Origin of the sequence: Mesorhizobium sp. L103C131B0 (assembly GCF_000502275.1) — a bacterium.
Taxonomy (GTDB): domain Bacteria; phylum Pseudomonadota; class Alphaproteobacteria; order Rhizobiales; family Rhizobiaceae; genus Mesorhizobium.
The window spans coordinates 229,475-285,302 of record NZ_AYXC01000004.1 but is presented as its reverse complement, the minus strand read 5'-3'; the positions used below and the strand labels follow the sequence as shown (position 1 = coordinate 285,302).

Here is a 55,828-nt window from a genome sequence, read left to right as displayed (position 1 = left end):
TGGATGACGGCTACCTGCAACCCGCCGCCGGCCTCCGCGTCGTTCGGCAATGTTCGGCTGAGCCACGTGCCCCAACCGACCGGCGCGGCCATGCCGAAGAAGCCCCAGGCAACGAGCAGCAGCGCTGTGGGACCCGGGAGTGCACCGAGGGCGATGAGCGCGGCGGCCAGCGCAGCCATGACCAGCGGGATGACGGTGAGGATGCTGAACAGACGCGTGCGCAAAAGCCGGCCGACGCACCATGTGCCGAGCACCCCGGCCAGCCCCATCGCCAGCAGGACCGCCGAGAGGACGGCGATGTCGAGCCGCGTGACGTTCTCGAGGAAGGGCCGCAGATAGGTGAAGAGCGCGAACTGGCCCATGAACAGCATCATAATCGACGCCATGCCGGTAGCGACAGGAAGACGGCCGAGCAGCGCCAGCGGATTGCCGGCACGCTTCCTGCGGCGCGGCGGCAGCGCCGGCAGGCTTGTCCACTGCCAGGCCAGCGCCAGGAGACCAAACGGCACGACGAGGAAGAAAGCGCCGCGCCAGCCGAGATAGGCGCCGAGAAAACTGCCCAGCGGCGCGGCGATGGTAGCCGCAATGGCATTGCCGGCGTTCAGCATGGCGAGACCCTTCGGAACCATGTCTTGCGGCACGAGGCGCATGACGATCGCGGTCGACATCGACCAGAACCCGCCGATCGCGATGCCGAGCAGCGCCCGGCCGACCATGAGCAACGCGTAGTTCGGCGCGAAGGTGACAGCCAGACCGGACACGATGAGGAGGAGGGTGAAGCCGGTCACGACCAGTCGGCGGTCGATGTGGCGCGTGAGGCCGGCGACCAGCAGGCTGGTCACGACGGCGAAAGCGCCCGAAATCGAGATCGCCTGTCCCGCGCGGCCCTCGGTGATGCCGAGATCGGCCGCTAGCGGCGACAGCAGGCTGACGGGCATGAATTCCGACGCGATGAGCACGAAAACACACAGCGCCATCGACAACACCGCGCCCCATGGGGCGCGGTGTTCAACAAGCCTTGTGTCGTATGTGGTTTCCATGATTGGCTTCCTGGCAAAGTGACCGGACGGATCAGCCGCCAATCCCCATCGCTGCCAGAAGATATTGCAGGGGAACCCATTTAAGTAGACTAAGCAATCCGCATGGACTTATCTGCTCATGATATGAATGTCCGATGGGAGGTGCCCTATGCAGCGCGATGGCATGAAGGATCTGCTCTGGTTCGTGGCGGTCGCCCGGGAGCGCAGTTTCACCAGGGCGGCGGCAAAGCTCGGAACCTCGCAGTCGACCCTGAGTTCGACAATCAAGGAGCTTGAAGCTCGTCTTGGCGTCCGCCTGCTGACGCGTACGACGCGGAGCGTCTCTCCGACGGAGGCCGGCGAGCGACTTTTCCAATCTCTCGTTCCCCGCTTCGAGGAAATCGAATCCGACCTCGCAAGCCTGGTGGCGTTTCGCGACAAGCCCTCCGGAACGGTCCGCATCACCCTGTCCGACCATGCGCTCCAGACGACCGTCTGGCCGAAGCTCCAGCCCGTGCTCAACGACAATCCCGACGTGCGCGTCGAGCTCTACAGCGACAACGGCATGAAGAACATTGTGGAGGAGCGCTTCGACGCAGGCGTGCGGCTTGGCGAGAGCATCGACAGGGATATGATCGCAGTGCGCATCGGGCCCGATTGGAGGCTCGTGGCCGTGGCTTCGCCCGACTACTTTTCCCGCCATCCGGTTCCGACCGCGCCCCAGGACCTGGTCGATCATGACTGCATCAATATGCGGCAGGCGACGTTCGGCGGATTGTATGCCTGGGAATTCGCCAGGGATGGCCGCGACCTTCGTGTGCGGGTGGAGGGCCAACTCACCTTCAATTCGTCCATTCCCATGATCGAGGCTGCGACAAGCGGTTTCGGGATCGCCTACGTCCCGGAAAACCTCGTCAGCCACCACATCGCCGAGGGACGCCTCAGGCTCGTGCTTGACGACTGGAGCCCGCCTTTTGCCGGCTATCACCTCTACTATCCGAGCAGGCGACAGCTCTCCCCTGCGATGGCGGTGATCATCGACGCGCTCCGCCATCGCATCTGACCGCAGGGACAGTTTGGATCATGAAGCTGAGCTTAAATGGCAGGTTCTACCGCCAGGCTCTTTGATTTCTACGCTACGGAAGCTGCTTTGCGCCTGGTTCCTGTCATCCAGGTGGCCTTTGGCATGCTCCTGAAACTGCCGGTCTGTTTAGGTCGCAGCAATGTCCATGACGGGTGGATTCGAACAGGCCCGCCGCGCCCATCAGCCCATCGCCCATCGCGGGAGGCTGCGGGTGAACTCGACTTTGGGTCGCGATGCCGGAACAGATAACTTTCGATCCGAGACAGACGATACTTCTAAATTTGATATCCGGTTGCTGAAATTGTGCGACAGTGCCTCATCCGATTCGGAAGGGTGACTGGACGCATACAATGTACGTGGTGCGGGAAACTCTCGATGATCTACTCGGCGTAGTCTACCGAAGATTACTGAGAAGTCGTAATCGCTTGAGCCCTACCAAGGGACCAAACCGAGAGGAAACTGGAGTTCTACTAAAACTGGCGAATCCTAGAAATAGGTTCAGCCGGACTGAAGAAAGGGCAACACTTTTAAGCTGTCTAGGTGAGACGCTTTGGTACCTATCAGGGTCAGACACTCTCGATTTTGTCGAATACTACATACCAAAATACCGCGAATTCTCGAAAATTCCGCAGGAAGCGACTTCCACCACCGGCGCGTACGGACCGCGGCTCTTCGCAGGAAAACCTAACCAAATCAAACGGATCATTGACATGCTCAATGATCCGGACAAGCGCAGCACGCGCCAAGCAGTCGTCCAGATTTTTGACCAAGCGGACTTGGGGGAGAAGGATGTTCCCTGCACGTGCACGGTCCAGTTTTTCGCTCGGGGAGACTACCTTCATTGTCAAGTTTCCATGCGCTCCAACGACGCCTATCGCGGCTTGCCGCACGACGTGTTTGCATTCACCGTGCTCCAAGAACTGGTCGCCCGCAGTACCGATCTTGAAATCGGTACCTATAGCCATTCAGTAGGAAGCCTTCACCTCTACGACAGGGAAGAGGCGAGGGCCAAAAAATATATCGCCGCTGGCTGGCAGGATACGATTGGGATGCCGCCGATGCCGAAAGGGGATCCGTGGACTTCGGTCAGATGGCTGCTGGATATGGAACGCCAAATTCGAGAAGGGGCGACCGTTTTGGGCCGAACAGACGGAATAGACCCATATTGGATCGATTTGGCTCGGCTCCTTCTTGTAAAGAGACTGTTCGATCAGAAGGACCATCGCGGTGTCGTCAAACAGAAGAATCTGATGTCCTCGACTGTCTACGACGCCTTCATCCGAGGGAGGGAGGCAGAGCTTCCACAAGCATTCATACCCCAGCCTGATATTCCTGGGCTTGTTGTAGGGAAGGAAAAGCAGAGTTGAGCGCCGCGGAGCATCTAAGGATCGCTACCTTTCAGCAGGTACTACACGAGATCAACAACAACACCGTTCCTTTGCCTGGTCTCGCAACGGAGGATCAGTATAACTGTCTTGCTAAGCAGCTTGTTGACAGCCGGCGACGAATTGAGTTCGTTTTTCACATCCGTGACGGGCAGCACCATCCTTCGCGTGCCGACCCTGCTTCCGGCATGTTCGATCCGCTCAAAGCTGCAGTTCTCCACCTGCGCGCCGGCCGACGCGACGAAGCGTATTGGCTCGTATTCCTTGCTACTCATTTCGGGAAACATCAGGCCGACGGATGGGAGCTTACCCGGCAGATATACGGAAAAGTAGGAGGACCAAGCCGTTGGGACTGGGCCGCAATATCTCAGAATCCTGGAGCTTTCCGACCTTGGCTCGCCGTCAATGAGCAACTGCTTCGTATATGGCGCTTTAGCAACCATCGGAAGTACGAGAGCCTAAGAGCAGACTCGACAAAGGGTACAGCAAGAGTGTTCGAGACCTATGTTGCGTGGGTCGGTCCACCTCGCACCCATGCGGGGATGATCCATGACCTGCACGTCGAGGTTGGGCAGAACCCACAGGCGGTATTCGACAAGATGTATCGCTCAATGGATGACGTTATGCGCTTCGGTCGTCTCGGCCGCTTCGATTTTCTCACAATGCTTGGTAAGCTCGGTATTGCACCGATTGAGCCTGGCTCGGCCTATCTCTGGCACAGCGCTACTGGACCACTTCGCGGCGCTCGTCTGTTGTTCGGCGGAGCAGCAAATGCGAATTTGCGCGCCTCAGAACTGGACGACTTGCTGCTCCAGATCGACGCGAAGTTGAAGGTAGGGATGCAGGCATTGGAGGATAGCTTGTGCAATTGGCAGAAAAGTCCTGCGCAACACCTGCTATTTCGAGGATAGCTTCGTATCAAACTGAGACCACTCATAACGACGCTTTAGCGTGTTGAACTGGCCTCGGCCAAGCTGACCTGAGTGCTGTAATTGCCCTACAAGAACTCCGGGTGAGATGCCGATCTGCACTGCCAAACGAATGATGTCGTTGGCTCGAAATCGGATCTTTTCAAGCGAGCCTTTGAACTCCAAAGGTATCAGGGTGCGCTCGGCAAATTCGTTGGCCTCTTTCTCTTCCTTCTCAGCGACCTCGCTTCCATCTTCGAGAAACAGTGCATCCTTACCGTGCAGCAGAAGGTGGCCAACCTCGTGAAAGAACGTGAACCAGAAATGGTCATCTGACTTGTAGCGAAGCGTCAAGGCGATAAGCGCCTTCGTCGCTGAAAGGAAGCGTGTGGCGCCGCTTGCCCTGCATCCCGTGGGAGCCGGAGCGATTACGAGCGCAACACCGCATTCGGCACACAGTGCCTGCAAAAGTGGGATGAACTGCCATGGATGTTTCCGACGTGTCAAAGCACGCATCTCGGTCACCTTTAGCTTTAGGAGGGCAGGGTTCCAAAGCGCACATGGGATGAACTCACTCTGAAGCTCCGACCAGCGAAGCCATACTGCTACGGCTCCCGGTCTTGATTCGTAGGTGGGCGATGTTCGGAATGAGACTGCCGCTATGTCCTGTCCGTATCGGGCCTGCCATGAGACCTTGTCATCAACTCCAAAAAAATGCAGGAGAGTCGCGGCCAAATCCTCCTTGGCTGGTGCTGGAACCCAGCCAAATTTCACCATGTCCTTGACCGGAAATTGCGCCAGCCAAGTCTGCTGTTCTACCGTCTTCCTTCCCACAGTCCGTTCAAAATCAGCTCGGTAAATATGCTCTAGCTTCAACCAAAAAGAAGCTGATGAACCCACGGCCTTACTCAGGCGTTGCGCCAACGATTCGTCGATCTCTGTCTCCCCGATCAGAAGCCTATCTGCCTCCGGTTCAGGAAGATCGATGTGGGTGGCAAACGTCGCTAACGACATGCCGTGTTGATCCATAATGCGTGCGATTGTAGACCCAGGCGGATGCGTCCAATCGGGAGTGAAGGAGTCAGTTCTATCGTTCATCCGAGATGTCCATGATCTTTATCCGACTGACCTTGCCCCATAGGATCGCCTGGGAAGCATCCATCGGCGGGGTCGTGTGGTTCACTTGTATTTTCAGAAACACCCCAGCGGTCACTTGAATGGATGTTGACTGGCCGAGCCCTTTGGTGGGTGTCATATCGACATCCGGAAGGTCGTCAATGCAATCCGCAGCACGCAACTCAGCCAGAAGCGCCATAAGCGCTTTTGCCACATCCAGCCCAAATTCATCTTCCATTGCTATCGACGACTCGCATAGCCTTCGAAGCGCGATGCGATTGAAAGCTAGCTCCATTCGCTGCCTATTATTCCGATACCAAGCGACTCAAAATTAGCTTTGAGTGCAGTTTGCTTTAATGCGGCTACTTTGCAATCAAAACGATCAATTGCTGGACGCCAGTAGAGTCGCACCCAATTTCACAGAATATGGGATTATCGAGAATGAAAGATCTTAGCCTTCAGGCGATCTGTGAAGGAATGATAGCGATTCGTCACAACGCGTCTGAACTCCTAAAAGACGCGGAGTTACTTTACCAAAACAGCAGGATAAGCAGATCCTACGCTCTTTCGTATGTGGCTTGCGAAGAGGCCGGCAAGCTATCCATCCTTTTGGGCGCCGCCACTCAGATCGTTCTCGGCATTCCTGTCGACTGGAAGGTCACGGGAAAGCGCTTCAGATCACATGACTCGAAAGCAAGTCAGTTCATGGGATTGGCCAGCGCCGTGCCGTTGATCGAAGAGGCCGTAGCAGCCGAGAAAAAGGCCATCGACGTTGAAGACCTATTTATGAAGGCCGCCGCCGGAGTTGCTGTAGGGCCAGCTCTGTTCAGATATCGCAACGCTTCGATGTATTGCGATTTTGAGGACGGTTCATTTGTTACACCAGATGAGCGAATAAATGCTTCGATGGCTGAGCAGATGATTAAGTTTGCCAAGCAGCAAATTACTGCGGCCAATGTGCTGCTCGCCAGCTCAGCTGAAGAGACCGCGGCGAATATCGCCAAGCGAACGCGGCGAGATCGGTATGAATTGGTAATGTCGCTGGTAAGCAAGTTTGCGCAATCGCCTATGCCGCCCCGTCGTTGAGCAGGCCGGTTGCCATGACAACCTGCGGGTTCGTTTGACGCCTCATTTCCGCTTGCCATCCCAAAATTCTCATCCTAGTCTCCCGTTGAGAAAACCTTTTCTCAAATTCCGCAGCATCTTCCATCCACCCACATGGACACGCCACGGCCCAGTAAGAGAAAACCTTTTCCCAACCGAGGACTTACACCCGCACCATGGCCCCCGACACGTTGCCACCACCCGCCAAGCAACCCGTCACCCTGCGCGAAGTCGCGGCGATGGCTGGCGTCAGTGTGGCCACGGCATCGAAGGCGCTGAACGGGCAGGGGCGGATGACCGCCGAGACGCGGCAGCGCATTCGCGAGACGGCGCAGCGTCTGGGCTTTCGCCCCAACAGCCTGGCGCAGAGCCTGCTGCGGCGCCGTTCCTTTACCGTCGGCCTGTTGACCAACGATACCTATGGTCGCTTTTCGCTGCCGGTCATGTCGGGCATTTCGGACGCGCTGGTCGATGCCGGCGTGTCGGTGTTCATGTGCAATGTCGAGGACGATCCGCGGCTGGCGCAGCTGCATGTCGAGGCGATGCTGGACAAGCGCATCGACGGCATAATCGCCAGCGGCAAGCGCATCGACCGCCATTTGCCGGTCGACCTCGCCAATCTCGGCGTGCCCGTCATCTACGCCTTCAGCCAGCCCGATCCCGATGCCATCGCCTTCGTCTCCGACGATGCCGGCGGGGCGCGGCTGGCGGTCGAGCATTTTTGCCGCCTCGGGCGGCGGCGCATCGCCCATGTCAGCGGTCCCGCCAGTTTTGCCGTGGTGAATGAGCGGGCACAGGCTTTTCGCGATGTGCTGGCCGCGCACGGCCTGCCGGTGACCGAGCCCTTGCTCGGCTCGTGGTCGGAAGCCTGGGGGCATGAAGCCGTCGGAAAGCTGTTCGACGGCCCAACGCTCTTCAACAAGAAGGGAGAGAAACCCGACGCCGTGTTCTGCGGCAACGACCAGATCGCGCGCGGCGTCATCGATGCGCTGCGCGAGCGCGGCTTAGGCGTGCCTGGCGACGTCGGCGTCATCGGCTTCGACAATTGGGAGATCGTGGCCGAGGCAACCCGCCCGCCGCTGACCTCGGTCGACATGAACCTGGCAGCGCTCGGCCGCGAGGCCGGCCTCACACTGCTTTCGCTCGTCGGTGGCGAACCCGCCGCGCCGGGCATTCGAAAACTGCCGTGCCGGCTGGTGGTGCGTCAGTCATGCGGCCGCCCATTGGACGGCTAGGAGAACGCGCGGCGCCATCTAAGGGAGCGCCGCAACAGGGAGGAGAACAGAACCATGAGGAGGAAAACCATGAAGACCATGATCGCCGGACTCGCCTTTGCGAGCATTCTGGGCACGCTAGCAACAGCTTCTGCCGCCGACACCGCCAACATCTGGGTTCGCGCCGACGGCTCGAACTTCATGCCGCGCATCGTCGATGCCTTCAACAAGGGCCATGAGAACCAGGTCAAGCTGGACATCATTCCCAATGCCGAGATCATCCCGAAATATGGCGCCGCCGCCGCCGGCGGCACGGCGCCCGACGCGCTGTCGCTCGACCTGATCTACACGCCGTCCTTTGCCGCCGCCGGCCAGCTCGAGGACATCACCGACTGGGCGAAATCGCTGCCCTATTTCGCCAGCCTGTCGCCGGCGCATGTCAAGACCGGCACCTACAAGGACCACATTTACGGGCTGCCGTTCTCGGCCGACGCCTCGGTGCTGATCTGGAACAAGAAACTGTTCAAGCAGGCGGGGCTCGATCCCGACAAGGGGCCGGCCAACTGGGCCGAGATCGAGGCCGATGCCGAAAAGGTCAACGCGCTCGGCGGCGACATCAAGGGCTTCTACTTCTCCGGCAATTGCGGCGGCTGCAACATCTTCACCTTCACGCCGCTGGTGTGGGCCTCGGGCGGCGATATCCTCTCCGAGGACGGCTCGAAGGCGACGCTGGACAGCCCGCAGCTGCGCGGCGCCATCGACCTCTACCGCTCGATGGTCAAGAAGGACCTGGTGCCGGCCGGCGCGCAGACCGACACCGGCGCCAACTTCTTTGCCGCCTTCGCCACCGGCAATATCGGCATTTCGCCGTCCGGCGCCTTCGCCATCGGCGCGCTCAACACGCAGTATCCGGATATCGATTATGGCGTCACCTTCCTGCCGGGCAAGGACAGCGGCTGGTCTTCGTTTGCCGGCGGCGACAATTTCGTCGTCACCAAGGGCACCAAGAAGCTCGCCGTGGTGAAGGAGTTTCTCGACTTCGCCTATTCGCTCGAAGGCCAGACCATCCTGGCCAAATACGGCAGCCTGCCGGTGCGCGGCGACATCGCCAAGGAGGCGCTGAAGGATCTCGATCCGCGCTACCAGATCGCCGCCGAAGCCATGGCCAAGGGCCGCACGCCCTATTCCGTGGTGTTCAACGACCTGATCAACTCGGCCAACGGTCCGTGGACGCAGATGATCAACGAGGTTGTCTTCGGCGACGACGTCGATGGCGCCATCGCCAATGCACAAGAGACCATGCAGTCGATCATCGACCAGGCGCAGAAATAAGGACTGGCCGGCGGCGAGGGCGCATGACGCCCCTGCCGTCGCAGGTCCTGATCCGGCCGCCCGATCCGTCTCCCTGGACGGGCGGCCGGCGCTCCTTACCCTCCCACTTGTGGGGAGGGTAAATGACCGCCACCACCACCACCCCGCCACGCGCCAGAAAACTGGTCGGCGTTGGCCGCCGGCAGTGGATCGGCCTGCTCTATGTCGCGCCGGCCGTGGCGCTGGTCGTCGTGTTCTTCATCATTCCCCTCGGCATGACCGCCTGGATGTCGCTGCACAACTGGCCGCTGATGGGCGAGCATTTTTACATCGGCTTCGACAATTACCGGGCGATCCTGCGCGACAACCGTTTCTGGAACGCGCTGAGCTTCACCGCCTACTACACCGTGATCGTCACCATCGTGATCTTCGCCGTCGCCTTTCCGCTGGCGCTGTTCATCGAAAAGCCCAGGCGGCTGACCGGCTTTTACCGGACATCCTTCTTCATGCCGGCGGTCGTCGGCTTCGCCTCGGCCAGCCTGCTGTGGTCGTGGCTGCTCAATGTCGATTCCGGCCTGTTCAGCCCGGCCGCCTACGATTTCGGCCTGACGGCGAAAAAGTTCAACCTCCTGGCGACGTTCCAGCCGGCCTTCTGGTCGATCATCGCCATGGTCGTCTGGAAGGTGGCGGGCTTCACCATGATCATCCTGATGACCGGCCTGCAGTCGATCCCGACCGATCTGCAGGAAGCCGCGATGATCGACGGGGCAGGGCCGTTCGCGCGCTTTCGCGCCATCACCCTGCCGCTGATGCGCCGCACGCTGGCGCTGGCGCTGATCCTGTCGATCGCCGGTTCGATCCTCGCCTTCGACCAGTTCTACATCATCCTGCGCGGCGGCCCCCGCAACCAGACGCTGACCGCCGTCTACTGGATCTTCAACCAGTCCTTCGTCTCGTTCAAGCTCGGCTATGGTGCGGCGCTGTCGATGATCCTGCTCGCCATCCTGGTGGCGCTCAGCCTGGTTCAGCTGTGGCTGCTGCGCAAGCCGGAGGGCATCGACTGATGGCGCAGGCAAGAAGCCGCAGCAGCCGCCTCTGGCTCAGGATCGCCGAGCATTCGACCGGCATGATCGCCTCAGTGCTGTTCATCGCGCCGATCGTCTGGGCCGTGCTGTCGACCTTCAAGCCGGCGCAGGAGGCGCGCCAGCCGCCGCTGCCGCCATGGCCGACGACAGGCTTCTCGATCGAGAACTACCGCACGCTCGACACCTTTGGCGACGGCCTCTGGCTGCCGGCGCAAAACAGCCTCTATGTCGCGTCGATGACGGTGATCCTGTCGGTCATCGTCAGCGTGCTGGCCGGCTATGGCTTTTCGCGCTTCCGCTTTCCCATGAAGGATGTGCTCTTCATTGTCATCCTGTCGACGATCATGATCCCGTTCCAGTCGATCCTGACGCCGATCTTCCTGGTGCTGACCAAGGTCGGCCTGCACAACACGCTGACCGGGCTGGTCCTGGTCTACACCACGCTGCAATTGCCGTTCTCGATCTTCATGATGCGCAACGCCTTCGACGCGGTGCCGCGCGAGATCGAGGAGGCCGCGCGCATGGACGGCGCCAACAACGTCACCATGCTGCTCAAGGTGATGCTGCCGCTGGTCTGGCCGGGCATCGTCACCATCGCGCTGTTTGCCTTCCTCGGCGCCTGGAACGAATTCCTGGCCGCCCTGGTGCTGATGACCGACCAGTCCAAATTCACGCTGCCTATCATGATGACCGCACTTCAGTCCGGCCGCTTCGGCGCCATCGACTGGGGCGCCGTGCAGGCGGGCGTCACAGTGATGATGGTGCCGTGCCTGGTGCTCTTCCTGTTGCTGCAGCGCTTCTACATCCGCGGCCTGATGGCCGGCGCGGTGAAATGACCCCCCGTGAAATGACCAATATCCAACGGAGTGACACGATGACCGTTCAACCATCCGCCAAGCCCGGCAAACTCGCCTTCCGCCCGCTGCCGGTGCCGCAGGTCGATGTCCGCGGCTTCTGGGGCGACCGTGTCGATGCCGTGGCGTCGCGCACCGCCGACATCCTCTACGAGCGCTGCGTCGAGGCGCGCATGCTGGAGCAGATCGACCCGGACCGGCCCTCGCCGGGCGTCGTCATTCCGTTCCATTCGCCGTCGCCCGACGAGGCTGCCAGCCCCGGCTTCACCGGCTCGACGGTGACGACGCAGATGTTCTGGGACTCCGATTGGGGCAAGACCATCGAGACCGCGGCCTATTCGCTCTACCGGCGCAAGAACGCGGCGCTCGAGAAGAAGATCGATGCCGTCATCGACCTCTACGGCAGACTGCAACAGGAAGACGGTTATCTCTCCAGCTGGTACCAGCGCATCCAGCCCGGCAAGCGCTGGACCAATCTGCGCGACTGCCACGAGCTCTATTGCGCCGGCCATCTGATCGAAGGCGCGGTCGCCTACTACCAGGCCACCGGCAAGCGCAAGCTGCTGGATATCATGTGCCGCTACGTCGACCATATCGCCGACACCTTCGGTCCGGAGCCGGGCAAGAAGAAGGGCTATTGCGGCCATGAGGAGATCGAGCTGGCGCTGGTCAAGCTGGCGCGGGCGACCGGCGAGCAGAAATACATGGACCTGGCCAGGTATTTCATCGACCAGCGCGGGCAACAGCCGCATTATTTCGACGAGGAGGCGCGTGCGCGCGGCGCCGACCCGAAGGCCTATCATTTCAAGACTTATGAGTACAACCAGTCGCACAAGCCGGTGCGCGAGCAGGACAAGGTCGTCGGCCATGCGGTCAGGGCGATGTACCTCTATTCCGGCATGGCCGACATCGCCACCGAATATGGCGACGACACGCTCAGGGTAGCGCTCGACCGTCTGTGGAACGATCTCACCACCAAGAACCTCTATGTCACCGGCGGCCTCGGGCCATCGGCGCACAATGAGGGCTTTACCAGCGACTACGACCTGCCCAACGAAACCGCCTATGCCGAGACCTGTGCCTCGGTCGGCCTCGTGTTCTGGGCCAGTCGCATGCTCGGCATGGGTCCCAACGCCCGCTACGCCGACATGATGGAGCGGGCACTCTACAACGGCTCGATCTCCGGCCTGTCGCTCGACGGCTCGCTGTTCTTCTACGAGAACCCGCTGGAGAGCCGGGGCAGGCACAATCGCTGGAAATGGCATCGCTGCCCCTGTTGCCCGCCGAATATCGGCCGCATGGTCGCCTCCATCGGCAGCTATTTCTACAGCCTGTCGGACGACGCGCTGGCCGTTCATCTCTACGGCGACAGCACCGCGCGCTTCGACATATCGAACCGGGCGGTCAGTCTGATTCAGACCAGCAATTATCCCTGGGATGGCGCGGTCTCGATCCGGATCGAAGCCGACGCTCCGGTGGAATTCACCTTGCACCTGCGCGTCCCGTCCTGGTGCGGCAAGGCGGCGCTCAAGATCAACGGCGCCGCCGTCGATCTGGACGGCATCACCAGCGACGGCTATGCCGCGATCCGGCGCGAGTGGCGCCAGGGCGACCGGGTCGAACTCGATCTCGAAATGTCGATCGCCCGTCTGTTCGCCAATCCGGAGGTGCGTCAGGACATCGGCCGCGTCGCACTTGCGCGCGGTCCGCTGATCTATTGCGTCGAGGAGACCGACAATGCCGGCCAGTTGCATCGGATCGCTCTGCCGCGAACGGCAAAAATCGAGGCGCATGCCGAGCCGAACCTGCTCGGCGGCATCGTCACGCTTTCGGCACTTGCCAGCAAGGAAGCCCAGGAAAACTGGGAAACCGGGCTCTATCGCACCGATCCGCCGGCGGTGAGCGAAACGAAAATCACCGCCGTCCCGTACTTTGCCTGGGACAACCGTGAACCCGGTGAGATGCTGGTCTGGCTGCGGGACGGATGAGTTACAGGCTAACGAACGCCGTCAGCGGCAAATGATCCGACGCAACCCGCGACAGCGGCGTATCATGAGCTTCCACCGACGAGACCATGCCGTGCCGGTTGGCCATGATCCGGTCGAGCGCCAGCACCGGCAGGCCTGAGGGAAAAGTCGGCACCGCCGCCGGCGTGAAACCAAAGGTGGCGTGCAGCGTCTTGAGCGCCGAGCGGTTGCCCAGCCGCCATTCGTTGAGGTCGCCGAGCAGCAAGGTCGGCCTTTCATCCTGGTTGCTCATGATGTCGAGCACGACGCGGGCCTGCTCCGAACGCGAGCGGCGCAACAGGCCGAGATGCGCGGCGATGACGCGCAGAGTGCGCGTTTCGTCGAGGTCGATCTCGGCAACCAGCGCGCCGCGGGGCTCCAGTCCCGGAAGCTTGATCTGATGGACGTCGCGCACGGTGCCGCGCTTGAACAAAAGCACGTTGCCGCGCCAGCCATGGCCCTTGCCGCTTCCGGAAACCGGCACCGGCACAAGCCCGGTTTCGTGTTCGATCCGGGCAAGATCGAGCAGCCCGGCGCGATCGCCGAAGCGGTTGTCGGCCTCCTGCAGCGCGATGACGTCGGGGCCGATCTCGCGGATGACGCGGGCGGTGCGTTCGGGGTCGAACCTGCGGTCGGTGCCGATGCATTTGTGGACGTTGTAGGAGGCGACCACCATCTGGGCGCCTTCAATGTGCTTGCGCGGCGTCGCGTTCGCCTTGCGCGCTTTCCTGCCGCGGATCGACAGGAGCACTGTTTCAGGAAGGCTGCGTCCGTTTATGTCCATAGGCCTGCTATTCGATGTCCTGATTCTTTGTTCTATGCATATCGTTCTCTCACAACCGGGACCACTTCGAGGCGGTATGCATTAGAGATAGGGCGATCCCAGCCATAACAACCGGTCAAAAACCCGGATGAGAAATGGCCGCGCTTTCAAGGTTGCGAGTGTGACGGGTTTGGCGGAAGCGATTGCCGCTCCGATGCGCCCTTCGATCTCGGCGGCAAAGCCGGTATCCAGCACCTCCAGGTCGATTTCGAAATTCAGCCGCAGCGACCGGGCGTCGAGGTTGGAAGAGCCGACATAGGCCCAGACGCCATCGACCGACAACAGCTTCGAATGGTCGAATGACCCTTCATGACGCCAGACGCGGCAATAGTGCTTCAGCACCTGGTCGTACTGCGCCGTCATGGCGCGGCCGACCAGGAAGAGATTGTTGACCGCGGGCACGACGATGTCGATCTCGACGCCGCGCCGGGCAGCCGTGACCAGCGCGCTGACAAATTCCCGGTCCGGCAGGAAATAGGGCGACATGATGCGGATCGATTTGCGGGCGACGGAAAATGCCCCCGTCAGCAATTTGTGGTTGGTTTCGATGCTGGCGTCCGGCCCCGACGCCACCGCCCGCACCAGGATCGGCTGACCGGGAGGCGGCGAGGGCTTTGCCACGTGCCAGACCTCGTCCTTGAGGGCCTCGTTGCCGGCAAAACGCCAGTCCTCGGCGGCAACCGCGAACAGGTCGGCCACGACCGGCCCCGTGACCTGGAAATGCGTATCCGCCGAGCTGGCAGTGCCAGCGAATTCAGCCGAGAACCCCTTGCGGATGTTCATGCCTCCGGTGAATGCCACCGCGCCGTCGACGATCAGGATTTTCCTGTGCGTCCTCAAATTCGCATAGGGAAGTCTCAGGCCCATGACGATGTTGCCGTTGAACAGATCGACGGTGACGCCGGCTTCCCGGAGTGTCCCAAGAATGCTGGGCACGGAATAGCGCACGCCCACCGCATCGATCAGCACGCGAACCGTCACGCCGCGCCGGACCGCTCCGGCCAGCGATCCGACAAAACGTCGTCCGATCTCGTCATTGTCGAAGATGTAGGTCTCGAGCAGGATGCTGCGCCGTGCGCCGTCGATCGCCCCGCACATTGCCGCGTAGGCTTCGTCGCCGGTCCTCAGGATGGTGATTGCATTTCCCGAAAGCAGGCCGCGCCGCGCCACCCTGTCGCCTAGCGTCTTCAGGCCGGCAAAGCGCTGGCCGAATTCGGCTGAGATGAGTGTTTCGAGCGCAATGTCGTGGTCGTGTTTGGCTGTCTCGGCTTCACCGGCGACGGGCCGCATGGCGCTGATCGTGGCGCGGCGGATGCGGTTGATGCCGGCAATGGCATAGATGATCGCGCCAAGGAACGGCGACAAGATCATCACGCCGACCCAGCCGGTGGCGGCGCGCACGTCTTCCTTGGTCATGATTGCGTGGACGATGCCGATGGCGGCCATCAGCATCGGAATGATCACAAGGATCAGAGGCCAGTAGGTCACAAAGGTCTGCCACATCGGCAGGACTATCGAGCCAGCGGCCGCAGAAGGCAATGCAACGGATCAACCAGGACGGAGGCGCTCGCGCCTCAGTCCTTCGCCCGCTCCACATAAGCGCCATCGGCCGTCATCACCACCACGCGGGTACCCGGCGCGATGTGCGGCGGCACCAGCGTGCGCACGCCGTTGGAAAGCACGGCCGGCTTGTATGACGAGGACGCCGTCTGGCCTTTGGTCGTCGGCTCCGTCTCGACCACTTCGAAAGTAGCGCGCTGCGGCAGCACCAGGGCTATGGCGATGCCGTTGAACTGCGAAATCTGCACCGCCATGCCTTCGAGCAGGTAGGGCGCCATGTCGCCGACCACGCTTTCCGGCACCGCGACCTGGTCGTAGCTTTCCGGGTTCATGAAGTGATACCCCTCGGCGTCGGCGTAGAGGAAGGTGTGCTCGCGCTCCTCGACATAGGCGCGCTCGACCTGCTCGGTGGTGCGGTAGCGCTCCGAAACCTTCACCCCGTCGGAGATGCGGCGCATGTCGAGCTGGGTGACCGGCGTACCCTTGCCAGGGTGGATGTTTTCGGCAAAGAGGATCACGTAAAGCTTGCCGTCCTTGTCGACGACATTGCCTTTACGGAGCGAACTGGCGATGACCTTCACCACGGTTTTCAATCCTAGACTTCGTTGGCCTGAAACGATCGTTCGGCGCAAATCGGCTGCGAGAGCCGTCGCCGTAGCGCATCTTGGCCCGAACCGCCAGCCCTGTCAGCAATTCCGTTGCCCGGCAAACCCATGACTGGCGCTTCGCCCTGGTGGACGCCGGATGTTCACGCCGACCGCCGGCCGCGGCTGATGGCCCGCAACGCCATAGCTGCCGCAATGCGCGGCTGGTTTGGCGAGCGGGACTTCATCGAGGTCGAGACGGCGGCATTGCAGATTTCGCCCGGCAACGAGGCGCATCTCTCAGCCTTCGCCACCGAGGCGATCGGCGCCGACGGCGCGCGCCGGCCGCTTTATCTCCACACCTCGCCGGAGTTCGCCTGCAAGAAGCTGCTGGCCGCCGGTGAGCGGCGCATCTTCAGCCTGGGCGCCGTCTGGCGCAACCGCGAGCGCGGCCCCTTGCACCATCCCGAATTCACCATGCTGGAATGGTATCGGGTCGGCGAAACCTATGACAGCCTGATGGCCGATTGCGCCGAACTGCTGAAGCTGGCAGCCGAGCGGGCCGGCGCCAAAACCTTCCGCTTTCGCGGCCGCGAGGCCGATCCGTTCGCCGAGCCGGAACGCGTGAGCGTGGCGGAAGCTTTTGCGCGTTACGCCGGCATCGATCTTCTTGCCACCGTTTCTGCCGATGGCGGCACAGACCGCGCCGCACTCCATGATGCTCTGGTCAAGGCCGGCCTGCGCACGGCCGGCGATGACAACTGGGCCGATTTGTTCAGCCGGGTAATGGTCGAGAAGGTCGAACCGGTGCTGGGGCAGGGGCGGGCCACCATCTTGTACGGCTATCCGATCTCGGAAGCGGCGCTCGCCCGGCCGAGCGCGGAGGACCAGCGCGTGGCCGAGCGCTTCGAGCTCTATTGCTGCGGCGTCGAGCTCGCCAATGCTTTTGGCGAACTGACCGATCCGGCCGAGCAGCGCCGGCGCTTTGCCGCCGAGATGGACGAGAAGGAGCGCGTCTATGGCGAGCGCTATCCGCTGGATGAGGATTTTCTCGCCGCCCTCGCCATCATGCCGCAAGCCAGCGGCTCGGCGCTCGGCTTCGACCGGCTGGTGATGCTGGCAACGGGCGCGACGAGGATCGATGACGTGATCTGGACGCCGGCCGCCACTCCTTGACGGAAATCGGCCTCGGTTAAACTCACAAACCGGTCAAGCCGCGCGTCTCTGGCGGCCGCCGCCGCGGATAGCTTTCGCGCTCCGCTCGGGCGCTATGCCGCAGCGGGACAATTGTCCGTGCGCCATTGCACAAGCCGCATTGGGACAATAGATGGTGCAACAGCCGCTACCGCCCGGCGCGGCTTCAGCCAGGACCACGCGCATGACCGATACATCAGAGGCAGCGAAATTGACCGACCGCGTCGCGGCACTGGTCGAGGCTGCCAAGCGGGCCGGCGCCGACGCCGCCGACGCGGTTGCCGTGCGCGGCCGTTCGATCGGCGTGTCGGTGCGGCTGGGAAAGGTCGAGAACACCGAAGCGTCCGAGGGCGACGATGTCTCGCTGCGCGTCTTCGTCGGCAACCGGGTGGCGAGCGTCTCGGCGACGGCGGCATCGGACCCCAAGGCGCTGGCTGAGCGCGCCGTGGCCATGGCCAAAGTCTCGCCCGAGGACCCCTATCAGGGTCTCGCCGATCCGGCTTTGCTGGTTGGCAAGGTGCGCGACCTCGATCTGTTCGACGCCACCGAGGTTTCGGCCGATCAGTTGAAGGAAGCGGCCCTTGCCGCCGAGGAAGCGGCCCTTGCAGTCAAGGGTGTCACCAATTCGGCCGGCAGCGGCGCCAGCGCAGGCCTCGGCGGGCTGGTGCTTGCCACGTCGGACGGCTTCGTCGGCCACTATGTCGCGTCGCGCTTTTCGCGTTCGGCCAGCGTGATTGCGGGTGAGGGCACCGGCATGGAGCGCGACTACGAATACTCCTCGAACCAGCATTTTTCCGATCTCGACGCGCCGGAGCTGATCGGCCGCAAGGCCGGCGAGCGCGCCGTGCGCCGCCTCGGCGCCCGCAAGGCGGCGACCGGTCCGGTCAACGTGGTGTTCGATCCGCGCGTCGCGCGCGGCATTGCCGGCCATCTCGCCGGCGCCATCAACGGCGCTTCGGTGGCGCGCAAGACCAGTTTTTTGCGCGAGATGATGGGCAAGCAGGTTGCGTCGGCTGCCATCACCGTCACCGACGAACCGCTGCGGCGTCGCGGTCAGGCCTCGCGCCCGTTCGACGGCGAAGGCGTCGAGGGCGAAAAGCTGTTGATGGTCGAGAACGGCGTGCTGAAGCACTGGTTCCTGTCGACGTCCGCCGCGCGGGAATTGGGGCTGACCACCAACGGACGCGGCGCGCGCAGCGGCTCGTCGGTATCGCCGTCTTCGACCAATCTCGCCATCGAGCCGGGCGCCAGGACGCCGGAAGACCTGATCAGGTCGCTAAAATCCGGCTTTTATGTCACTGAAGTGTTCGGCCAGGGCGTCGACATGGTGACCGGCGAATACAGCCGTGGCGCATCCGGCTTCTGGATCGACAATGGTGAGCTTGCCTATCCGGTGGCCGAGGTGACCATCGCCTCGAATTTGAAGACGATGTTCCTCAACATGGTTCCGGCGAGCGATCTTGACCGCGATTTCGGCACTGCCGCACCGACGCTGCTGATCGAAGGAATGACCCTTGCCGGAGCGTGACCCGGTCATATCGGCCGGGGCCTCGGAAGACCTCGATCTGCTGCGCGACGCCGCCCGCGAGGCGGGCGCGATCGCCATGCGCTATTTCGGCAACAACCCGCAAGTGTGGATGAAGGGCGGCACCTCGCCGGTCAGCGAAGCCGACCACGCGGCGGACGCCTATCTGCGCGATACCCTGCTGGCGGCCCGGCCGGACTATGGCTGGCTGTCGGAGGAAACGACTGACGATCCGGCGCGGCTTCTGGCGCGGCGCACCTTTGTCGTCGACCCCATAGACGGCACCCGCGGCTTCCTCGAAGGTCTGCGCTCGTGGTGCGTCAGCGTCGCGGTGGTCGAGAATGGCCGCACGCTCACCGGTGTGCTCGAATGTCCGGCCAAGGGCGAAACCTATTGGGCGCTGCCTGGCCATGGAGCTTTCCGCAACGGCAAGCCGATTGCCGTGCGCGGCCTGGGCAAGACGGTCGAGATCGGCGGGCTGAAGCAGTTGATCGACCTGATGCCGGCGCAATGGCAGGGCCGGGTGCGGCGGGCGGCGCACATTCCCTCTCTCGCCTACCGGCTGGCGATGGTCGCCAACGGCACGCTCGACGCAACCTTCGTCAAGCCCAACGCGCATGACTGGGATATCGCCGCCGCCGATCTCATCTTGCGCGAGGCTGGCGGCGCCGTGCTCGACGGCCATGGCCGCGCGCCGCTTTATGCCGGGGAGATCATCCGTCACGGCGCGCTGGTCGCCGGCAGCGGCCAGTTGCTGACCGTGCTTGCCGGCGTCATTGCCGATACGGAAGCGTGATCGAAGGTTCCAAAGTCGGCAGCTTTGGGCTAGACCTGTCGCAAACTCACAATATGTGAAGGACCGAAATGGCCGCGGAAGACGGAAAGAAACAGCTTTTGCACCTGGTGTTCGGCGGCGAGCTGAAGAAGCTGGGAGGCACCGAGTTCCGCGATCTCGACGCGCTCGACATCGTTGGCGTTTATCCGGACTATCAAACCGCGCACACCGCGTGGAAGGCAAAGGCGCAAGCCAGCGTGGACAATGCCCATATGCGCTATTTCGTCGTCCATCTGCACCGGCTGCTCGACCCTGAAAGCAAGGCCGCCGGTTGACAGCGATGGAGCATGAAGCGGTGAAAGGGCAGCCCACCGGCGCCGCGGTCCGAAGAAGACGCGGCGGCAGTTCGAAGACATTCTGGCGCAAGATCCGCGAGCCGTTGGCGCAGTCGCGAATCGTCAAGAGCATGATCGTCAGCCTGCTCGCCCAGTTCGTCCGCCTGGTGCGCCTGACCAACCGCGTGGTCGAAGGCTCGGCTAAATTTTCAGGCGGCGACTACGCCGAATTCGAACCCGGCATCATCGCGCTCTGGCATGGCCAGCATCTGCTGACCCCAGCCTATTATCCCAAGGGACGGCCGCTGGTCGCCATGGTCTCGCGCAGCGCCGACGCCGAACTCAACGCGCTGATGATCGAAAAATTCGGCATCGAGGCGGTGCGCGGCTCCGGCGGGCGTGAAAGCACGAAGCATCTCGACAAGGGCGGCGCCAAGGCGCTCATCGCCCTGAAAAAGTCACTCGTGGCCGGCAAGAACGTCGCCATGATCGCCGACATTCCCCACGGCACGCCGCGCGACGCGGGGCTTGGTATCGTTCTGCTGGCACGCCTTTCCGGCCGGCCGATCATGCCTGCCGCCATCGCCACCAGCCGCCGCAAGGTGCTGGAAAGGAGCTGGGACAAGACCACCATCAACCTGCCGTTCGGCCGCTCCTCGATCGTCATCGGAACGCCGGTTTTCGTGCCGGCCAATGCCGACGAGGCCGAAATGGAGCGCAAGCGCCAGGAAGTCACGGCCGCGCTCAATGCCGCAACCGCCGAGGCCTATCGGCTCGTGGACGGCAGGCCATGAGCGTCGGCTGGGCGCGCGCCTTCCTGGCGGCCTACCGCCTTGCCGGTGCAGCCGCCTATCCGCTGATGGGTCCCTATGTCGCCTGGCGCACATCGCAGGGCAAGGAAGACCGCAGCCGCAGCCGTGAGCGCTACGGCGTTGCCGGGCGGCCGCGCCCCGAAGGGCCGGTGATCTGGATCCATGCGGCAAGCGTCGGCGAGACCCTTGCGGTCGTGCCGCTGGTGCAAAGCATCCTCGACTACGGTGTCAACATCGTGCTGACGACGGGAACAGTGACCTCGGCGCAGGTTGCCGACGAACGGCTGGGCGACCGCATCATCCACCAATATGTTCCGCTCGACCTCAAGCCGGCCGTCAGCCGCTTTCTCGATCACTGGCGGCCGGACCTGGCTATCATCGCCGAATCCGAGATATGGCCGATGACGATCCTCGAGCTCGGCGCCCGCCACGTGCCGCAGGTGCTGGTCAACGGCCGGCTCTCCGACCGTTCGTTCAAATCCTGGAAGAAGCGCGCCAACATCGCCGAGGCGCTGTTCGAGAACCTTGCACATGTCGTTGCCCAGTCGGATGTCGACGGCGAACGGTTTCGCGCGCTTGGCGCCCGGCCGGTCACCGTGTCCGGCAACCTCAAGGTCGACACCTTGCCGCCGCCCGTCGACGAACGGGCGCTGGCGACGCTGAAGCGCCAGATCGCCGGCCGCCCGACCTGGGCGGCAATTTCGACCCATGACGGCGAGGAGGTGGTCGCGGCGGAAGTCCACGCCACGCTCTACAAGCGCCACCATGGCCTGCTGACGATCATCGTCCCGCGCCATCCCGACCGCGCCGAAGCGCTGGCCGCACAGATTTCCGGCATGGGCCTGAAGCTGGCGCGGCGCAGCAAGGGCGACCGGATCACCGCCGACAGCGATATCCTGCTCGGCGATACGATCGGCGAGATGGGGCTTTATCTCCGGCTGACGGAAATCGCCTTTGTCGGCCGCTCGCTGACCTCGGAAGGCGGCCAGAATCCGCTGGAGCCGGCCATGCTCGACACCGCTGTGCTGGCCGGCCGCAACGTCCAGAATTTTCGCGAGGCCTATCAGCGCCTGCTCGACAGCGGCGGCGCCAAGCTGGTGCGCGACCGCGACATGCTGGCCGGCGCCGTCAATTTCCTGCTGAGCAATGAAGTTGCGCGCCACGAGATGATGGCGGCCGGTGCCGCCACAGTCGACCAGATGCGCGGTGCGCTGGCGCACACGCTGAAGTCGCTCGAGCCTTATATCCAGCCACTGATCGTCAAGTCGCGCCTGAAGGGCGCCGACGGGCGATAGGTGGCGTCGGAAGCACCACCTTTCTGGTGGGAAGCGCCGGACTGGCGGGTCTTTGCGCTGTCGCCGCTATCAGCCGTCTATGGCATCGTCGCCGGCCGCCGCATGCATCGGGCGGTACGTGAAAAGATCGACGCGCCAGTGCTTTGCGTCGGCAACTTCACCGTCGGCGGCAGCGGCAAGACGCCGGTCGCCATCGCGCTGGCCAAGCAGGCCAGGCGCATGCAGCTCAATCCCGGATTCCTGTCGCGCGGCCATGGCGGCTCGTTTGCGCAGCCGCATGTCGTCGATGCCAGTCACGACGCCGCCAAGCATGTCGGCGACGAGCCGCTGCTTCTGGCCGAGCATGCGCCGGTTGCGGTAAGCCCGAACCGCGCCGCCGGCGCCAAGCTGCTCATGGAAGCCCATGGCTGCGATTTCCTGATCATGGATGACGGTTTTCAGAGCGCGCGCATCCATATTGATTATGCGCTGGTCGTCGTCGACGCCCGCTACGGCATCGGCAATGGCCGCGTCATTCCGGGTGGGCCGCTGCGCGCCAACGTCGTCGACCAACTGGTGTTCACCGATGGGCTGTTGAAGATGGGCGAGGGCACCGCCGCCGACCAGGTCGTGCGCCAGGCGGCGCGCGCCGGCCGGCCGATCTTCGAGGCGCATGCTGAACCGGGCGGCAAGGAGCGGTTCGCCGGCCGGCGGTTCCTCGCCTTTGCCGGCATCGGCCATCCCGAAAAANGCTGAACCGGGCGGCAAGGAGCGGTTCGCCGGCCGGCGGTTCCTCGCCTTTGCCGGCATCGGCCATCCCGAAAAATTCTTCGAGACGCTGCGCGGCACGGGCGCGGAAGTGGCGCTGAGCCGGTCGTTTCCGGACCATCATTTTTATGCCCCCGACGAACTCGCCGAACTGGCGGCAACCGCGCGCCGTGAGGGACTGGGCCTCGTGACCACCGCCAAGGACGCAGCCCGGCTGCGCCATGGCGCAGCCTCGGCTGAATTCCTTGGTCAACTCGACGTGCTGGAGATAGACGCCACGTTCGAGCTCGACAATGTGCCGGAGCGGATCATCGATGAGACGCTGGATGCCTGGAGACAGCGCCGGCTGCGAGGGTAGGGCGCTCCCGCGTTGACACAGGATATTTCTCGCCGCTTATCACAATTATAAGTCAGACCGGCTTCAGCGCGGGGGGTGGAATGGTTAGGTTGCGGGCACTCTTTGTGGGCTTTGTTCTTGTGGCGATGGCGAACCCATCTTCGGCGCAGGCACCCACCGCGACCGACAGCGAATTTCTGGTCTCGGTCACCGAAGCGGACGGTGCTACCCACGTTCGGCCCTCAAACATTGTACCGCTTATCCCCGATAGCGCCTGCTTTGAATGGCGCGTACGTCTGGCGCAAGGCGACAGACTGGTATCGGTCACCGAGGTGTTCGCGCTTCCCGCGGAGCCCAGGCAGTGGGGTGGTATCGACGGAAACGAATACAGCTTGAGCAAGCTATCGGGCGATCGAAGGGTCTCCGAGACCACCATGTTCTACAAACCGCAGGACGGATGGATCTCGCATGGGTGGTGCATGGCCGAGGGTGATCCGATCGGGCCGTATTCCATCAAAGTGCTTGTCGGAGATCGGCTTGTTCATAAATTCGACTTTTCGGTCGAAAACGCGCCGGCATCCTCAAAGCCATAGTCCTGCAGGCGTTCCAGGAAAATCAGATCGACGGTGAGCCTTGCTTTCCGGTGTGCCGATCTAGCCCCGGCTGCGCAGGTCCGGATGCGTTTCGATCTCGCGGCGCAGCGAGGCGGCGGCGCTGACATAGGGCTCCTGCCTGGCGACGCTCCAATATTTGAGCTCGTCCAGCGGAATGCTCTCACCGGTCACAGCGCAGCGCACGAATGCGCCGGGGCTGGTGACCTGGAAGTCGCCGTCGAGATAGCGGATCCGGGCTTCCTTGCCGCCAGGGCCTTCGAAGCGGTTCATCATGGGGTGGTGCCAGAGTTCATGCTGATTTCATCGCCATAAATTGCCGGCAAGGTCAAGCTTGACGCAATGCTGAGGCGCTATTGTCGGCTCCAAACCATTCTTATGGGACCGGCATGGACATTTCATCCGCCCGCCTGACTGCGCTGCTGCGCGAGGCCATGATATTGGCAGCGGTGCCGTCGGCGAAGGCCGATCCGGCGAAAGCAGCACTTATAAAGGCGCTGGTGCAGCCGCCGACGCCATCCGGTGCGCCTTTGCAGCCGGCAGCGGCGCCGGCGCTGCAGGCGCTGTTGTCCGCAGCCGTCGCAAAGGGGCAGCAGACGGGTTCAGCCGAGATCCTGCAGGCCTATCTGGCGCTTGCCGAACCGGGTGACGCGGCGCCCGACGATTTCGGGCCGACAACGGCTGCGACAGGCAAGGCGACGCCAGCCAACGACGATGCACAGCGCGGTCTGCCAGTGCCGCCGGCCAGGGCCGATGATGGCGCTGCCGCAAAGCCGGCAGGACTGCCCTGGTTTGCGCTTCTCGCACCGGGGGTTTCGCCGCCGCGCCGCGCCTCCGCCACCGACGCGGCGGCGAAGCGGGGCCAGGCGATGTCTGGGTCGAATGACACGGTCCAGCCCGAAGGCCGGCAGCAGATGCGTGTCGGCCTGATGGCGCTGGCAGCCGGGTTTCTGGCCGTCGCCATTGTCGGGCTCGCCTTGCTGGTGCTTGGCTGAGCACCGAACAATCGCCGCTATCGCTCGGCTTCGAGGAACGCTTCCATCTTTTCCATCGCCAGCCCAGCCTCAATTGCGATGCGGCGCGAAAGCTCGGCGGCAGCCGTGCGCGGCCGCCCCAGCGGCCGGTCGAGCCAGTACGACACCGGGTTCAGCGCCGTGCGCTCATCGACGGCAACGATGCGGCCCGACTCCAGCTGATGTCGGGTCAATGGCGGCCGCGCCAGCGCGATGCCGAGCCCATAGGCGGCAGCGTCGAGCACCAGATTATAGTCCTCGAAGCGGCGGTCCTGCGGGCGCGGGCGGTAGTCCATGCCTTGCGCGGCAAACCAGGCACGCCATCCGGAGGCGTCGGAATCGTTGATCAGTGGAAATTTGAGCAGCCGGGCCGGGTCGCCGCGACCGATCTCGCGGGCAAGGCCAGGCGCGGCGACGGGAAAGACATGTTCCTCGAACAGCTTCACCGAGATCCGGCCCGGAATGCCGCCGCGCCCGCAGCGGACCGACAGGTCGATGCCTTCATCGGCAAGGTCGGCCTGGCGGATGTCGACGTCGAGCACGATGCGCAGCTTGGTGGGATTGTTCTCCAGCGCCGCCATGCGCGGCATCAGCCACAGCCCGCTGACGGAGGGTATCGATGTAAGCCGCACCACGGCGGTGCCGCGCGGCTCGACCCAGCGGTCGGAATGGCTGGAGATCAGCGCAAAGGCTTCCGCTGTGCGCAGATGCAGGCGGTTGCCCTCGATGGTCAGCGAGACGCCGCGGGCCCCGCGGTCGAACACTTTCAGGCCCAGCCAGTCCTCCAGCTTGGCGATCTGCCGGCTGACGGCGCCATGGGTGATGTTGAGCTTCTCGGCCGCGGCCGAAAAGCTCCCCGTGCGCGCCGCCGCATCGAAAGCACGCAGTGTCTCGAGCGGCACCATTGTGTCTGAGCTGTGATCCATAGTCACAGGTGATCCTCGATTTGATCGTTTGTCAACGGCGCCGAAAAGGCGCTTTCTGCGGTTCATGACTGAAAAACGCGAGGACAGTGGGATGAGCGCAGTAACCGGCACATCGAATCAGACACAGCGGATGGACACCACGGCAGCCATCGCCGTGGCTCTGACGGTGGTCGGCTGGGCATCGGCCTTTCCAGCGATTCGTGCGGGTCTCGCCGCCTTCGGGCCGCTGGAACTCGGTTCGCTGCGCTTTGCCATTGCCGCGGTGCCGGCGGCGATCTTTCTTGCCGTCAAGCGCCCGGCACTGCCGAGGCTCGATGAAGTGTGGCGCCTCGGCTTTGGCGGCGCCATTTTCGTCGCGCTCTACACCGTCATGCTTAATTACGGCGAACTGACCGTGTCGGCTGGCGCCGCCGGTTTCATCATCAATGTCAGCCCGATCTTCACCGCCATCATGGCAATGGCATTGCTGGGCGAGCGTTTCTCAACGTGGGCCTGGTTTGGCACGGCCATTTCTTTCGCCGGCATCGGCATCATTGCGGTCGCCGACGGCAATGGCTTGAGTTTCGACACCGGCGCGCTGCTGGTTCTTGGCTCCGCGCTGTGCTCGGCCGTCAACACGATCGTCCAGAAGCCGCTCTTTGCCCGCCATCACCCGCTGACCATTTCGGCCTCGAACATGATCCTTGGCGCACTTTGCCTGGCGCCCTTTTTGCCAAGCGGCTTTGCGCAGGCAGCGGTCGCCAACACGGCCGGGATCGGCGCCGTGATCTTTCTTGGCATCGTGCCCAGCCTGATCGCCTATGCCGCCTGGGCAACCGCTCTGTCGCGTCTCCCGGCCGCCCGTGCCTCGAACTTCCTTTATCTGGTCTCGCCCATGTCTGCCCTGATCGGTTTCTTCTGGCTGGGCGAAGTGCCGACACTGCTCGGTCTCCTCGGCGGCGCGCTGGCGCTCGGCGGTGTGATCGTGGTGAATTTGAAGCGTTAAATCAAAAAGTTGGAACCGTTTCCGGACTCAAACCGGGAACCGTATCCCCAGCATGCAGACACCCGGAGGAAGGACCGTTATGGTGAGTTGCCTGGCTGGGGGATGGAATGGGAAAACTGTTCATATCGGCAATCTTTTGCGTTTTGCTGCTGACCGGGAAAGCCTTCGCTGGCTGGTACCAGGTCGAAAACTACGAAGGGTCCATCGGGCCTAATCCAGTCCATCTGTCACTGCAGAGATATGACAGGGCAGCGGGATTACGGTCGAAGGAAGCTATTTCTACGACGCGAAGCAAAGCCCGATAGCGGTGTACGGCAAGATCACCGGTACCAGCGTCTCCCTTTGCGAGATTGCGGACGACAAGGAATTCGACCGGGTCCTGGTCATTGGATCGAAAACGCCGGTCGACACCGCCCGATGTCCGTTTTCTCTCGACCTTGGCGAAAGCGGCGCAACGGGGACCTGGAACAGAGGCCTGGACAAGTTCCCGATCGTGCTGAAGAAGGTCGCAAGCCTCGACGATACCGGTGAGGCGAAGGTTGACGGCACCGTCGAGATCCCCTTCTGGGCGCAGACAGCCACCCACAGATTTGCCGGGGTCTACGAGAAAGCCGGCTTTCTCGTCTGCATGAGTAAGCTGCGGGTCATCGACAAGAAGAAAAAGAAGGTCGTTCAGGAGATCGTTTTCGATGACGACGATTGCGATGCCGGCATGCTGATGACTCCCATCTACATGAATGTTCAAAAACAGGTTGGGGGAAGCTTCGAGACAATCTCCGTGAATTTTCGCGGCGGTAGCGCCGGCTACTCAAGGGATTACGTTTTCTCTCATAGATTCAAGGACTATCGCCTGTTGGTGAATTGAGCGTGTGCCCTGACCTGGCTTGTGCTCACCGCCGTCCGAACAGCCGCTCGATATCGGCAAGCTTCAGCTCGATATAGGTCGGGCGGCCGTGGTTGCAGGTGCCGGATCCCGGCGTCGCCTCCATCTGGCGCAGCAGCGCGTTCATCTCCTCGGCCTTGAGCAGACGGCCGGAACGCACCGAGCCGTGGCAGGCCATGGTGGCGGCAATCTTGTCCAGGCGCTGTTTCAGCGTCTCGACTGTATCATTGTCGGCGATCTCATCGGCAAGGTCGCGCACCAATTGCTGGACATTGGTTTCGCCGAGCATGGACGGCGTCTCGCGCACCGCCACCGCACCGGGGCCGAAGCGCTCGATGCCGAGACCGAACCGGGCAAGTGTCTCCGAATGCATGGCCAGCCGCTCGGCGTCTTCTTCCGGCAGGTCGACGATCTCCGGCAAAAGCAGCATCTGCGAGGGCACCGCGCGTAAGTGCAGCGCATTCTTCAGCGCCTCATAGACCAGCCGCTCATGCGCGGCATGCTGGTCGACGATGATCAGAGAATCCCGCGTTTGCGCGACGATATAGTTTTCGTGGACCTGCGCGCGGGCGGCGCCCAGCGCGGTGCCGAGCAGCGTCTCGGCCGGCTCGGCTAAGCCGGCACGCGCATCGGCGCTGGCGAGCGGACCGGCGTCGAATGCAGCCTGGTCGTTTTCGCGGAAGCCGGCGCCGTCAAATCCCATATCCAGCGGCCGCTGTGGCGAGCGGTCAAAGCCCGAAAAGCCCGAGGCCCGGTAGGCCGCGTCATAACTGCGATGACCGTTGGCAGGACCCGCATGGGCGTAGGAGGCGGCTCCCGGCCGGAACGCCGCCACCATCCCGGCGGCCCCGCTGGTGGCGGCGCGGATGCCGGCATTGGCCAGCGCCTCGCGAATGGCGCCGACGATCAGCCCGCGCACCAGGCCGGGGTCGCGAAAGCGCACATCGGCCTTGGCTGGGTGGACGTTGACGTCGACGGTCGCCGGATCGAGCGTCAGGAACAGCACGGTCACCGCGTGCCGGTCGCGCGGCAGCACATCGGCGAAAGCGCCGCGAATCGCGCCGGCAATCAGCTTGTCGCGCACTGGCCGGCCGTTGACATAGGCATATTGCTGCAACGCGTTGGCGCGGGTGAAGGACGGGATCGAGACGTGGCCGGTCAGGTGCACGCCGTCCCGGCTGGCGTCGATAGCGATGGAATTGTCGGGAAACTCGGCGCCCATGACTTGCGCGACGCGGCGCAGGCTGCCTTCCGCCGTGTCGTCGGTCGCCGGCAATTCCAGCGTCGAGCGGTCCGAGCCGGCGAGCGTAAAGCGCACGGCGGGGAAGGCGATAGCGATGCGCTTGAGCACGTCGCTGGTGGCGGAGCTTTCGGCGCGCTCGCCCTTCATGAATTTGAGCCGGGCCGGCGTGGCGAAGAACAGGTCGCGCACCTCGACCGTGGTGCCGCGGTTGGCCGCCGCCGGTTTGACCGCCGAAACGCGGCCGCCTTCGATGGCGATCTCGGCGGCAGCGTCGCCTGCAGCCGTGCGCGAGCGAACCGACAGTCGCGACACCGAACCAATTGACGGCAATGCCTCGCCACGGAACCCGAGCGAGCGGATATCGTGAATGTTGTCGGCAAGTTTCGAGGTGCAGTGGCGCGCAATGGCCAGCGCCAGTTCCTGTTCGGGGATACCGGAGCCGTCATCGGTGACGCGGATCAGGTTCAGCCCGCCGCCGGCAGTGACGACCTCGACGCGGGAGGCGCCTGCGTCGAGCGCGTTTTCGACCAGTTCCTTCACCACGCTCGCCGGACGCTCGATGACTTCGCCGGCGGCGATCTGGTTGATCATCGTTTCGGAAAGCTGGCGAATGGGCATGGGGGTATTATAGGCGGATTCGAAGGGTGTGCGGAAGGCTTCAATGAATGCCGGACATTGGAGACGCCAGCGGGACAGCACCCCCCTCTGGCCTGCCGGCCATCTCCCCCGCAAGGAGGGAGATCAGATGTCACGACGGCTTTCGCCAATCTTCAATGCCTGAAGGGTGACGCGACATATGAACTGCCAATCTCCCCCCTTGCGGGGGAGATGTCCGGCAGGACAGAGGGGGGTGTGAAGGAACTCCGCGATAGTGACTACGCTGCAACCGATTTCAAGCCTGCGCCGCCAGCCAGTCCCTGACTTTCCGCGCATTCTCGCTCAGCTCACGGTTCTTAGGCCAAACCACGTAGAACGCCTTGCCGGTTCTCAGCACATGATCGGTCACCGGCACCAGCAGCCCCGAAGCCAGGAGCCGTTCGGCCAGATGCCGCCAGCCGAGCGCGATGCCTTGGCCCTCCATGACGCCCTGGATCACGAGGCCGTAATCGTTGATGCGCAGGCCGCGCGCGGTGTTGTCGAGGCTGCCGCCCGCCGACTGGAACCATTCGTCCCAGCTAGCCGCCTCGCGGTAGGGCTCCTCAAGGTGGATCAGGCGATGCGTCGCCAGCTCCGCGACGCTCCTTGGCATGCCGAATTTCGCGAGATAGCTGGCGCCTACGACTGGAAAAATCTCCTCGTCGGCCAGCGGCAGCGAATGATAGTCGGCCCAGTCGCGCGGCTCGCCGCCGCGCACGGCGAGCGGGATGCCCTCGGCGATGATGTCGAGATCGCGGTCGGCGGTCTGGATGCGCAAGTCGATGCCCGGCAGTTCGTCGCGGAACTGCTGCAGCCGCGGCATCATCCAGAACGAGCCGAAGGCGGTCGACGCCGCCAGCGTGACATGACCGCCGGTCGCCTGCAGGCGCAGATCCTCCGCCGATTTGCGGATATGCGACAGGCCGAGTGAGACGTCGGCATGGAAGCGTTCGCCCGCTTCTGTCAGGACGACCTGGCGGTGGCGGCGCTGGAACAGCTGGGCGCCAAGCTGTTCCTCCAACCCGCGCACCGCATAGGAGACGGCGGCCTGCGTCATGCCAAGCTCGCGCCCGGCAGCGGTGAAGCTCGACAGCCGGCCCGCCGCCTCGAAGACGATCAGGCTGCCGGCCGAGGGCAAGAGGTGGCGCAGGCTTCGCATAAGCTGAGCTTATACAAGAGATCAGGATTTTCCAGCATCACATCCATATTTCCTCTCGCTAACTTGGTTGGACGGAATGAGGAGGCTCCATGAACGCACCGGCCACTGAACTGACCGAGCAAACCCACCGCCGCGGCGGCGGTCGCCTCGGACGCAAGGCGCTGAGGAGCGCCCCCGTCACCTCGTTCCCAACGCTGGTCCGCGAGATCCCCACCTACCAGATGGTCCCGGACGAGGCGGTGGAACTGATCCACCAGGAGTCACTCGCCATCCTCGAAGAGGTCGGTTGCGAGTTCCGCGACGACGAGGCGATCGCCATGTGGAAGGCGGCGGGCGCCGACGTGTCCGAGACACGCGTCCGCATCGACCGCGGCCTGCTGATGGAACTGGTCGCGAAGGTTCCGTCCGAATTCACCCTCAATGCGCGTAATCCCGAGCGCACCGTGCGCGTCGGCGGCAAGAACTCCATCTTCGCGCCGATGTATGGCGCGCCTTACGTGCGCGACCTCGACAACAACCGGCGTTATGGCACGCTTGAAGACCTCAACAATTTTCACAAGCTCGCCTACATGGCCCCGGCGCTGCATTCGTCGAGTTCGATCATCTGCGAGCCGATGGAGATCGCGGTGCCGAAACGGCATCTCCACATCATCCATTCGGCGCTGAAGCATTCCGACAAGCCGTTCATGGGCATCGTTACTTCCAAAGACCGCGCCGAAGACACGATGGCGATGGCGGGCATCGTCTTTGGCGAAGATTTCGTTCGCGACAATCCGGTGCTGGTGTCGATTACCAACTGCAACTCGCCGCTGGTGTGGGACGCCACCATGCTGGACGCGATGAAGGTCTATGCCCGCAGCAATCAGCCGCTGATCCTGGCGCCCTTTGCGCTGTGCGGCGCATCGACTTCGGCCTCGGCCGTCGGCGCGGTGGCGCAGGTCAATGCCGAAGCATTGGCCGGGGTCGCTTTCACCCAACTGCTGCGCCCGGGTTCGCCCCAGATCTACGGCCAGTTCATGGTGACGGTTGACATGAAGACCGGCGCGCCGATGGGCGGCACGCCGGAGGCTGCGCAGATGATGTATCTGATGGGCGCGTTGGCGCGGAAATACAAACTGCCCTGGCGAACCTCCGGCTTCCATGTCGGCTCCAAGCTCAACGACGCCCAGGCCGGCTATGAATCCAACATGCTGATGCATGCCGCCATCCTCGCCGGCGCCAATTACATCTGGCACTCCGCCGGCTGGCTCGAGGCCGGGCTCACCTGCGGCTATTCGAAATTCGCCACCGACTGCGAGCAGCTTGTCGGCTGGTACAAATATGCCGGCGGCCTGTCGTTCGACGACTTCAAGGAGGCCATGGCGGCGATCCGCGAAGTCGGGCCGCAGGGCCATTTCCTCGGCACCCAGCACACGCTCGATCACTACGAGTCGGCATTCTTCATGCCCACCATCATGGATTTCAACTCCTACGAACAATGGAAGGCTGGAGGGGCGAAGGACCACGACACGCGCGGCCGCGAGAAAGCCCGCAACATGCTGGCCGACTATGAAGAGCCGAAACTCGATGAGGGCATTGCCGAGGGCCTCAGGGACTTTATCGCGCAGCGCGAGGAGAGGCTGCCCGACAGCGTTAGCTAAGAGAACGACGAATGAGTTGATAACGGGCGAAGACCCGATGGGAACCGCAAGGGAGAAAGACATGACACTTTTCAAAAGCAATGGCGATCGCGTGCCAACGGCCATCGAGGCGATGGCGCAAGAGACGCGTGCTGGCCGTATGGACCGGCGCGACTTTCTTGCATTGGCAAGTGCGTTCGGCGCATCGACGGCGCTGGCCTACGGCATGATCGGCCTTGCCGCGCCGGGACAGGCTTTTGCCGAGGAGCCGAAGAAGGGCGGCACGCTGCACATATCGATGTCGGTCAAGGCCCAAAAAGATCCGCGCACCTATGACTGGGTGGAACTCGCCAACATCTCGCGCTGCTGGCTGGAGCCGCTGGTCCGCTACACCAGGGAATTCACCTTCGAGCCAGTGCTGCTCGAAAGCTGGGACATCAATGACGACGCCACGGAATACACGTTGCATGTGCGCAAGGGGATCACCTGGAACAATGGCGATGCTTTCAACGCCGATGACGTGGTCTTCAATGTTACCCGCTGGTGCGAGAAGAAGGTCGCCGGCAACTCCATGGCCGCTCGCGTCGGCGGGCTGATCGACGAAAAGTCGGGCAAGGCCAGGGAAGGCGCGATCGCCAAGGTCGACGACAATACGATCAAGCTGACGCTCAGCGCGCCCGACATTTCGCTGATTCCGAACCTCACCGATTATCCCGCGCTCGTCGTCCACCGCAATTTCGACGCCGAAGGCGCCGACCCGGTCAAGAAGCCGATCGGCACAGGCCCGTTCGAACTGGTCTCCTACGATGTCGGCCAGAAGGCGGTGGTCAAGCGTCGTGAAAACGGCAAGTGGTGGGGCGGCGAAGCGCCGCTCGACAGCGTCGAGTTCATCGACTACGGCACGGATTTCAACGCTTCGATCAACGCCTTCGAATCCGGCGAGATAGACCTCAATTTCGAGACGCCGGCCGACTTCATCGACATCCTGGACAAGATGGGGCTGGAGAAGTCCGAGGTTGCGACGGCAACCACGCTGGTTGCCCGCACGAACGTTACCCACAAGCCCTATGACGACCAGCGGGTGCGCAACGCGCTGCAGATGGCGGTCGACAACAATGCGGTGCTGGAACTCGGCTATGCCGGGCGAGGGACGGTCGGTGAAAACCACCATGTCAGCCCTATCCATCCTGAATATTTCGCGCTGCCCAAGAAGACGCGCGACGCGGCCGGCGCCAAGAAACTGATGGCGGACGCAGGGCAGGCCGATTTCGAGCACGAGCTGATCACCGTCGAGGACGACTGGCAGAAGAACACCGGCGACGCGATTGCGGGCCAGTTGCGCGACGCCGGCATCAAGGTCAAGCGCACGGTGCTGCCGGGCTCGACCTTCTGGAACGACTGGACGAAGTATCCCTATTCGATGACCATCTGGTACATGCGCCCGCTTGGCGTCCAGGTGCTGGCGCTTGGTTATCGCACCGGCGAGGCCTGGAATGAATCGGCCTATTCCAACCCGGACTTCGACGCCAAGCTGAAGCAGGCGCTGTCGCTGATCGACGTGGAGAAACGGCGTGAGGTGATGAAGGATGTCGAGCAGATCCTGCAGGATTCCGGCGTCATCATTCAACCCTTCTGGCAGAAGCTCTACAGCCACATGAACAAGAAGGTGAAGAACTACGGCGTCCACCAGACCTTCGAGATGGACCTGCAGAACGTCTGGCTGGATGGCTGAGACGGTGCAGCCGGGGCTTCATGAGCCGCAAAAAAGCCGATATGCAGGATGTCTGGTATTGCCGCCTTGCCGCCAAACTTCCGGAGATCCTGCATGAAACCGATAGTGCTTGCCGCTGTCTTTTCGATTGCCTTGCCAGCGACGGTGCTGGCCGGGCCGGCTTCCAACGCCGTGAAGTTCTTTTATGTGCCCGAGGTGAAATTCGAGGGAGATGCAAAGTACCGCGACCGCTTCACCGAGCCGGTGACCAAGCTGTTCGATCTCAACGACCAGGCCACGAAGAACAAGCCCGACGAAGTCGCATGCCTCGACTTCGATCCCGGCCTCGACGCGCAGGATTTCGACCAGAAGTCGATTGCCAAGACATTGAAGCTGACCGAAACCGTCAATGGCGATACGGCCGAAGTCACCGCCACCTTCAGCCTTTTTGCGGAAGGCGATGATTCCAAACGCGAAATGCTGTGGTCGCTGAAGAAGATCGACGGCAAATGGAAGGTCGCCGACATCACCTCCAAGACCAGCAGCTGGACGCTGAGCGCGCTGGAATGCATGCCCGACAAAGCGCCGGAGTGATCCCGTGCTCCGCCGTCTTGCCCTGGCGCTGTCGCCCATGTGCGTGCTGGCGGTGGGTATGAGCGCAGCCGCAGCACAAGGCCTGTTGGGCCCGCCGCCAGCCAATGCGCCGGCCGTGGCGGCACCGGCCGGCGCAGCACCGCCCGCAAATCCACCCGGGACAGCGGTGGAACCGGCGACACCGCCGGTTGGGTGGCCGCCGGCCGAGCCGGCCGCGCCCGTCCTGGCGGGCTCGCCGACGGCTGTGGTCAAGCCGTTCTACGAACATCTCGGACTGGAGCTCGATCCGACCCAGCGCAAGAACTTCGTCGACCCGGCCAAGACCGTACTCGACAAGAGCGACGCGTTGCGCAAATCCGGGCAGGGCGAATGCCTCGACCCCAACATGGCGCTCGACAATGCCGATTACGACAAGCTTGCAATCGACAAGAGCCTGAAGAGCATCGAGGCCGTCAATGGTGATCAGGCCAAGGTGGTGGTCGCCTTCGTCGTCGAAGGCAACCAGCACCGGCTGGAGTGGAAGCTGAAGAAGGTCGACGGCGACTGGAAGATATCCGATCTGCTTTCGGTGACCGGTGAATGGGCGCTCAGCCAGTACCAGTGCGAATAAGCCGCCGATTGTTTCCGGGTGGTCGGCAATGAAGCTTCGCGTTTTGCTCGCGATCGCGCTGGTCGGGTTGGGCGCTGCCGGCTGCGGCCTCGACTGGCACATCGGCACGATGCTGATCGCCCGCGCGGCTTGGCAAGCTTTGGCGGCTCCCGGCGATTTGCCCGTCGAGCGCGTCGTGCTCGACCAGCCCGGCGCTCCTGATCTGGTCGGCTGGGCGGCTGATCGAAAGGGCAGCTGCGGCGCGGTCGTGCTGCTGCATGGGCGCGGCGCCAACAGGCTGGCCCTGGTTCAAAGAGCGAAACTTTTGTTCGACGCCGGCTATTCCGTCGTCCTGTTCGACCTGTCCGGGCACGGCGAAAGCGGCGGTGCCATTCAAGGTTTCGGCTACACGGAAGGGCAGGACGCCGCCCGCATCATTGCCTATGCCAGGCAACGTTTTCCCGGCCAGAAGCTTGGCGCTGTCGGCTCGTCGCTAGGCGCCGCTGCTTTCGTCTTTGCGGCACAGCAAGCGCCCGCCGACGCCTATGTTCTGGAGCAGCTTTACGCGAGTTTGCGCGAGACCACGGCATGGCGCATGCCTTTCAACTTCTGGCGCGGTTTTCAGGCCGATGTGCTTTTGGCGCAGATGCCGCTTCGTCTGGGGTTGAGCGCCGGCAATGTCAGGCCGGTCGATCGCCTCGGCCAGATCAGTGAACCGCTGATGCTGCTTGCGGGAAGCACCGATCCCTTCATCGATCGCAGCCAGGTGCAGGCGCTGCACAGCGCTGCTGCCGGCTCACAACTGGTCTGGTTCGAAGGAGCGGGCCATGTGGACCTGCTGCGGTATGACCAGCCGCGCTATCGCGATGCCGTCCTTCCCTTTCTGGCGACAAAGCTCTGCCGAGCCGCCTATGGCTGACGTCAGTTCAGCCACGGCCGCGATAGGGGGCAACGCCGGTGTCGGGCAACCAGGCGCCTTCGGGCGGAGCGCCGGTCTGCCAGAAGACATCGATCGGAATGCCGCCGCGCGGATACCAATAGCCGCCTATGCGCAACCACAGCGGCTTCGTTGCCGCCACAATGCGGCGGCCGATCATCACCGTGCAGTCTTCATGGAAAGCGCCATGGTTGCGAAACGAGGTCATGAACAGTTTGAGCGACTTCGATTCCACGAGCGTGGCATCGGGTGCGTAGTCGATGACGATATGAGCGAAATCCGGCTGTCCGGTTACCGGGCAGAGCGAGGTGAATTCCGGGCAGGTGAAGCGCACGATCGCCGGCGGTCCGTCGCCGCGCTGGAACGGCACGGTCTCCAGGACCGCAGTCTCCGGGCTCTGTGGCGTCTCGACGTGGGCGCCGAGCTGGGTGAGGGTTTTGGTATCGATCATCGTGGTTTTCCTGGGGATTTTCCGCGCTCATTAGCATCGGATCAAAAAGTGTGCAGCGATTTTCGGATAAATTCGATGCTTAAGACAAGAACTGGAGCAGCGCGCGCTGCTCCGACACAAACTGGAATGGCAGGAAGATGATGACCAGCAACGACCCGCTTCTCCAGCCTTACCAGCTCAAACACCTGACGCTGAAGAACAGGGTGATGTCGACCAGCCACGAGCCGGCCTATTCAGAGGACGGCATGCCGAAACAGCGCTACCGGCTCTACCATGCCGAAAAGGCCAAGGGCGGCATGGCGCTGACCATGACGGCGGGCTCGGCCATCGTCTCGCGCGACAGCCCGGCCGCCTTTGGCAATCTGCATGTCTATGACGACCGCATCGTGCCGTGGCTGGCCGAACTGGCGGACGCCTGCCACGAGCATGACTGCAAGGTGATGATCCAGATCACCCATCTTGGTCGCCGCACCGGCTGGAACAAGGCCGACTGGCTGCCGGTGCTGTCGGCCTCGCCGGTGCGTGAGCCGGCGCACCGCGCGTTCCCCAAAACCATCGAGGACTGGGACATCGAGCGCATCGTCGCCGACTATGCGTCGGCTGCGCAGCGCTGCCAGGCCGCCGGCCTCGACGGCATCGAGTTCGAATCCTACGGCCATCTGATGGACGGCTTCTGGTCGCCCGCCACAAACCATCGCGACGACGAGTTCGGCGGTTCGCTCGACAACCGGCTGCGCTTCACCGACATGGTGCTGGATGCCGTGCGGGCGGCGGTCGGCGAAAAATTCGTCGTCGGCATCCGTATGGTCGCCGATGAGGATTTTGACAAAGGCCTGTCGAAGGAGGAGGGCGTCGAGATCGCCAGACGGCTCGCCAATTCCGGCAAGGTCGATTTCCTGAACATCATCCGCGGCTCGATCGAAAGCGACGCGGCGCTCACCAAGGTTATCCCGGTGACCGGCATGCGCTCTTCCCCGCATCTCGATTTCGCCGGCGAGGTGAGGGCGGCAACGAAATTTCCGACCTTCCATGCGGCGCGGATTTCCGATGTGGCCACGGCGCGCCACGCCATCGCGACCGGCAAGCTCGACATGGTCGGCATGACCCGCGCCCATATCGCCGACCCGCACATCATCAAGAAGGTCATGGAAGGTCGCGAGCACGAGATCCGGCCTTGCGTCGGCGCCACCTATTGCCTCGATCGTATCTATGAAGGCGGCGAAGCGCTCTGTGTCCACAATGCCGCGACCGGCCGCGAGGCCGAGATTCCGCAAATCATCGTCATGACCGAAGGGCCCAGGCGGAAAGTCGTCGTCGTTGGCGCTGGCGCTGGCGGGCTCGAGGCAGCTCGCGTCATGGCCGAACGTGGCCATCATGTCACGGTGCTTGAAGCCTCCGGTCAGGCCGGCGGCCAGGTCCGGCTCGCGACGCAGAACCCGCGCCGCAAGGAACTGATCGGCATCATCGACTGGCGGCTGGCCGAACTCGACCGGCTCGGCGTCGGGATCCGCTACGATACATGGGCCGAGCAGGACGATGTGCTGGCGCTGTCGCCCGATGTGGTGGTGATCGCCACCGGCGGCCTGCCGCAGAACCCGCCGCTGACATCAGGCGACAATCTCGTCACGTCGAGCTGGGACATCATGGCCGGCAGCGTCAAGCCGGCGGAGAACGTGCTGCTCTTCGACGACAATGGCGGCCACCAGGGCATGGGCGCGGCGGAGCTGATCGCCAATGCCGGTTCGAAGCTGGAGCTGGTTTCGCCGGAGCGCTTCTTCGCCCCCGAAATGGGCGGCATGAACCACGTGCCCTATATGCGCGCCTTCCAGGAGAAGGGCGTCACCATCACCATCAACACCAGGCTGCGCTCGGTACGGCGCGAGGGCAACCAGCTGGTCGCCGAACTCGCCTCCGACTTTGCCGACGGCTGGCGCGGCGAGAGGCGGGTCGACCAGGTGGTGGTCGAGCACGGCACGGCGCCGCTCGACGATCTCTATCTCCAGCTGAAACCGCTGTCGAAGAATGGTGGCGCGGTCGATTACGAGCGGCTGGTCGGCGGCGGCGATATTTTTCCTTCACGCAACCCCGAAGGGGGCTTCGTGCTGTTGCGCATCGGCGATGCGGTCGCCTCGCGCAACATCCATGCCGCCATCTATGACGGCATCAGGTTCGGCTTGCGGGTTTGAGCCTACAAGCCGGCCTACGGCTTGTTCCAAAGCTCGATCTCACCCTTCCGACGGGCGCAACTCGATCGATCAAAGTGATGGGTGGCGCGCAGCCAAACCTCTGTGCGGAGAGCCACCTTGCACATCCGTCCGAACTGCGCGCCGCGTACGCCACCAGCCGAGAGCCAGGCGACGCACGATGCGGAATGCTTTTCAACCGGGAGGCAACGCGCGGCAGGGCTCAAATCATCCTGGCCGTCGCCATGCAAAGTACGGTGAGTACCAGAAGCCAGGCGGCGATGCGCTCGCCGCGGGCCATTTTGGTGCGCAGCGCCGCTTCCGTTGCGGCGTCCGCGCCGGCAAGCTGCCGGCTTGTCTTGCGGACGACGACGCTGAGAACGCCGGCAGCGGCGAAGGCGGCCAGGATGCCCAGCGCCAGCACCATTTCCATCGAGCCGAAATAGGCGCCGTGGAAGAAATACCAGAGCAGGGCGCCGGTCACGAACACCATGCCGGCCGAGCCCATTTGCGGTCCGATAAAGCGCTCCGCCCTGATCTCGGGGTCGCGGGCAAGCGTGATGGTGGTGCCGGCCCAGAACACACCGGCCATGACGTGAAGGCCGATAACGACGATGTAGACATATTGCATGACCGCTTCCTCCTTGCCCGCCGCCCGTCCTCGGATCCCTGTCGAATGCAGGATGATACGAACTGGGTAGATCGACACGCATGATAGTTAGGTATCAAATGGTTCGATGTCAATGTATAATGCCGCGTTCCATCGCTCGGCGCCTTGTTCTACTGTCGGCGCATGACTCCCTTTGACCGTCCGCCAATCGGCATGAATCTCGCGCGCACCTCCAAGCTGGTGGCGCAGGCCTTTGACGCCGCTTTGGTCGAGGCCGGCGGCACGCTGCCGGTGTGGCTGACCTTGCTTTCGGTCAAGTCGAGCGAGCTTGCCAACCAACGCGAACTTGCCGGCATGATCGGCATCCAGGGCGCCACGCTCACCCACCATCTCAACGCCATGGAGGCGCAAGGCTTGCTGACGCGCCGCCGCGATCCGGACAACCGCCGGGTTCATCTGGTCGAACTGACGCAGGCGGGCGAAACGATGTTCCTGAAGCTGCGGGCGGCGGCTCTCATCTTCGACAAGCGGCTGCGCGCGGGATTGCCGGACGACAGGCTGGCGGAGTTCGCCGAGGTGCTGGCGGCATTGCGGGCGAATGTCGCGCCGGCCAAATGACCGGCACCGGTGGGCAATAGTCTAGGCTAAATTGCCCTGAAGCACCTTCAGCTTGGCTTTCTTCGGGCTGCGCGCCAGCAGCCATTCGCGCGCTTTGTCCTGCGGCATCGGGAAGGCGATGGAATAGCCCTGCACCTGATCGCAGCCGATTGCCATCAGCGAATCGAGCTCGGCTTCGGTTTCCGCGCCCTCGGCGACGATCGAAATGCCGAGACCGCGCGCCAGCTCGGTGATGGCGCGCACGATCTTGGTGTTGTCGCCATTCTCGTTGATGTTCTGGACGAAGCGGCGGTCGATCTTCAGCCGGTCGATCTCGTTGGGATTGACATGGCTGAGCGAGGCGTAGCCGGTGCCGAAATCGTCGAGCTCAAGATGGACGCCGGCAGCGCGGATGTGGCGCAGCTTCGCCGCGATGCCCGTCTTCTCGTCGTCGAGAATGACGGATTCGACGATTTCCAGCGACAGTTTCTGCGGAGCAAGGCCCGCCTTTTCCAGCGTCGCGAACAGGAAGCGGTCGAAGTCGGGTTCGCGCAGCTCGGTGCCGGACACGTTGACGGCAAGCCGGCCGAAAGCGATGCCGGCGCGATCCCATTCGGCTGCTTGCTCGATTGCCTTGGTAAAGACGATGCGGCCGATCTCGGGCATGAAGCCGCATTTTTCGGCGACCGGAATGAACTCGCCCGGCGCAATCATGCCGCGCTCGGCATGCTTCCAGCGCACCAGCGCCTCGATGCCGCTGATGGCGCCGTTGCTCAGCGACACCTGCGGCTGGAAATAGACCTGGAAGGCGTTCTCCGAAATCGCGACCTTGATGTCGTGCTCGAGCTGCTTGCGGTAGTCTAGCTCGCGCCTGAGTTCCTCGGAGAAGAACGAGAAGCTGCCGCCGCCGAGCTTCTTGGCGGAATAGAGCGCGAGGTCGGCGTGGACGAGGAGATCCTCGGCATTGTCGGCGTCGATCGGATAGACGGCAATGCCGGCGCTGGCCCCTGGAAGGATGGTCGTGCCCTGGAAGGTAATCGGCTCGTTGATCTCCTCCAGGATGCGCCGGGCCAGCATGTTGATGTCCTCGGGGCCGCCGGCACCATTGAGGATCATCACGAATTCGTCGCCGCCAAGGCGGGCGCACAGATCCGACGCACGGCAGGAATCGCGCATGCGCTGCGCGGTGACGACCAGAACATAGTCGCCGGCGGCGTGGCCGAGCGTGTCGTTGATCTGCTTGAACCGGTCGAGGTCGAGCTGGATCACCGCCAGCCTCTCACGCCGGCGATGCGCGCCCTTGATCAGCGTTTCGAAGTGATCGGTCAGGAAGGTGCGGTTGTGCAGGCCGGTCAGCCCGTCATGTACGGCGATGAAGGCCATCGAGTTGCGGGCATCGACAAGCTCATGGGTCTTGCGCAGGATCGCCTTCGACATCGGCCGGAAGATGAAAAGCGCCACCAGCACGATGACGCCGATGGTGGCGTAGAACAAGGTGCGATGGAGATCGAGGAGCTTTTCCGACCGCTCGTCTGCGAATGCGGCGATGCGTTGGCCGAGCGCGGCATAACCCGACAGCGTCGCATTGGCGACGGAAGCATCGAGATTGACGCGCTCGCCGCCGCCCTTGTAGGCGGCATTGCCGGAGAGCTGGGATTCGAAGGACGAGATCAGCCTTTCGCCATTGGCGACCAGCCCGACCGAGAAATAGTCGAGGTGGAACGGCTTGCCGTAAAGGACGCTCTCGATCGACTTTGGGTCGGACAATGCCGGCGACAGCGGGTCGGCTCCCGTCTGTTTGAGGAGCAGGTCGTAGTTCGCCTCGAACTCGGCGGTCGCCTGTTTCAGCGCGGCAACCAGGGCCGGCTGCTTGTCACGCGCGGCGGAGCCGGTTGCGCTGGTCAAAAAGACGATGCGCTGCGACAGCGCCTTCTGGGTGCTGACGATGTCGAGCAGAGTATGGTTGTGCTGTTGCGCCGCCATCATCTGCTGCAGCAGGATGAAGGAGGCCATCACCATGGCGGCGATGATCAGCAGCGCCAGCCAGTAGCCGCTCTTGATCAACAGGATGAGTTTGCCCGAGACGGTTTGCGCCGGCTGCTGCGACATATTCTAGGTGACCCCTCGGTCGAACTGATTCTGCCACCGATTCGTGGCGAGAAGACCATTGGCTTGAAAGGGTTAACAGGTCTGGAAGCCGGCGGAACTGTTGCTTCGGCAGTAAACGAAAGCTGCCGAGATGGTTATCATGTTCTTTCGCGGCATGGCCGTATTCGCGTGCCTGCTACTCCAGCATGCGGGCCATGCGATCGGGTCGCGCCAGGGTTGAGCCCGCCGTGCCACCGAAACGGTCGCTTTTGCGATGGATTTTTAGTGCGCGTAGCGCGACAGTCGCGCCAATCTCAACAGGACCTGATCCATGAGCGCGGCATTCCTCTCCCATATCGACAACGAACTGCAAGGGCTGAAATCCGCCGGGCTCTACAAATCCGAGCGGGTGATCACCTCGACCCAGTCGGCTGAGATCGAAGTCGGCGGCGACAAGGTGCTGAATTTCTGCGCCAACAACTATCTCGGCCTCGCCGACAGCTCAGAATTGCGCGATGCAGCCAAAGGCGCGCTGGACCGCTACGGTTACGGCATGGCCTCGGTGCGCTTCATCTGCGGCACGCAGGAAGAGCACAAGCAGCTTGAATCAACGATTTCATCATTCCTCGGCATGGACGACACCATCCTCTACGGCTCCTGCTTCGACGCCAATGGCGGCCTGTTCGAGACACTGCTCGGCGAGGAGGATGCGATCATTTCCGATGCGCTGAACCATGCCTCGATCATCGACGGTGTGCGGCTGTCGAAGGCCAAGCGTTTCCGCTACGCCAACAACGACATGGCCGATCTCGAAGCCCGGCTGAAGGAGGCGAAAGACTGCCGCTTCCGCCTGATCGCCACCGACGGTGTGTTCTCCATGGATGGCATCATCGCCAATCTTAAAGGCGTCTGCGACCTCGCGGAAAAATACGACGCCATGGTCATGGTCGACGACAGCCATGCCGTCGGCTTCGTCGGCAAAAACGGCCGCGGCTCGGCCGAACATTGCGGCGTCGGGGGCAGGGTGGACATCATCACCGGCACGCTCGGCAAGGCGCTGGGCGGCGCCTCGGGCGGCTACACCTCGGGCAAAGGTCAGGTGGTCGACTGGCTGCGCCAGCGCTCGCGGCCCTATCTCTTCTCCAACACGCTGATGCCGGCGATCGCCGGCGCCTCGATCAAGGTGTTCGAGCTGATCCGAAATGGCGACGCCCTGCGCCAGCGCCTCTATGCCAATGCGGCGCGCTTCCGGTCCGAGATGGGCAAGCTCGGCTTCACGTTGGCCGGCGCCGATCACCCGATCATCCCGGTGATGCTGGGCGATGCCAGCCTGGCGCAGGAAATGGCGGCGCGCATGCTGAAGCGCGGCATCTATGTCATCGGCTTTTCGTTCCCGGTGGTGCCGAAAGGCCAGGCGCGCATCCGCACCCAGATGTCGGCGGCGCATTCCACCGCCGACATCGACCGCGCCGTGGCAGCATTCGCGGCGGTCGGCAAGGAACTGGGCGTGATTGGCTGAGAGTTTTACCCTCCCCCTTTGTGGGGAGGGTCGACTTTCGACCGCCTGCGAAGCAAGCGGGCGGGAGGCGGGGTGGGGGTCTGCAGGGTCACGACCTCCGCCAGTTTTTGACCCCCACCCNGACTTTCGACCGCTTGCGAAGCAAGCGGGCGGGAGGCGGGGTGGGGGTCTGCAGGGTCACGACCTCCGCCAGTTTTTGACCCCCACCCGGCCCTTCGGGCCACCCTCCCCACAAGGGGGAGGGTAAGGAGTTGTAGCATGTCGAACATGATGAAGGCGCTGGTGAAGGCCAAGGCTGAACCGGGCATCTGGATGGAAGAGGTGCCGGTGCCGGAGATCGGCCCTAACGACGTGCTGATCAAGGTCAAGAAGACGGCGATCTGCGGCACCGACGTCCACATCTACAATTGGGACCAGTGGGCGCAGAAGACCGTGCCGGTGCCGATGGTGACCGGCCATGAATTCGTCGGCACGGTGGCCGATTTCGGCGCTGCGGTCACCGAATACAAGGTCGGCCAGCGTGTCTCCGGCGAAGGTCACATCGTCTGCGGCCATTGCCGCAATTGCCGCGCCGGCAGGGGGCATCTCTGCCGTAACACGCTCGGCGTCGGCGTCAACCGCCCCGGCGCCTTCGGCGAATATCTGGCGATCCCGCAGCACAATGTCGTGCCGATCCCCGACGATGTGCCCGACGAGATCGCCGCGATTTTCGATCCCTTGGGCAATGCCGTCCACACCGCTCTGTCCTTCGACCTGGTCGGTGAAGACGTTCTGGTCACCGGCGCCGGGCCGATCGGCATCATGGGCGCGCTCGTTGCCCAATGTGTGGGGGCGCGAAAAGTCGTCATCACCGACATCAACCCGGTGCGGCTGGCGCTGGCCAAAAAGCTCGGCGTCCAGCATGTCGTCGATGCCTCGAAGGAAAAACTGCGCGACGTTATGCCGGCGCTGGGCATGACCGAGGGTTTTGACGTCGGCCTCGAAATGTCGGGCGCCGCGCCCGCCTTTCGCGACATGATCGACACCATGAACAATGGCGGCAAGATCGCCATTCTGGGCATCGCGCCGACCGGCTTCGAAATCGACTGGAACAAGGTCATCTTCAAGATGCTGCACTTGAAGGGCATCTACGGCCGCGAAATGTTCGAGACCTGGTACAAGATGATCGCCCTGGTGCAGGGGCCGCTGGATGTGTCGGGTCTGATTACGCACCGCATTGGGATCGACGATTTCCAGACGGGGTTTGACGCGATGCGGAGCGGCAGTTCGGGCAAGGTGGTGATGGATTGGTGAGGCGCAGAGGCACGTTCTAGCTGGAGAAGCCGGCGGGACAGCACCCCCCTCTGGCCTGCCGGCCATCTCCCCCGCAAGGAGGGAGATTGGCAGCTTTGNGGACAGAGGGGGGTGTGAAGGATCACGGCGGAGCAGATTCTTTATTCACCCAACGCTCCCTCCAGCGCCGCCACGCCGCTCACAATCGCTGTCCGCTCCTCTGTGCTCAGCCTCTCCAGCAACTCCCGTTCAAACGCCTTCGCCAGCGGCACCATTTCGCCATAGGCCGCCAGCCCCGCCTTTGTCAGCGCCAGATGCTCCACGCGCCGATCATTCTCGTCAGTTGTGCGTACCAGCCAGCGCCTTCGCTCCAGTTCCCCCACCGCGCGCGACACCTTTGTCTTGTGCATGGCCGACTGCTCGCCAAGCGCTGTCGCCGTCATGGTGCCGCGCTGTCCGAGCCCTGACAGCGTGCGCCATTCCGGCCGCGTCAGGCCGTGGCGGGCGCGGTAGATTTTTGAAAATTCGCGGCTGACGGCGTCGGCCAGCCGGTAGAGCCGATAGGGCAGGAAATTTTCGAGTTCGAGGGTTTCCATATGCGCACCGTGGATGCGGCATCAGCCGTTGATAGTTACATTTTCGATGGTTACAAATGAAACCAGTTTGGTCAACATCGCCGGCAGGCCGCGCTTCGCGGCGGTCGGGATCAGGGAGGATCGGATGGAATTTTCCTACATGCCGGGCTTCGGCAATGATTTTGAGACCGAAACGCTGCCCGGCTCGCTGCCGCAAGGGCGCAATTCCCCGCAGCGGCCGGCTTACGGACTTTATGCCGAGCAGCTCTCGGGCTCGCCCTTCACCGCCCCGCGCGGCACCAATGAGCGTTCCTGGCTCTACCGCATCCGGCCGAGCGTAAAACACACCGGCCGCTTCAAGGCAGCGAGCTATCCCTTGTGGAAGACAGCACCCAATGTCGGCGACCACGAACTGGCGCTCGGGCAGTATCGCTGGAACCCGGTGCCGATGCCGAGTGAGCCGACCGACTTCATCGCCGGCATGCGCACCATCACCACTGCCGGAGATGTGCTGGGCCAAAGCGGCATGGCCGCGCATGTCTATGTCGCCAACCGATCGATGGTCGACGATCATTTCTTCAATGCCGATGGCGAGTTGCTGATCGTCCCCCAGGTCGGCGCCTTGCGCTTCGTCACCGAGATGGGTGTCATCGAGCTGCGACCCGGTGAGATCGCCGTTTTGCCGCGCGGGCTGGTGTTCAAGGTCGAGCTCATCGACGAGGAAGTGCGCGGCTATGTCTGCGAGAACTACGGCGCCAAGCTGACGCTGCCCGACCGCGGCCCGATCGGCGCCAACTGCCTGGCCAATCCGCGCGATTTCAAGACGCCTTGCGCCTGGTTCGAGGAGAAGGAAACGCCGTGCCGGCTGACGGTGAAATGGTGCGGCAATTTCCATGTCACCGAGATCGGCCATTCGCCGCTCGATGTCGTCGCCTGGCACGGCAATTATGCGCCCTACAAATATGATCTGGCGACGTTTTCTCCGGTCGGCGCCATCCTGTTCGACCATCCCGATCCGTCGATCTTCACCGTGCTGACGGCGCCGAGCGGCGAGGAGGGCACCGCCAACATCGACTTCGTCATCTTCCCGCCGCGCTGGCTGGTGGCGGAGGATACGTTCCGCCCGCCCTGGTACCACCGAAACATCATGAGCGAGTTCATGGGCCTGATCCACGGCCAGTACGACGCCAAGGAAGAAGGTTTTGTCCCGGGCGGCATCAGCCTGCACAATCTGATGCTGGCCCACGGCCCAGACGCGCCTGGCTTCGAAAAGGCCTCGCGCTCGGAGCTGAAACCGGTCAAGCTCGACAACACCATGGCCTTCATGTTCGAGACCCGATTCCCGCAAATGCTCACCCGCTACGGCGCCGAGCTTGAAACGAGGCAGGACAATTACATCGATTGCTGGACCGATCTGAAGAAGCGTTTCAACGGCACGCCGGAGGGCGACTGGTCTTGAGATCAGCCCAATGAACGACCGGCTGGTGCTTCTCGGCTCCAAGGGCGGCCCGGCGCTGCGGCCGGGCGGGCCGTGGCCGAGTTCGTCGCTGCTGGAGCTTGGCGGGCGAACAATCGTCGTCGATTGCGGGCTCGGCGTCACGCGAGGTCTGGTCGATTCCGCCGTCAGCCTGAAGGCGCTCGACCTGATCTTCGTCACCCACCTGCATTCCGACCATGTGCTGGAACTGGGTCCGTTGCTCCACACCGCCTGGACCGCCGGCCTCGCCAGCCCGGTGACGCTGTTCGGACCACCCGGCACCGGCCAATACTGGCGCCGCTTCTGCCAGGCGATGGAGTTCGACATTGAAATTCGCATCGTCGATGAGGGCAGGCCGGACATTCGCGAAATGGCTTCGATCGTGGAATTCGGCGATGGCGAGATTTTTGCGCAGCGCGGCCTGAAGGTTTCGGCACTGCGCGTCGACCATCCGCCGGTGACCGACTGTTTCGCGCTGCGCTTCGAGCATGGTGCGAATAGCGTCGTGTTCTCGGCCGACACAGCCTTCTTTCCGCCACTCGCAGGCTTTGCCCGAAATGCCGACATTCTCGTCCATGAGGCCATGCTGGAAGAAGGCATCGAGCGGCTGGTCGCCAGGACCGGCAATGGCGCGCGGCTGAAAGAGCATCTGCTTGCCAGCCACTCATTTGCCGAGCAGGCAGGCCGCATCGCCAGCGATGCCGGGGTGAAGAGGCTGGTGCTCAACCACCTCATTCCGGCCGATGATCCCGAGATCGGCGAGGCCGACTGGGAGGCTGCTGTCAGGAAATCGTGGGTGGGTGACTTGACGATTGCCCGCGACGGCCTTGTTGTGAACTTAGACGGCGCCAAAGCCGCATCAGGAGAGGAAACCGCATGAAGCTTGCCACATTGAGGGACGGGACGCGCGACGGAAAGCTTGTCGTCGTCTCGCGCGACCTGACGCGCTTCACCGACGCCTCGTTCCTGGCGCGCACGCTGCAGGCCGCACTCGACGACTGGCAGCGGATTTCGCCGCACCTGGCGACGATCGCCGAATCGCTGGAGAACAATGCGGTGCCGTCGGCACGCTTCCATGAGCATGACGCCCAATCGCCGCTGCCGCGCGCCTATCAATGGGCCGATGGTTCAGCCTATGTGAACCATGTCGAGCTGGTGCGCAAAGCTCGCGGCGCCGAGATGCCGGCAAGCTTCTGGACCGATCCGCTGATCTACCAGGGCGGCTCGGATTCCTTTATCGCGCCGCGCGATCCGATCCGCGCGGCGGACGAAGCCTTCGGCATCGACATGGAGGCGGAAGTCGCCGTCATCGTCGACGACGTGCCGATGGGCGCCAGCCTCGACCAGGCGCGCGCCGCCATCCGGCTGGTCATGCTGGTCAATGATGTGACGCTGCGCGCGCTCACCGGACCCGAACTCGCCAAGGGGTTTGGCTTCTTCCAGTCGAAGCCGTCCTCGGCCTTTTCGCCGGTCGCGGTGACGCCGGACGAGCTCGGCGACGCCTGGGATGGCGGCAAGGTCAACCTGCCTCTGCTCGCCGACGTCAACGGCAAGCCGTTCGGCCGTGCCAATGCCGGCGTCGACATGACCTTCGACTTCCCGGCGCTGATTGCCCATGCCGCAAAGACACGGCCGCTGGTTGCCGGCACCATCATCGGCTCCGGCACCGTCTCCAACAAGCTGGATGGCGGGCCGGGCAAACCGGTGGCGGCCGGCGGCGCCGGCTATTCCTGCATCGCTGAACTGCGCATGATCGAGACCATTGAGTCTGGCGAGCCCAAGACGCCGTTCCTGCGCTTTGCCGATACGGTGCGTATCGAGATGAAGAATAAAAGCGGAAACTCGATCTTCGGCGCCATCGAGCAGAAGGTCGAGAAGTCCCAGGCATAAGAGGGGACAATGCAATGACGGGCGAGGCGTTCTACCTGCTGGCCGGCGTCTGGGCGTTGGCCATTCTGATGGTCTTCATCCAGGCGATCCGGCTGAGCTACCGCATCGAGGCGCGCTCGCCCGATCTGACCAACCGCAGCGGCTACCCGCGCAAGGCGATGATGTTCCACACCATCACCAACACCAATGTGGCGCGCGATGCGGAAACGCAGGCCATGCGCCGGCGCATGAACCGGCTGCTGCTGATCGTCGTCGCCGGTTTCGTGGTCATGGCGGCTGGCATTGGCCTGATCAGACGAATGAACGCGTGACCCTGCTCGAGCATTTCAGCCGCATGGCCGGCAACAATCTCTGGTCGAACGACCGGCTCTATCGGGCCGTGCTGCAGCTAAAGCCCGGCGAATTCGAAGCCGAGCGCACAAGCTTCTTCCCGTCGATCAAGGCGACGCTCAACCACATCCTCGCGGTCGATCATCTCTATCTCGATTTTCTCGAAGAAGGCGGCGTCGGTGCGGCCGCTTATGACGACTACGTGCCGTTCGATGTGCCGCAGGCGCTGTTTGCCGCCCAGGTCGCAGCAGATCGACGCCTGATCGCCTTTTGCGAGAAGCTGTCGGAGGCGGATCTCGACTGTCAGGTCATCACGGACCGGCGCGAGGACGGCATGATCCCCGAAAAGATCGGCGACATTCTCGCCCATGTCTTCCTGCACGACATCCACCATCGGGGCCAGGTTCACGCGATGCTCTCGGGCAGCTCGGTCGCGCCGCCGCAGCTGGACGAGTTTTTGCTCGATTATGATTTGAAGGTGAGGAAGGAAGAGGTCGAGCGGCTGGGCCTCTGACCTTTATCTGGTGTACTCGTTCCATTCAGGGCCGAGTTTGTCGAAATCGTCAGAAATCCAAATCTTGCCCTTCAGGGCACCTATGCGCGACAACAAGTCTTCTCGAACTGGTGCCACGAGCCGCGCCGCGATCTTGCCGTGACGAGTGATGACTATCTCCTCGCCGGCTTCCGCGCGGCCGACGAGTTCCGATAGTTTGGCCTTTGCTTCGGTTATGGAGACGTTCACGGCTCGACCTCTTGTGATCGGAACTTAGATTAAAGCCGATCGAGCCGCAAACGAGCTTACGGTTTTCACGCCGCCTTGCCATCGACCTTGATCACGCCGCGCTTGATCTGGTCCTGCTCGATCGACTCGAACAGCGCGCGGAAATTGCCTTCGCCAAAACCTTCGTCGCCCTTCCTCTGGATAAATTCGAAGAAGATCGGGCCGATCACGGTTTTGGAGAATATCTGCAGCAGGATCTTGGTCATGCCGCCGTCGACCACGCCTTCGCCGTCGATCAGGATGCCGTGCTTCTTCATCCGCTCGATCGGCTCGTCATGCCCGTTCACCCTGTTGTACGACATGTCGTAGTAGGTCTCCGGCGGACCGGGCATGAACTTCAGCCCGTTGTCGGCAAGCTTGTCGGTGGCGGCGTAGATGTCGTCGGTGCCGACAGCGATATGCTGGATGCCTTCGCCATTGTACTTCTTCAGATACTCGGCGATCTGGCTGGTGTCGTCCTTGGACTCGTTCAGCGGGATACGGATCTTGCCGCAGGGCGAGGTGATGGCGCGGCTGACGAGGCCGGTGATCTTGCCGTCGATGTCGAAGAAATGGATCTGCTTGAAGCCGAACAATTCGCGATAAAAGTCCCACCATTTGTCCATCTGGCCGCGATAGACATTGTGGGTGAGGTGGTCGAGGAAATAGAAGCCGACGCCTTGGGGCCGCGGGTCGCGTTCGCCCAGCCACTCGAACTCGGCATCATAGGCCGAGCCCTTCTTGCCATAGGCTTCGATGAAATAGAGCAGTGAGCCGCCAATGCCGACAATGGCCGGCACGTCGAGCGCCTTGTCGTTGCCGTCGTAGGGCGTGGCGCCTTTCGATACCGCATGCTCGAACGCATGCTTTGCATCGACCACGCGCCAGGCCATCGAGGCGGCGCAGGGGCCGTGCTTGTCGACGAATTTCATCGCATGCGAGCCGGGCTCGGCATTGACGACATAGTTGATGTCGCCCTGGCGCCAGATGGTGATGTCCTTCGTGCGGTGCTTGGCCACCGCGACATAGCCCATGCGGGTGAACAGCTCGGCGAGCTTCTGCGGCTCCGCATGGGCGAACTCGACGAACTCGAAACCGTCGGTGCCGGCGGGGTTTTCCTTGCTGATCTTTGCGGGCGGGGCGTCGTGCGGGAAGGGACCCATGGCATTCCTCCAAACGGATGGTGGCCGCATCGGACCACGAGATGACGCATGATAGTGCGAAGCGACCGCACGGTGCTTGCATTCAAACGCTTGAGATGATCATCTCGTGCGTAATTCATGCATGATTGGGGATAAATCCATGGATGACGCGCGCATAGACCAATTCGACCGCAAGATAATGGCTCTCTTGCAGGGCGACGCGCGGCTCACCAACAACGATCTCTCGGAGCGCGTGAACCTGTCGGCATCGCAATGCTCACGCCGCCGCCAGCGGCTGGAGGAAGACGGCTACATCAAGGGCTATCGCGCCGTGCTCGACCGCGACAAGCTCGGCTTCTCGCTGGTCAACGTCATCTCGGTGACGCTCGCCACCCATAACCGCGACAATGCCAGGCGCTTCGGCGAATTGCTGGCGCGGCTGCCGGAGGTGCAGGAGGCGCACGCGCTGACCGGCGAGATGGATTATATCTTGAAGGTGGTGACGCCCGATCTCAAATCATTGTCGGAATTCGTCAACGGCGTGCTGTTGCCGCACGACTCCGTGCAGCATGTAAAGACGGCGATCGTGCTGGAGACGCTGAAGGAGACCGGGGCGCTGCCGATCTAGTTTGAGAGAGTTTCAGTTGATACGTCGGCGGGACAGCACCCCCCTCTGGCCTGCCGGCCATCTCCCCCGCAAGGAGGGAGATCAGCAGCTTTGTCGATAGCGCTCATCCTGCAACGTCGGCGATTGGCGAAAAGCGAAGGCGACATCCGATCTCCCCCCTTGCGGGGGAGATGATGTCCGGCAGGACAGAGGGGGGTGTGAGGGATCGCCAGCGCCTCAGATGCTCACCCCTTGGACTGCTGAATCAGCCCGTAGAGATTGGTGCAGCGCGCGCCCGAGCGGCAATAAGCAAACACCGGGCCTTCGAGCGCGTCGAGCGCTTCGGCCTGATCTTCGACATTCTCGGCTGTGATCTGGCCGCTGATTACCGGGATGTAGCGGAAGGCCAGCCCCGCGGCTTCGACCGCCGCCTTGACGCTGTCGGCCGAAGGCTGGTCGGGCTGCTCGTCATCCGGCCGGTTGCAGATCACGCTCTTGAAACCGGCTTCCTTGATGGCGGCGGCATCTTCGGGCTGGATCTGGCCCGAGACCGAATAGTCCTCGCTGATTTCTCGATATTCCATGGCTCTCATCCTCTCAACCTGGTTTGGCGCGAAGTCTTGCCACTCTCACACGAGGTCGGCAATCCGCGCCGGAAAGAAATACCTCGGCGCAGATAGACATTTGCGGCCCAAGATCCAACCCAGGCTCAAGAGGTTTCGCGCTGTTGGCCTTGCCCGGAGGCGGCAGCGACTCTAAACAGGCGCACCGACAAACGAAGGAACCATCCCATGAGCATTCGTCGCATCGATGTTGGCCCGCGCATGAGCCAGATCGTCATCCACGGCAACACCGTCTATCTCGCCGGCCAGGTCGGAACGCCCGGCGCCAGCGTTGGCGAACAGACCAGGTCGATCCTCGCATCCATCGACGAACTGCTGGCCAAGGCCGGCACCGACAAGACCAAGATCCTGCAGGCGATCATCTGGCTGGCCGATATGGGCACCTTCGCCGAGATGAACAAGGAATGGGACAAGTGGGTCCCGCAAGGCAACACGCCCGCCCGCGCCACGGGTGAGGCCAAGCTTGCAGGGCCGGAATACACTGTCGAGATTATTGTTACGGCGGCGATTTAAAGTGCAGCCTTCTACCTCCCCCTTGTGGGGAGGTCGGACCGAAGGTCCGGGCGGGGGGCTGGCGCCGACCCCCACCCCGCTGCTTCGCAGCGACCCTCCCCACAAGGGGGAGGGTAAAGGAGCTACCCCTGCGAAGGCCTGAACCGCGCCACCAGCGTGTGGCTCTCCGCGGCGTAGGTGAACCTCACCTGCGTCACCGGGTGCTCGGCGCCCCAGGTCCGGCGCTCGACCACCAGGCAGGGCGCGCCGGCGGCGATGTCGAGCGCTTCGGCAATGTGCCTGTCGGCCGCGACCGCGCGGATACGGTGCTCTGCCTCGCTCCACGGCACGCGCCCGATCAGCCAAGGGCCGGGGGCGATGTCGAGAAACTCCTCCTCGGCGGCTTCCGCGACGGCGGCGAGATTGATCAGCCGCTGTTCGTGCGCGAATGGCCGCTTGCCGGCGAAATGCCGGCATTTCAGCGCCAGCACCTGTCCAGCCGCTCCCAATTCCAGCAAGGCGCGATCCTCGGCGCTGCTGCGCCTTTTCTGCCGCGCCAAGCGCTCGTAACGATAAGCCAGGCCAAGCGACTCAACCTCGATCCTGATGTCGTGGATTTCCAGCACCGCGGCCTGCGACTGCGGCTGGCGGACAAAGCTGCCCGAACGGCGGCGGCGCTCTATCAGCCCGGCCTTGGCCAGTTGCGACAGCGCCTTGTTCACTGTCATGCGCGAGCAATTGTATTCGGCCGTCAACTCGTGCTCGAACGGGATGCGGTGACCCGGCGCCCAGGCGCCGGACATTATTTTCTCGCTGATGTCGGACAGGATGCGCTGGTGCAGCGAACCGCCGCCTTCCACCGCCGCTGTCTCTGATATGCTCATGCCGAAAGCGCCGTCATCACATGGCGAAAGCGCTCGGCGATCGTCTCACGCGCTGCATGCCGGCCGCCGCTGACTTGTTTTTTTCCGTGCACCCAGACGCAATCGACCTTGCCGCCATTGGCAAAGATCCAGGCGTCGAGGATCGCATCGCCACTTTTTCCGGCCAGCGAAGGATGGTTTTCGTCGAGTGAGACGAAATCGGCTGCGGCACCGGCGGCGATCCGCGACGGGCCGGCGCCGAGTGCAGTGCTGCCGCCATCGCGGGCCGCGTCGAACAGAGCCCGCCCGGTCGAGCCGCCGGCCACCGCCAGCACATTGCGGGCGCGGTGTGCGAGGCGCTGCGAATATTCGAGCTGGCGCAATTCATCCGGCAGGCCGATCAGCACGTTGGAATCCGAGCCGACGCCGAAGCGGCCGCCATGTTCGATGAACAGAGGTGCTGAAAAGGTGCCGTCGCCGAGATTGGCCTCGGTGATCGGGCAAAGCCCGGCAATGGCGCCGCTTCTGGCCATGCCGGATGTCTCATCCTCGGTCATGTGGGTGGCGTGGATCAGGCACCAACGCTTGTCGATCCCGGCATTGGCGAGCAGCCATTCGACCGGTCGCGCACCCGACCACGCCAGGCAATCCTCGACCTCCTTCACCTGCTCGGCGACGTGGATGTGGATCGGTCCGTCCGGCGCAATGGCGGCAACAGCGCTGAGTTCCTCCGGCGTCGCGGCGCGCAGGCTGTGCGGGGCGACGCCAACGACAGCCTGATTCAACGCACGAACCGATTCGCGGCTTTTCTCAAGCAAGCGTTCGAACCGATTCACATTGTTGATGAATCGCCGCTGGCCTTCGTTGGGCGCAGCGCCGCTGAAGGACGAATGGGCATAAAACACCGGCAGCAGCGTCAGGCCGATCCCGGTTTCGCCGGCGGCCGCGGCAATACGTTCGGCCATCTCGGCAAGGTTGGCATAGGGTTTTCCGTCGCGATCGTGGTGGAGATAATGAAATTCGCCGACGCGCGAGAATCCGGCCTCCAGCATTTCGACATAAAGCTGGGCGGCGACCGCCTCGACCTGGTCCGGCGTCATCGACAGCGCGAAGCGGTACATCACCTCGCGCCAGCTCCAGAAGCTGTCGGCGGAGGGACCGCGCAGTTCGGCAAGCCCGGCCATGCCGCGCTGGAAGGCGTGGCTGTGCAGGTTCGGCATGCCGGGCACCAGAATGGCGTGGCGTTCGTCACCGCTCCGCGGTGAAGAACCTGGCTCCACCTTCGCGATCTGACCGCCGCTCAGCGAGATCCGCACCTTGTCATGCCAGCCATCGGCCAGCAGCACCTGTTCCGCAAAGATCGCCGTCACGTTTTTCTCCGCATTCCATCAACAATGCACTTGCAGCGCGTTTCAATATGTATATACATAATCGCCATCCAAGCAACGGAAAAAGATGATGGCGGCACAAGACAAAAGCCGGGCAGGGGGCCTTCAGCTTTGGCGTAATGCGCGCCTGGCGACCATGGCCGAAGGCGTTGCCGGACTGGGCATTGTCGACAAGGGCGCGATCATCGCCCGTGACGGCGTCATCGTCTATGCCGGTCCGGAAGCCGAGATGCCGTCAGCGTTGGCTCAGGGCGGCGAGACTACCGATTGCGAAGGCCGCTGGATTACGCCCGGCCTGATCGACTGCCACACCCATCTCGTCCATGCCGGCAACCGTGCCAACGAGTTCGAGATGCGGCTGGCCGGCGCCAGCTATGAGGAAGTCGCCCGTGCCGGCGGCGGCATCGTCTCCTCGGTCAAATCCCTGCGTGCCGCGAGCGAAGACGAACTGGTTGCGCAGACTCTCCCGCGCCTTGACGCGCTGATGGCCGAGGGCGTCACCACGGTAGAGGTAAAGTCGGGTTACGGGCTCGATCTCGGAAATGAACGGAAGTCGCTTCGCGCCGCGCGGCAGCTGGACAAGCAACGCCCGGTCACGGTCCGCACCACCTTCCTCGGCGCGCATGCGCTGCCGCCGGAAGCAAAAGGCGACAAGGACGCTTTTGTCGATCTCGTCGCCAACACCATCCTCCCCGGAATCGCCGCCGAGGGCCTGGCTGACGCCGTCGACGGCTTTTGCGAGGGCATTGCCTTTTCGCCGGAACAGATTGCCCGCGTCTTCGACAAGGCCAAGGCGCTTGGCCTGCCGGTCAAACTCCATGCCGACCAGTTGTCCAACCTGCATGGCGCCGAACTCGCCGCCCGCTATGGCGCGCTGTCGGCCGACCATCTCGAATACACCGACGAGGCCGGCGCCGCAGCGATGGCCAAGGCCGGCACCGTGGCGACCATCCTGCCCGGCGCCTACTATTTCATCCGCGAA

General features: G+C 63.0%; 55 protein-coding genes and 1 pseudogene (2 of these 56 cut by a window edge). 37 read left to right on the top strand and 19 right to left on the bottom strand.

Annotation, left to right across the window (positions count from 1 at the left end; genetic code table 11):
• Window positions 1-1,040 carry the 5' portion of an MFS transporter gene (locus X730_RS153720; protein WP_031196808.1) on the bottom strand. The gene continues 151 nt to the left of window position 1, outside the view, so only the first 1,040 of its 1,191 coding nucleotides appear in the window; it begins with the start codon at window positions 1,038-1,040; its stop codon lies off the left edge, out of view.
• Between the two features lie 148 nt (window positions 1,041-1,188).
• Here X730_RS153720 and X730_RS153725 point away from each other — a divergent pair, with 148 nt between their 5' ends.
• The 3 genes from X730_RS153725 to X730_RS1000000167490 all read left to right on the top strand — a co-directional run bounded on the left by X730_RS153725 (window position 1,189) and on the right by X730_RS1000000167490 (window position 4,399).
• Window positions 1,189-2,082 carry a LysR family transcriptional regulator gene (locus X730_RS153725; protein WP_023826133.1) on the top strand — a complete coding sequence of 298 codons (894 nt, stop codon included), beginning with the start codon at window positions 1,189-1,191 and terminating at the stop codon, window positions 2,080-2,082.
• 371 nt (window positions 2,083-2,453) lie between these two features.
• Complete coding sequence (locus X730_RS1000000166100) at window positions 2,454-3,470, top strand: thymidylate synthase (RefSeq protein ID WP_023826132.1); 1,017 nt, start codon at window positions 2,454-2,456, stop codon at window positions 3,468-3,470.
• A complete protein-coding gene (locus tag X730_RS1000000167490) occupies window positions 3,467-4,399 on the top strand; it encodes a hypothetical protein (protein WP_023824523.1) in 933 nt (310 codons plus the stop codon). Before X730_RS1000000166100 ends, X730_RS1000000167490 begins: the two co-directional genes overlap by 4 nt.
• Here X730_RS1000000167490 and X730_RS153740 read toward each other — a convergent pair.
• Window positions 4,385-5,494, bottom strand: a complete 1,110-nt coding sequence (locus X730_RS153740; protein WP_023826131.1) for an ImmA/IrrE family metallo-endopeptidase — start codon at window positions 5,492-5,494, stop codon at window positions 4,385-4,387. The genes X730_RS1000000167490 and X730_RS153740 overlap by 15 nt on opposite strands.
• Window positions 5,484-5,750 (bottom strand): hypothetical protein, encoded by a 267-nt coding sequence (locus X730_RS153745; RefSeq protein ID WP_155922436.1) that lies wholly within the window; start codon window positions 5,748-5,750, stop codon window positions 5,484-5,486. Before X730_RS153745 ends, X730_RS153740 begins: the two co-directional genes overlap by 11 nt.
• 203 nt (window positions 5,751-5,953) lie before the next feature.
• Here X730_RS153745 and X730_RS153750 point away from each other — a divergent pair, with 203 nt between their 5' ends.
• From X730_RS153750 to X730_RS153775, 6 genes are all read left to right on the top strand, one after another.
• Window positions 5,954-6,598 carry an AbiV family abortive infection protein gene (locus X730_RS153750; RefSeq protein ID WP_023824526.1) on the top strand — a complete coding sequence of 215 codons (645 nt, stop codon included), beginning with the start codon at window positions 5,954-5,956 and terminating at the stop codon, window positions 6,596-6,598.
• 194 nt (window positions 6,599-6,792) lie between these two features.
• On the top strand, window positions 6,793-7,851 hold the full coding sequence (locus tag X730_RS153755) for a LacI family DNA-binding transcriptional regulator (RefSeq protein WP_023826130.1): 1,059 nt from the start codon (window positions 6,793-6,795) through the stop codon (window positions 7,849-7,851).
• A 69-nt stretch (window positions 7,852-7,920) separates the two neighbouring features.
• Entirely contained in the window at window positions 7,921-9,162 is a 1,242-nt protein-coding gene (locus tag X730_RS153760; protein WP_023826129.1) for a sugar ABC transporter substrate-binding protein, read from the top strand.
• Between the two features lie 122 nt (window positions 9,163-9,284).
• Window positions 9,285-10,205 carry a sugar ABC transporter permease gene (locus X730_RS153765; RefSeq protein WP_023826128.1) on the top strand — a complete coding sequence of 307 codons (921 nt, stop codon included), beginning with the start codon at window positions 9,285-9,287 and terminating at the stop codon, window positions 10,203-10,205.
• Window positions 10,205-11,062 (top strand): carbohydrate ABC transporter permease, encoded by an 858-nt coding sequence (locus X730_RS153770; RefSeq protein WP_023826127.1) that lies wholly within the window; start codon window positions 10,205-10,207, stop codon window positions 11,060-11,062. Before X730_RS153765 ends, X730_RS153770 begins: the two co-directional genes overlap by 1 nt.
• Before the next feature lie 38 nt (window positions 11,063-11,100).
• A complete protein-coding gene (locus X730_RS153775; protein WP_023826126.1) occupies window positions 11,101-13,068 on the top strand; it encodes a glycoside hydrolase family 127 protein in 1,968 nt (655 codons plus the stop codon).
• A gap of 1 nt (window position 13,069) precedes the next feature.
• On the opposite strand, the gene X730_RS153780 is transcribed toward X730_RS153775, so the two are convergent.
• The 3 genes from X730_RS153780 to efp all read right to left on the bottom strand — a co-directional run bounded on the left by X730_RS153780 (window position 13,070) and on the right by efp (window position 16,053).
• A complete protein-coding gene (locus X730_RS153780; RefSeq protein WP_023671569.1) occupies window positions 13,070-13,870 on the bottom strand; it encodes an endonuclease/exonuclease/phosphatase family protein in 801 nt (266 codons plus the stop codon).
• An 81-nt stretch (window positions 13,871-13,951) separates the two neighbouring features.
• Window positions 13,952-15,412: a phospholipase D-like domain-containing protein gene (locus X730_RS153785; RefSeq protein ID WP_023752060.1), complete on the bottom strand. Its 1,461-nt coding sequence runs from the start codon at window positions 15,410-15,412 to the stop codon at window positions 13,952-13,954.
• Between the two features lie 71 nt (window positions 15,413-15,483).
• On the bottom strand, window positions 15,484-16,053 hold the full coding sequence (gene efp, locus X730_RS153790) for an elongation factor P (RefSeq protein ID WP_023682947.1): 570 nt from the start codon (window positions 16,051-16,053) through the stop codon (window positions 15,484-15,486).
• A 129-nt stretch (window positions 16,054-16,182) separates the two neighbouring features.
• Here efp and epmA point away from each other — a divergent pair, with 129 nt between their 5' ends.
• The 8 genes and pseudogenes from epmA (at window position 16,183) to X730_RS153825 (ending at window position 23,666) form a co-directional block, all read left to right on the top strand.
• Complete coding sequence (gene epmA, locus X730_RS153795; protein ID WP_023671572.1) at window positions 16,183-17,229, top strand: EF-P lysine aminoacylase EpmA; 1,047 nt, start codon at window positions 16,183-16,185, stop codon at window positions 17,227-17,229.
• Between the two features lie 202 nt (window positions 17,230-17,431).
• The gene (locus tag X730_RS153800) at window positions 17,432-18,775 is read left to right on the top strand and encodes a TldD/PmbA family protein (protein ID WP_023826125.1); all 1,344 of its coding nucleotides are present in this window, start codon (window positions 17,432-17,434) and stop codon (window positions 18,773-18,775) included.
• Window positions 18,762-19,568: a 3'(2'),5'-bisphosphate nucleotidase CysQ gene (locus X730_RS153805; protein ID WP_023826124.1), complete on the top strand. Its 807-nt coding sequence runs from the start codon at window positions 18,762-18,764 to the stop codon at window positions 19,566-19,568. The genes X730_RS153800 and X730_RS153805 overlap by 14 nt, the downstream gene beginning before the upstream one ends.
• 68 nt (window positions 19,569-19,636) lie before the next feature.
• The gene (locus tag X730_RS153810; protein WP_023682943.1) at window positions 19,637-19,882 is read left to right on the top strand and encodes a DUF4170 domain-containing protein; all 246 of its coding nucleotides are present in this window, start codon (window positions 19,637-19,639) and stop codon (window positions 19,880-19,882) included.
• Window positions 19,883-19,887: 5 nt separating this feature from the next.
• The gene (locus X730_RS153815) at window positions 19,888-20,676 is read left to right on the top strand and encodes a lysophospholipid acyltransferase family protein (RefSeq protein ID WP_023682942.1); all 789 of its coding nucleotides are present in this window, start codon (window positions 19,888-19,890) and stop codon (window positions 20,674-20,676) included.
• Window positions 20,673-21,989 (top strand): lipid IV(A) 3-deoxy-D-manno-octulosonic acid transferase, encoded by a 1,317-nt coding sequence (gene waaA / locus X730_RS153820; RefSeq protein ID WP_023689593.1) that lies wholly within the window; start codon window positions 20,673-20,675, stop codon window positions 21,987-21,989. Before X730_RS153815 ends, waaA begins: the two co-directional genes overlap by 4 nt.
• A pseudogene (gene lpxK, locus X730_RS01000000164350) lies at window positions 21,990-23,094 on the top strand (tetraacyldisaccharide 4'-kinase).
• Between the two features lie 89 nt (window positions 23,095-23,183).
• Window positions 23,184-23,666 (top strand): hypothetical protein, encoded by a 483-nt coding sequence (locus tag X730_RS153825; RefSeq protein ID WP_155922435.1) that lies wholly within the window; start codon window positions 23,184-23,186, stop codon window positions 23,664-23,666.
• A 60-nt stretch (window positions 23,667-23,726) separates the two neighbouring features.
• Here X730_RS153825 and X730_RS153830 read toward each other — a convergent pair whose 3' ends face one another.
• Window positions 23,727-23,960 (bottom strand): DUF2093 domain-containing protein, encoded by a 234-nt coding sequence (locus X730_RS153830; protein WP_023671580.1) that lies wholly within the window; start codon window positions 23,958-23,960, stop codon window positions 23,727-23,729.
• A 113-nt stretch (window positions 23,961-24,073) separates the two neighbouring features.
• Between X730_RS153830 and X730_RS153835 the strand changes: the two genes are divergently transcribed.
• A complete protein-coding gene (locus X730_RS153835) occupies window positions 24,074-24,679 on the top strand; it encodes a hypothetical protein (protein ID WP_023671581.1) in 606 nt (201 codons plus the stop codon).
• A gap of 17 nt (window positions 24,680-24,696) precedes the next feature.
• Here the strand turns inward: X730_RS153835 and X730_RS153840 are convergent, their stop codons facing one another.
• Window positions 24,697-25,623 (bottom strand): LysR substrate-binding domain-containing protein, encoded by a 927-nt coding sequence (locus tag X730_RS153840; protein ID WP_023826123.1) that lies wholly within the window; start codon window positions 25,621-25,623, stop codon window positions 24,697-24,699.
• 91 nt (window positions 25,624-25,714) lie between these two features.
• Here X730_RS153840 and X730_RS153845 point away from each other — a divergent pair, with 91 nt between their 5' ends.
• Both X730_RS153845 and X730_RS01000000164345 read left to right on the top strand, forming a co-directional pair.
• Window positions 25,715-26,608, top strand: a complete 894-nt coding sequence (locus X730_RS153845; protein ID WP_023734232.1) for a DMT family transporter — start codon at window positions 25,715-25,717, stop codon at window positions 26,606-26,608.
• Window positions 26,609-26,915: 307 nt separating this feature from the next.
• A complete protein-coding gene (locus X730_RS01000000164345) occupies window positions 26,916-27,473 on the top strand; it encodes a hypothetical protein (protein ID WP_023689599.1) in 558 nt (185 codons plus the stop codon).
• 25 nt (window positions 27,474-27,498) lie between these two features.
• On the opposite strand, the gene mutL is transcribed toward X730_RS01000000164345, so the two are convergent.
• On the bottom strand, window positions 27,499-29,352 hold the full coding sequence (mutL, locus tag X730_RS153850; protein WP_023826122.1) for a DNA mismatch repair endonuclease MutL: 1,854 nt from the start codon (window positions 29,350-29,352) through the stop codon (window positions 27,499-27,501).
• 274 nt (window positions 29,353-29,626) lie between these two features.
• Entirely contained in the window at window positions 29,627-30,529 is a 903-nt protein-coding gene (locus X730_RS153855; protein WP_023682936.1) for a LysR substrate-binding domain-containing protein, read from the bottom strand.
• A gap of 89 nt (window positions 30,530-30,618) precedes the next feature.
• Here X730_RS153855 and X730_RS153860 point away from each other — a divergent pair, with 89 nt between their 5' ends.
• The 5 genes from X730_RS153860 to X730_RS153880 all read left to right on the top strand — a co-directional run bounded on the left by X730_RS153860 (window position 30,619) and on the right by X730_RS153880 (window position 35,961).
• Entirely contained in the window at window positions 30,619-32,169 is a 1,551-nt protein-coding gene (locus X730_RS153860; RefSeq protein ID WP_023753734.1) for a trimethylamine methyltransferase family protein, read from the top strand.
• A 61-nt stretch (window positions 32,170-32,230) separates the two neighbouring features.
• Entirely contained in the window at window positions 32,231-33,880 is a 1,650-nt protein-coding gene (locus X730_RS153865; protein WP_023753733.1) for an ABC transporter substrate-binding protein, read from the top strand.
• 93 nt (window positions 33,881-33,973) lie between these two features.
• Window positions 33,974-34,453 (top strand): DUF3828 domain-containing protein, encoded by a 480-nt coding sequence (locus tag X730_RS153870; RefSeq protein ID WP_023753732.1) that lies wholly within the window; start codon window positions 33,974-33,976, stop codon window positions 34,451-34,453.
• Window positions 34,454-34,457: 4 nt separating this feature from the next.
• Window positions 34,458-35,063, top strand: a complete 606-nt coding sequence (locus X730_RS153875) for a hypothetical protein (RefSeq protein WP_023753731.1) — start codon at window positions 34,458-34,460, stop codon at window positions 35,061-35,063.
• A 28-nt stretch (window positions 35,064-35,091) separates the two neighbouring features.
• Window positions 35,092-35,961, top strand: a complete 870-nt coding sequence (locus X730_RS153880) for an alpha/beta fold hydrolase (RefSeq protein WP_023826121.1) — start codon at window positions 35,092-35,094, stop codon at window positions 35,959-35,961.
• A gap of 7 nt (window positions 35,962-35,968) precedes the next feature.
• Here the strand turns inward: X730_RS153880 and queF are convergent, their stop codons facing one another.
• Window positions 35,969-36,430 (bottom strand): preQ(1) synthase, encoded by a 462-nt coding sequence (queF, locus tag X730_RS153885; RefSeq protein ID WP_023682931.1) that lies wholly within the window; start codon window positions 36,428-36,430, stop codon window positions 35,969-35,971.
• 140 nt (window positions 36,431-36,570) lie between these two features.
• On the opposite strand from queF, the gene X730_RS153890 reads away from it, so the two are divergent.
• Window positions 36,571-38,616 carry an NADH:flavin oxidoreductase gene (locus tag X730_RS153890; RefSeq protein ID WP_023753729.1) on the top strand — a complete coding sequence of 682 codons (2,046 nt, stop codon included), beginning with the start codon at window positions 36,571-36,573 and terminating at the stop codon, window positions 38,614-38,616.
• Between the two features lie 220 nt (window positions 38,617-38,836).
• Here X730_RS153890 and X730_RS153895 read toward each other — a convergent pair whose 3' ends face one another.
• Window positions 38,837-39,244: a hypothetical protein gene (locus X730_RS153895; protein WP_023745497.1), complete on the bottom strand. Its 408-nt coding sequence runs from the start codon at window positions 39,242-39,244 to the stop codon at window positions 38,837-38,839.
• A gap of 162 nt (window positions 39,245-39,406) precedes the next feature.
• On the opposite strand from X730_RS153895, the gene X730_RS153900 reads away from it, so the two are divergent.
• Complete coding sequence (locus tag X730_RS153900; protein ID WP_023682928.1) at window positions 39,407-39,841, top strand: MarR family winged helix-turn-helix transcriptional regulator; 435 nt, start codon at window positions 39,407-39,409, stop codon at window positions 39,839-39,841.
• A 21-nt stretch (window positions 39,842-39,862) separates the two neighbouring features.
• On the opposite strand, the gene X730_RS153905 is transcribed toward X730_RS153900, so the two are convergent.
• Entirely contained in the window at window positions 39,863-41,929 is a 2,067-nt protein-coding gene (locus X730_RS153905) for an EAL domain-containing protein (RefSeq protein WP_023682927.1), read from the bottom strand.
• A gap of 310 nt (window positions 41,930-42,239) precedes the next feature.
• On the opposite strand from X730_RS153905, the gene X730_RS153910 reads away from it, so the two are divergent.
• Both X730_RS153910 and tdh read left to right on the top strand, forming a co-directional pair.
• Window positions 42,240-43,427: a glycine C-acetyltransferase gene (locus tag X730_RS153910; protein ID WP_023826120.1), complete on the top strand. Its 1,188-nt coding sequence runs from the start codon at window positions 42,240-42,242 to the stop codon at window positions 43,425-43,427.
• Between the two features lie 258 nt (window positions 43,428-43,685).
• Window positions 43,686-44,720 carry an L-threonine 3-dehydrogenase gene (tdh, locus tag X730_RS153915; RefSeq protein WP_023672918.1) on the top strand — a complete coding sequence of 345 codons (1,035 nt, stop codon included), beginning with the start codon at window positions 43,686-43,688 and terminating at the stop codon, window positions 44,718-44,720.
• Between the two features lie 140 nt (window positions 44,721-44,860).
• Here tdh and X730_RS153920 read toward each other — a convergent pair whose 3' ends face one another.
• Complete coding sequence (locus tag X730_RS153920; protein WP_023826119.1) at window positions 44,861-45,295, bottom strand: MarR family transcriptional regulator; 435 nt, start codon at window positions 45,293-45,295, stop codon at window positions 44,861-44,863.
• Window positions 45,296-45,419: 124 nt separating this feature from the next.
• Here X730_RS153920 and hmgA point away from each other — a divergent pair, with 124 nt between their 5' ends.
• Genes hmgA through X730_RS153945 form a run of 5 tightly spaced genes read left to right on the top strand, consistent with a single transcriptional unit; the run spans window position 45,420 to window position 49,485 of the window.
• Window positions 45,420-46,733: a homogentisate 1,2-dioxygenase gene (gene hmgA / locus X730_RS153925; protein WP_023826118.1), complete on the top strand. Its 1,314-nt coding sequence runs from the start codon at window positions 45,420-45,422 to the stop codon at window positions 46,731-46,733.
• Window positions 46,734-46,743: 10 nt separating this feature from the next.
• The gene (locus X730_RS153930; protein WP_023826117.1) at window positions 46,744-47,631 is read left to right on the top strand and encodes an MBL fold metallo-hydrolase; all 888 of its coding nucleotides are present in this window, start codon (window positions 46,744-46,746) and stop codon (window positions 47,629-47,631) included.
• Window positions 47,628-48,641, top strand: coding sequence for a fumarylacetoacetate hydrolase family protein (locus X730_RS153935; protein ID WP_023826116.1), 1,014 nt, complete (start codon window positions 47,628-47,630; stop codon window positions 48,639-48,641). The genes X730_RS153930 and X730_RS153935 overlap by 4 nt, the downstream gene beginning before the upstream one ends.
• A gap of 14 nt (window positions 48,642-48,655) precedes the next feature.
• Window positions 48,656-48,952, top strand: a complete 297-nt coding sequence (locus tag X730_RS153940; protein WP_023826115.1) for a hypothetical protein — start codon at window positions 48,656-48,658, stop codon at window positions 48,950-48,952.
• Window positions 48,949-49,485, top strand: a complete 537-nt coding sequence (locus X730_RS153945) for a DinB family protein (protein WP_023826114.1) — start codon at window positions 48,949-48,951, stop codon at window positions 49,483-49,485. Before X730_RS153940 ends, X730_RS153945 begins: the two co-directional genes overlap by 4 nt.
• Window positions 49,486-49,488: 3 nt before the next feature.
• On the opposite strand, the gene X730_RS153950 is transcribed toward X730_RS153945, so the two are convergent.
• Together X730_RS153950 and hppD are read right to left on the bottom strand one after the other, a co-directional pair.
• Window positions 49,489-49,713: a type II toxin-antitoxin system prevent-host-death family antitoxin gene (locus X730_RS153950; RefSeq protein WP_023702307.1), complete on the bottom strand. Its 225-nt coding sequence runs from the start codon at window positions 49,711-49,713 to the stop codon at window positions 49,489-49,491.
• Between the two features lie 65 nt (window positions 49,714-49,778).
• Entirely contained in the window at window positions 49,779-50,894 is a 1,116-nt protein-coding gene (gene hppD, locus X730_RS153955) for a 4-hydroxyphenylpyruvate dioxygenase (RefSeq protein ID WP_023826113.1), read from the bottom strand.
• A gap of 139 nt (window positions 50,895-51,033) precedes the next feature.
• On the opposite strand from hppD, the gene X730_RS153960 reads away from it, so the two are divergent.
• Window positions 51,034-51,501 (top strand): Lrp/AsnC family transcriptional regulator, encoded by a 468-nt coding sequence (locus tag X730_RS153960; RefSeq protein ID WP_023826112.1) that lies wholly within the window; start codon window positions 51,034-51,036, stop codon window positions 51,499-51,501.
• A 224-nt stretch (window positions 51,502-51,725) separates the two neighbouring features.
• On the opposite strand, the gene X730_RS153965 is transcribed toward X730_RS153960, so the two are convergent.
• Window positions 51,726-52,064 carry a TIGR01244 family sulfur transferase gene (locus X730_RS153965; protein WP_023672907.1) on the bottom strand — a complete coding sequence of 113 codons (339 nt, stop codon included), beginning with the start codon at window positions 52,062-52,064 and terminating at the stop codon, window positions 51,726-51,728.
• A 207-nt stretch (window positions 52,065-52,271) separates the two neighbouring features.
• Here X730_RS153965 and X730_RS153970 point away from each other — a divergent pair, with 207 nt between their 5' ends.
• Complete coding sequence (locus tag X730_RS153970) at window positions 52,272-52,616, top strand: RidA family protein (protein ID WP_023672906.1); 345 nt, start codon at window positions 52,272-52,274, stop codon at window positions 52,614-52,616.
• A gap of 122 nt (window positions 52,617-52,738) precedes the next feature.
• Here the strand turns inward: X730_RS153970 and hutC are convergent, their stop codons facing one another.
• Complete coding sequence (hutC, locus tag X730_RS153975) at window positions 52,739-53,479, bottom strand: histidine utilization repressor (RefSeq protein WP_023826111.1); 741 nt, start codon at window positions 53,477-53,479, stop codon at window positions 52,739-52,741.
• Window positions 53,476-54,828: a formimidoylglutamate deiminase gene (locus tag X730_RS153980; RefSeq protein WP_023826110.1), complete on the bottom strand. Its 1,353-nt coding sequence runs from the start codon at window positions 54,826-54,828 to the stop codon at window positions 53,476-53,478. The genes hutC and X730_RS153980 overlap by 4 nt, the downstream gene beginning before the upstream one ends.
• An 88-nt stretch (window positions 54,829-54,916) precedes the next feature.
• On the opposite strand from X730_RS153980, the gene hutI reads away from it, so the two are divergent.
• Window positions 54,917-55,828 carry the 5' portion of an imidazolonepropionase gene (gene hutI / locus X730_RS153985; protein WP_023826109.1) on the top strand. It continues 324 nt past the right edge of the window, so only the first 912 of its 1,236 coding nucleotides appear in the window; the start codon lies at window positions 54,917-54,919; its stop codon lies beyond the right edge, outside the window.

Excerpts from the sequence above, each read along its gene's own strand:
- X730_RS153830 (WP_023671580.1), bottom strand. The coding sequence starts at position 23,960 with ATGATGAACCGCTTCGAAGGCCCTGGCGGCAAGGAAGCCCGGATCCGC.
- X730_RS1000000166100 (WP_023826132.1), top strand. The coding sequence starts at position 2,454 with ATGTACGTGGTGCGGGAAACTCTCGATGATCTACTCGGCGTAGTCTAC.
- X730_RS153770 (WP_023826127.1), top strand. The coding sequence starts at position 10,205 with ATGGCGCAGGCAAGAAGCCGCAGCAGCCGCCTCTGGCTCAGGATCGCC.
- X730_RS153785 (WP_023752060.1), bottom strand. The coding sequence starts at position 15,412 with ATGTGGCAGACCTTTGTGACCTACTGGCCTCTGATCCTTGTGATCATT.
- X730_RS153905 (WP_023682927.1), bottom strand. The coding sequence starts at position 41,929 with ATGTCGCAGCAGCCGGCGCAAACCGTCTCGGGCAAACTCATCCTGTTG.
- X730_RS153845 (WP_023734232.1), top strand. The coding sequence starts at position 25,715 with ATGAGCGCAGTAACCGGCACATCGAATCAGACACAGCGGATGGACACC.
- X730_RS153775 (WP_023826126.1), top strand. The coding sequence starts at position 11,101 with ATGACCGTTCAACCATCCGCCAAGCCCGGCAAACTCGCCTTCCGCCCG.
- X730_RS153970 (WP_023672906.1), top strand. The coding sequence starts at position 52,272 with ATGAGCATTCGTCGCATCGATGTTGGCCCGCGCATGAGCCAGATCGTC.
- hmgA (WP_023826118.1), top strand. The coding sequence starts at position 45,420 with ATGGAATTTTCCTACATGCCGGGCTTCGGCAATGATTTTGAGACCGAA.
- mutL (WP_023826122.1), bottom strand. The coding sequence starts at position 29,352 with ATGCCCATTCGCCAGCTTTCCGAAACGATGATCAACCAGATCGCCGCC.
- X730_RS153880 (WP_023826121.1), top strand. The coding sequence starts at position 35,092 with ATGAAGCTTCGCGTTTTGCTCGCGATCGCGCTGGTCGGGTTGGGCGCT.
- X730_RS153930 (WP_023826117.1), top strand. The coding sequence starts at position 46,744 with ATGAACGACCGGCTGGTGCTTCTCGGCTCCAAGGGCGGCCCGGCGCTG.
- X730_RS153740 (WP_023826131.1), bottom strand. The coding sequence starts at position 5,494 with ATGAACGATAGAACTGACTCCTTCACTCCCGATTGGACGCATCCGCCT.
- X730_RS153860 (WP_023753734.1), top strand. The coding sequence starts at position 30,619 with ATGAACGCACCGGCCACTGAACTGACCGAGCAAACCCACCGCCGCGGC.
- X730_RS153780 (WP_023671569.1), bottom strand. The coding sequence starts at position 13,870 with ATGGACATAAACGGACGCAGCCTTCCTGAAACAGTGCTCCTGTCGATC.
- X730_RS153910 (WP_023826120.1), top strand. The coding sequence starts at position 42,240 with ATGAGCGCGGCATTCCTCTCCCATATCGACAACGAACTGCAAGGGCTG.
- X730_RS153865 (WP_023753733.1), top strand. The coding sequence starts at position 32,231 with ATGACACTTTTCAAAAGCAATGGCGATCGCGTGCCAACGGCCATCGAG.
- X730_RS153835 (WP_023671581.1), top strand. The coding sequence starts at position 24,074 with ATGGACATTTCATCCGCCCGCCTGACTGCGCTGCTGCGCGAGGCCATG.
- X730_RS153940 (WP_023826115.1), top strand. The coding sequence starts at position 48,656 with ATGACGGGCGAGGCGTTCTACCTGCTGGCCGGCGTCTGGGCGTTGGCC.
- X730_RS153840 (WP_023826123.1), bottom strand. The coding sequence starts at position 25,623 with ATGGATCACAGCTCAGACACAATGGTGCCGCTCGAGACACTGCGTGCT.
- hutC (WP_023826111.1), bottom strand. The coding sequence starts at position 53,479 with ATGAGCATATCAGAGACAGCGGCGGTGGAAGGCGGCGGTTCGCTGCAC.
- X730_RS153895 (WP_023745497.1), bottom strand. The coding sequence starts at position 39,244 with ATGCAATATGTCTACATCGTCGTTATCGGCCTTCACGTCATGGCCGGT.
- X730_RS153900 (WP_023682928.1), top strand. The coding sequence starts at position 39,407 with ATGACTCCCTTTGACCGTCCGCCAATCGGCATGAATCTCGCGCGCACC.
- X730_RS153960 (WP_023826112.1), top strand. The coding sequence starts at position 51,034 with ATGGATGACGCGCGCATAGACCAATTCGACCGCAAGATAATGGCTCTC.
- hppD (WP_023826113.1), bottom strand. The coding sequence starts at position 50,894 with ATGGGTCCCTTCCCGCACGACGCCCCGCCCGCAAAGATCAGCAAGGAA.
- epmA (WP_023671572.1), top strand. The coding sequence starts at position 16,183 with ATGACTGGCGCTTCGCCCTGGTGGACGCCGGATGTTCACGCCGACCGC.
- waaA (WP_023689593.1), top strand. The coding sequence starts at position 20,673 with ATGAGCGTCGGCTGGGCGCGCGCCTTCCTGGCGGCCTACCGCCTTGCC.
- tdh (WP_023672918.1), top strand. The coding sequence starts at position 43,686 with ATGTCGAACATGATGAAGGCGCTGGTGAAGGCCAAGGCTGAACCGGGC.
- X730_RS153920 (WP_023826119.1), bottom strand. The coding sequence starts at position 45,295 with ATGGAAACCCTCGAACTCGAAAATTTCCTGCCCTATCGGCTCTACCGG.
- X730_RS153745 (WP_155922436.1), bottom strand. The coding sequence starts at position 5,750 with ATGGAAGATGAATTTGGGCTGGATGTGGCAAAAGCGCTTATGGCGCTT.
- X730_RS153935 (WP_023826116.1), top strand. The coding sequence starts at position 47,628 with ATGAAGCTTGCCACATTGAGGGACGGGACGCGCGACGGAAAGCTTGTC.
- X730_RS153855 (WP_023682936.1), bottom strand. The coding sequence starts at position 30,529 with ATGCGAAGCCTGCGCCACCTCTTGCCCTCGGCCGGCAGCCTGATCGTC.
- X730_RS153800 (WP_023826125.1), top strand. The coding sequence starts at position 17,432 with ATGACCGATACATCAGAGGCAGCGAAATTGACCGACCGCGTCGCGGCA.
- X730_RS153965 (WP_023672907.1), bottom strand. The coding sequence starts at position 52,064 with ATGGAATATCGAGAAATCAGCGAGGACTATTCGGTCTCGGGCCAGATC.
- X730_RS153750 (WP_023824526.1), top strand. The coding sequence starts at position 5,954 with ATGAAAGATCTTAGCCTTCAGGCGATCTGTGAAGGAATGATAGCGATT.
- X730_RS153810 (WP_023682943.1), top strand. The coding sequence starts at position 19,637 with ATGGCCGCGGAAGACGGAAAGAAACAGCTTTTGCACCTGGTGTTCGGC.
- queF (WP_023682931.1), bottom strand. The coding sequence starts at position 36,430 with ATGATCGATACCAAAACCCTCACCCAGCTCGGCGCCCACGTCGAGACG.
- X730_RS153890 (WP_023753729.1), top strand. The coding sequence starts at position 36,571 with ATGACCAGCAACGACCCGCTTCTCCAGCCTTACCAGCTCAAACACCTG.
- X730_RS153870 (WP_023753732.1), top strand. The coding sequence starts at position 33,974 with ATGAAACCGATAGTGCTTGCCGCTGTCTTTTCGATTGCCTTGCCAGCG.
- X730_RS153815 (WP_023682942.1), top strand. The coding sequence starts at position 19,888 with ATGGAGCATGAAGCGGTGAAAGGGCAGCCCACCGGCGCCGCGGTCCGA.
- X730_RS153765 (WP_023826128.1), top strand. The coding sequence starts at position 9,285 with ATGACCGCCACCACCACCACCCCGCCACGCGCCAGAAAACTGGTCGGC.
- X730_RS153755 (WP_023826130.1), top strand. The coding sequence starts at position 6,793 with ATGGCCCCCGACACGTTGCCACCACCCGCCAAGCAACCCGTCACCCTG.
- X730_RS153760 (WP_023826129.1), top strand. The coding sequence starts at position 7,921 with ATGAAGACCATGATCGCCGGACTCGCCTTTGCGAGCATTCTGGGCACG.
- X730_RS153725 (WP_023826133.1), top strand. The coding sequence starts at position 1,189 with ATGCAGCGCGATGGCATGAAGGATCTGCTCTGGTTCGTGGCGGTCGCC.